Origin of the sequence: Pseudomonas brassicacearum subsp. neoaurantiaca (genome assembly GCF_013608025.1) — a bacterium.
Taxonomy (GTDB): Bacteria; Pseudomonadota; Gammaproteobacteria; order Pseudomonadales; family Pseudomonadaceae; genus Aquipseudomonas.
Map to the genome: position 1 here is coordinate 10,435 of NZ_VDLV01000044.1, position 55,956 is coordinate 66,390.

General features: G+C 60.4%; 57 protein-coding genes and 1 pseudogene (1 of these 58 only partly in view). 22 read left to right on the top strand and 36 right to left on the bottom strand.

Annotation, left to right across the window (positions count from 1 at the left end; genetic code table 11):
* The 3 genes and pseudogenes from FHK92_RS27885 to FHK92_RS21050 form a co-directional block, all read left to right on the top strand.
* Nucleotides 1–622, top strand: a pseudogene (locus FHK92_RS27885) (type IV secretion protein Rhs); the annotation flags it as partial.
* 11 nt (nt 623–633) lie between these two features.
* Nucleotides 634–1,056: a hypothetical protein gene (locus FHK92_RS21045; RefSeq protein ID WP_181289779.1), complete on the top strand. Its 423-nt coding sequence runs from the start codon at nt 634–636 to the stop codon at nt 1,054–1,056.
* A 12-nt stretch (nt 1,057–1,068) separates the two neighbouring features.
* Nucleotides 1,069–1,479 (top strand): hypothetical protein, encoded by a 411-nt coding sequence (locus FHK92_RS21050; RefSeq protein ID WP_258232712.1) that lies wholly within the window; start codon nt 1,069–1,071, stop codon nt 1,477–1,479.
* Nucleotides 1,480–1,638: 159 nt separating this feature from the next.
* On the opposite strand, the gene FHK92_RS21055 is transcribed toward FHK92_RS21050, so the two are convergent.
* The gene (locus tag FHK92_RS21055; protein WP_181289780.1) at nt 1,639–3,426 is read right to left on the bottom strand and encodes a bifunctional diguanylate cyclase/phosphodiesterase; all 1,788 of its coding nucleotides are present in this window, start codon (nt 3,424–3,426) and stop codon (nt 1,639–1,641) included.
* Between the two features lie 129 nt (nt 3,427–3,555).
* On the bottom strand, nt 3,556–5,634 hold the full coding sequence (locus FHK92_RS21060) for a carboxy terminal-processing peptidase (protein WP_181289941.1): 2,079 nt from the start codon (nt 5,632–5,634) through the stop codon (nt 3,556–3,558).
* A gap of 139 nt (nt 5,635–5,773) precedes the next feature.
* Here FHK92_RS21060 and FHK92_RS21065 point away from each other — a divergent pair, with 139 nt between their 5' ends.
* From FHK92_RS21065 to FHK92_RS21075, 3 genes are all read left to right on the top strand, one after another.
* Nucleotides 5,774–6,736, top strand: coding sequence for a zinc-binding dehydrogenase (locus FHK92_RS21065; RefSeq protein WP_181289781.1), 963 nt, complete (start codon nt 5,774–5,776; stop codon nt 6,734–6,736).
* A gap of 277 nt (nt 6,737–7,013) precedes the next feature.
* Nucleotides 7,014–7,649: a DUF1326 domain-containing protein gene (locus FHK92_RS21070; RefSeq protein ID WP_181289782.1), complete on the top strand. Its 636-nt coding sequence runs from the start codon at nt 7,014–7,016 to the stop codon at nt 7,647–7,649.
* A 2-nt stretch (nt 7,650–7,651) separates the two neighbouring features.
* Entirely contained in the window at nt 7,652–8,449 is a 798-nt protein-coding gene (locus FHK92_RS21075) for a DUF2182 domain-containing protein (RefSeq protein ID WP_181289783.1), read from the top strand.
* A gap of 125 nt (nt 8,450–8,574) precedes the next feature.
* Here the strand turns inward: FHK92_RS21075 and FHK92_RS21080 are convergent, their stop codons facing one another.
* The 6 genes from FHK92_RS21080 to FHK92_RS21105 form a co-directional block, all read right to left on the bottom strand.
* A complete protein-coding gene (locus FHK92_RS21080; RefSeq protein WP_181289784.1) occupies nt 8,575–9,228 on the bottom strand; it encodes an HAD family hydrolase in 654 nt (217 codons plus the stop codon).
* A gap of 46 nt (nt 9,229–9,274) precedes the next feature.
* Nucleotides 9,275–10,264 (bottom strand): ABC transporter ATP-binding protein, encoded by a 990-nt coding sequence (locus tag FHK92_RS21085; protein ID WP_181289785.1) that lies wholly within the window; start codon nt 10,262–10,264, stop codon nt 9,275–9,277.
* Nucleotides 10,261–11,061, bottom strand: a complete 801-nt coding sequence (locus FHK92_RS21090; protein WP_181289786.1) for an ABC transporter permease — start codon at nt 11,059–11,061, stop codon at nt 10,261–10,263. The genes FHK92_RS21085 and FHK92_RS21090 overlap by 4 nt, the downstream gene beginning before the upstream one ends.
* Entirely contained in the window at nt 11,048–11,884 is an 837-nt protein-coding gene (locus FHK92_RS21095; RefSeq protein WP_181289942.1) for an ABC transporter permease, read from the bottom strand. Before FHK92_RS21095 ends, FHK92_RS21090 begins: the two co-directional genes overlap by 14 nt.
* 5 nt (nt 11,885–11,889) lie before the next feature.
* On the bottom strand, nt 11,890–12,696 hold the full coding sequence (locus tag FHK92_RS21100) for an alkaline phosphatase family protein (protein WP_181289787.1): 807 nt from the start codon (nt 12,694–12,696) through the stop codon (nt 11,890–11,892).
* A gap of 181 nt (nt 12,697–12,877) precedes the next feature.
* On the bottom strand, nt 12,878–13,945 hold the full coding sequence (locus tag FHK92_RS21105) for an ABC transporter substrate-binding protein (RefSeq protein ID WP_181289788.1): 1,068 nt from the start codon (nt 13,943–13,945) through the stop codon (nt 12,878–12,880).
* A gap of 350 nt (nt 13,946–14,295) precedes the next feature.
* On the opposite strand from FHK92_RS21105, the gene FHK92_RS21110 reads away from it, so the two are divergent.
* A complete protein-coding gene (locus FHK92_RS21110) occupies nt 14,296–15,021 on the top strand; it encodes a UTRA domain-containing protein (RefSeq protein WP_181289789.1) in 726 nt (241 codons plus the stop codon).
* Nucleotides 15,022–15,027: 6 nt separating this feature from the next.
* Here the strand turns inward: FHK92_RS21110 and FHK92_RS21115 are convergent, their stop codons facing one another.
* The 6 genes from FHK92_RS21115 to minC all read right to left on the bottom strand — a co-directional run bounded on the left by FHK92_RS21115 (nt 15,028) and on the right by minC (nt 19,713).
* Entirely contained in the window at nt 15,028–15,210 is a 183-nt protein-coding gene (locus tag FHK92_RS21115) for a hypothetical protein (RefSeq protein ID WP_030142352.1), read from the bottom strand.
* A 216-nt stretch (nt 15,211–15,426) separates the two neighbouring features.
* Nucleotides 15,427–16,716: a M18 family aminopeptidase gene (locus FHK92_RS21120; protein ID WP_181289790.1), complete on the bottom strand. Its 1,290-nt coding sequence runs from the start codon at nt 16,714–16,716 to the stop codon at nt 15,427–15,429.
* Between the two features lie 177 nt (nt 16,717–16,893).
* Nucleotides 16,894–17,529: an RluA family pseudouridine synthase gene (locus FHK92_RS21125; RefSeq protein ID WP_018612476.1), complete on the bottom strand. Its 636-nt coding sequence runs from the start codon at nt 17,527–17,529 to the stop codon at nt 16,894–16,896.
* Between the two features lie 181 nt (nt 17,530–17,710).
* A complete protein-coding gene (minE, locus tag FHK92_RS21130; protein ID WP_003179111.1) occupies nt 17,711–17,965 on the bottom strand; it encodes a cell division topological specificity factor MinE in 255 nt (84 codons plus the stop codon).
* The gene (minD, locus tag FHK92_RS21135) at nt 17,965–18,777 is read right to left on the bottom strand and encodes a septum site-determining protein MinD (protein ID WP_025214989.1); all 813 of its coding nucleotides are present in this window, start codon (nt 18,775–18,777) and stop codon (nt 17,965–17,967) included. The genes minE and minD overlap by 1 nt, the downstream gene beginning before the upstream one ends.
* 201 nt (nt 18,778–18,978) lie before the next feature.
* On the bottom strand, nt 18,979–19,713 hold the full coding sequence (gene minC, locus FHK92_RS21140; RefSeq protein ID WP_181289791.1) for a septum site-determining protein MinC: 735 nt from the start codon (nt 19,711–19,713) through the stop codon (nt 18,979–18,981).
* A 118-nt stretch (nt 19,714–19,831) separates the two neighbouring features.
* On the opposite strand from minC, the gene FHK92_RS21145 reads away from it, so the two are divergent.
* The 3 genes from FHK92_RS21145 to FHK92_RS21155 all read left to right on the top strand — a co-directional run bounded on the left by FHK92_RS21145 (nt 19,832) and on the right by FHK92_RS21155 (nt 24,794).
* Nucleotides 19,832–20,764, top strand: coding sequence for a lipid A biosynthesis lauroyl acyltransferase (locus tag FHK92_RS21145; protein WP_181289792.1), 933 nt, complete (start codon nt 19,832–19,834; stop codon nt 20,762–20,764).
* A gap of 36 nt (nt 20,765–20,800) precedes the next feature.
* Nucleotides 20,801–21,961 (top strand): patatin-like phospholipase family protein, encoded by a 1,161-nt coding sequence (locus FHK92_RS21150; RefSeq protein ID WP_181289793.1) that lies wholly within the window; start codon nt 20,801–20,803, stop codon nt 21,959–21,961.
* A 100-nt stretch (nt 21,962–22,061) separates the two neighbouring features.
* Nucleotides 22,062–24,794 carry an RHS repeat domain-containing protein gene (locus FHK92_RS21155; protein ID WP_181289794.1) on the top strand — a complete coding sequence of 911 codons (2,733 nt, stop codon included), beginning with the start codon at nt 22,062–22,064 and terminating at the stop codon, nt 24,792–24,794.
* Between the two features lie 53 nt (nt 24,795–24,847).
* On the opposite strand, the gene FHK92_RS21160 is transcribed toward FHK92_RS21155, so the two are convergent.
* From FHK92_RS21160 to puuE, 6 genes are all read right to left on the bottom strand, one after another.
* A complete protein-coding gene (locus FHK92_RS21160) occupies nt 24,848–25,633 on the bottom strand; it encodes an outer membrane protein OmpK (protein WP_181289795.1) in 786 nt (261 codons plus the stop codon).
* Nucleotides 25,634–26,005: 372 nt separating this feature from the next.
* Nucleotides 26,006–27,301, bottom strand: a complete 1,296-nt coding sequence (locus tag FHK92_RS21165) for a urate hydroxylase PuuD (protein WP_181289796.1) — start codon at nt 27,299–27,301, stop codon at nt 26,006–26,008.
* A gap of 51 nt (nt 27,302–27,352) precedes the next feature.
* Nucleotides 27,353–27,856, bottom strand: a complete 504-nt coding sequence (locus tag FHK92_RS21170; protein WP_030142345.1) for an ureidoglycolate lyase — start codon at nt 27,854–27,856, stop codon at nt 27,353–27,355.
* A gap of 120 nt (nt 27,857–27,976) precedes the next feature.
* Complete coding sequence (gene alc / locus FHK92_RS21175; protein WP_181289797.1) at nt 27,977–28,972, bottom strand: allantoicase; 996 nt, start codon at nt 28,970–28,972, stop codon at nt 27,977–27,979.
* A 66-nt stretch (nt 28,973–29,038) separates the two neighbouring features.
* Nucleotides 29,039–29,554, bottom strand: coding sequence for a 2-oxo-4-hydroxy-4-carboxy-5-ureidoimidazoline decarboxylase (gene uraD, locus FHK92_RS21180; protein ID WP_181289798.1), 516 nt, complete (start codon nt 29,552–29,554; stop codon nt 29,039–29,041).
* A complete protein-coding gene (gene puuE / locus FHK92_RS21185; protein ID WP_181289799.1) occupies nt 29,551–30,477 on the bottom strand; it encodes an allantoinase PuuE in 927 nt (308 codons plus the stop codon). Before puuE ends, uraD begins: the two co-directional genes overlap by 4 nt.
* A 411-nt stretch (nt 30,478–30,888) precedes the next feature.
* Here puuE and uraH point away from each other — a divergent pair, with 411 nt between their 5' ends.
* Entirely contained in the window at nt 30,889–31,242 is a 354-nt protein-coding gene (uraH, locus tag FHK92_RS21190) for a hydroxyisourate hydrolase (RefSeq protein WP_181289800.1), read from the top strand.
* A 195-nt stretch (nt 31,243–31,437) separates the two neighbouring features.
* On the opposite strand, the gene FHK92_RS21195 is transcribed toward uraH, so the two are convergent.
* From FHK92_RS21195 to FHK92_RS21205, 3 genes are all read right to left on the bottom strand, one after another.
* Nucleotides 31,438–32,064: a LysE family translocator gene (locus FHK92_RS21195; protein ID WP_181289801.1), complete on the bottom strand. Its 627-nt coding sequence runs from the start codon at nt 32,062–32,064 to the stop codon at nt 31,438–31,440.
* A gap of 62 nt (nt 32,065–32,126) precedes the next feature.
* Nucleotides 32,127–33,476, bottom strand: coding sequence for an NCS2 family permease (locus FHK92_RS21200; RefSeq protein WP_181289802.1), 1,350 nt, complete (start codon nt 33,474–33,476; stop codon nt 32,127–32,129).
* Nucleotides 33,477–33,808: 332 nt separating this feature from the next.
* Nucleotides 33,809–34,246, bottom strand: a complete 438-nt coding sequence (locus FHK92_RS21205; protein ID WP_181289803.1) for a MarR family winged helix-turn-helix transcriptional regulator — start codon at nt 34,244–34,246, stop codon at nt 33,809–33,811.
* 81 nt (nt 34,247–34,327) lie between these two features.
* On the opposite strand from FHK92_RS21205, the gene FHK92_RS21210 reads away from it, so the two are divergent.
* A complete protein-coding gene (locus FHK92_RS21210; RefSeq protein WP_181289804.1) occupies nt 34,328–35,494 on the top strand; it encodes an aminotransferase-like domain-containing protein in 1,167 nt (388 codons plus the stop codon).
* Nucleotides 35,495–35,637: 143 nt separating this feature from the next.
* On the opposite strand, the gene FHK92_RS21215 is transcribed toward FHK92_RS21210, so the two are convergent.
* The 5 genes from FHK92_RS21215 to FHK92_RS21235 form a co-directional block, all read right to left on the bottom strand.
* The gene (locus FHK92_RS21215) at nt 35,638–36,009 is read right to left on the bottom strand and encodes a glutathione S-transferase N-terminal domain-containing protein (RefSeq protein WP_181289805.1); all 372 of its coding nucleotides are present in this window, start codon (nt 36,007–36,009) and stop codon (nt 35,638–35,640) included.
* Nucleotides 36,010–36,110: 101 nt separating this feature from the next.
* Nucleotides 36,111–36,656, bottom strand: a complete 546-nt coding sequence (gene folE, locus FHK92_RS21220; protein WP_030142335.1) for a GTP cyclohydrolase I FolE — start codon at nt 36,654–36,656, stop codon at nt 36,111–36,113.
* Nucleotides 36,657–36,732: 76 nt separating this feature from the next.
* Nucleotides 36,733–37,290, bottom strand: coding sequence for a Smr/MutS family protein (locus FHK92_RS21225; RefSeq protein WP_045156639.1), 558 nt, complete (start codon nt 37,288–37,290; stop codon nt 36,733–36,735).
* A gap of 74 nt (nt 37,291–37,364) precedes the next feature.
* A complete protein-coding gene (locus FHK92_RS21230; RefSeq protein WP_030142334.1) occupies nt 37,365–37,685 on the bottom strand; it encodes a hypothetical protein in 321 nt (106 codons plus the stop codon).
* A 131-nt stretch (nt 37,686–37,816) separates the two neighbouring features.
* Complete coding sequence (locus tag FHK92_RS21235; RefSeq protein ID WP_181289806.1) at nt 37,817–38,407, bottom strand: cysteine hydrolase family protein; 591 nt, start codon at nt 38,405–38,407, stop codon at nt 37,817–37,819.
* Between the two features lie 254 nt (nt 38,408–38,661).
* On the opposite strand from FHK92_RS21235, the gene prmB reads away from it, so the two are divergent.
* On the top strand, nt 38,662–39,570 hold the full coding sequence (prmB, locus tag FHK92_RS21240) for a 50S ribosomal protein L3 N(5)-glutamine methyltransferase (protein ID WP_181289807.1): 909 nt from the start codon (nt 38,662–38,664) through the stop codon (nt 39,568–39,570).
* A gap of 173 nt (nt 39,571–39,743) precedes the next feature.
* Here prmB and FHK92_RS21245 read toward each other — a convergent pair whose 3' ends face one another.
* Nucleotides 39,744–40,532, bottom strand: coding sequence for a hypothetical protein (locus FHK92_RS21245; protein ID WP_181289808.1), 789 nt, complete (start codon nt 40,530–40,532; stop codon nt 39,744–39,746).
* 109 nt (nt 40,533–40,641) lie between these two features.
* Entirely contained in the window at nt 40,642–41,607 is a 966-nt protein-coding gene (locus FHK92_RS21250) for an alpha/beta hydrolase (RefSeq protein WP_181289943.1), read from the bottom strand.
* Between the two features lie 128 nt (nt 41,608–41,735).
* On the opposite strand from FHK92_RS21250, the gene aroC reads away from it, so the two are divergent.
* From aroC to mtnC, 5 genes are read left to right on the top strand one after another with little or no spacing between them, the layout of a single operon-like run.
* On the top strand, nt 41,736–42,827 hold the full coding sequence (gene aroC, locus FHK92_RS21255) for a chorismate synthase (protein WP_181289809.1): 1,092 nt from the start codon (nt 41,736–41,738) through the stop codon (nt 42,825–42,827).
* 34 nt (nt 42,828–42,861) lie between these two features.
* A complete protein-coding gene (locus FHK92_RS21260; protein WP_181289810.1) occupies nt 42,862–44,007 on the top strand; it encodes an MFS transporter in 1,146 nt (381 codons plus the stop codon).
* Nucleotides 44,004–44,624, top strand: coding sequence for a methylthioribulose 1-phosphate dehydratase (locus FHK92_RS21265; RefSeq protein ID WP_181289811.1), 621 nt, complete (start codon nt 44,004–44,006; stop codon nt 44,622–44,624). The genes FHK92_RS21260 and FHK92_RS21265 overlap by 4 nt, the downstream gene beginning before the upstream one ends.
* 17 nt (nt 44,625–44,641) lie before the next feature.
* Nucleotides 44,642–45,187 (top strand): 1,2-dihydroxy-3-keto-5-methylthiopentene dioxygenase, encoded by a 546-nt coding sequence (locus tag FHK92_RS21270; RefSeq protein ID WP_181289812.1) that lies wholly within the window; start codon nt 44,642–44,644, stop codon nt 45,185–45,187.
* A gap of 4 nt (nt 45,188–45,191) precedes the next feature.
* The gene (mtnC, locus tag FHK92_RS21275; RefSeq protein ID WP_181289813.1) at nt 45,192–45,881 is read left to right on the top strand and encodes an acireductone synthase; all 690 of its coding nucleotides are present in this window, start codon (nt 45,192–45,194) and stop codon (nt 45,879–45,881) included.
* Between the two features lie 65 nt (nt 45,882–45,946).
* On the opposite strand, the gene FHK92_RS21280 is transcribed toward mtnC, so the two are convergent.
* A complete protein-coding gene (locus FHK92_RS21280; RefSeq protein WP_030142324.1) occupies nt 45,947–46,225 on the bottom strand; it encodes a DUF3509 domain-containing protein in 279 nt (92 codons plus the stop codon).
* A gap of 356 nt (nt 46,226–46,581) precedes the next feature.
* Here FHK92_RS21280 and FHK92_RS21285 point away from each other — a divergent pair, with 356 nt between their 5' ends.
* From FHK92_RS21285 to FHK92_RS21300, 4 genes are all read left to right on the top strand, one after another.
* Nucleotides 46,582–48,408, top strand: a complete 1,827-nt coding sequence (locus FHK92_RS21285) for a long-chain-acyl-CoA synthetase (RefSeq protein WP_181289814.1) — start codon at nt 46,582–46,584, stop codon at nt 48,406–48,408.
* A 96-nt stretch (nt 48,409–48,504) separates the two neighbouring features.
* Nucleotides 48,505–49,023 (top strand): ankyrin repeat domain-containing protein, encoded by a 519-nt coding sequence (locus tag FHK92_RS21290; RefSeq protein ID WP_181289815.1) that lies wholly within the window; start codon nt 48,505–48,507, stop codon nt 49,021–49,023.
* A 236-nt stretch (nt 49,024–49,259) separates the two neighbouring features.
* Nucleotides 49,260–49,790 carry a hypothetical protein gene (locus FHK92_RS21295; protein ID WP_181289816.1) on the top strand — a complete coding sequence of 177 codons (531 nt, stop codon included), beginning with the start codon at nt 49,260–49,262 and terminating at the stop codon, nt 49,788–49,790.
* A 71-nt stretch (nt 49,791–49,861) separates the two neighbouring features.
* Complete coding sequence (locus tag FHK92_RS21300) at nt 49,862–50,053, top strand: PLDc N-terminal domain-containing protein (RefSeq protein WP_030142320.1); 192 nt, start codon at nt 49,862–49,864, stop codon at nt 50,051–50,053.
* A gap of 89 nt (nt 50,054–50,142) precedes the next feature.
* Here FHK92_RS21300 and FHK92_RS21305 read toward each other — a convergent pair whose 3' ends face one another.
* The 5 genes from FHK92_RS21305 to pyk form a co-directional block, all read right to left on the bottom strand.
* Nucleotides 50,143–51,345 (bottom strand): MFS transporter, encoded by a 1,203-nt coding sequence (locus tag FHK92_RS21305; protein ID WP_181289817.1) that lies wholly within the window; start codon nt 51,343–51,345, stop codon nt 50,143–50,145.
* Nucleotides 51,346–51,589: 244 nt separating this feature from the next.
* On the bottom strand, nt 51,590–52,588 hold the full coding sequence (locus FHK92_RS21310) for a sulfate ABC transporter substrate-binding protein (RefSeq protein ID WP_181289818.1): 999 nt from the start codon (nt 52,586–52,588) through the stop codon (nt 51,590–51,592).
* Between the two features lie 93 nt (nt 52,589–52,681).
* A complete protein-coding gene (locus FHK92_RS21315) occupies nt 52,682–53,506 on the bottom strand; it encodes an ion transporter (RefSeq protein ID WP_181289819.1) in 825 nt (274 codons plus the stop codon).
* Nucleotides 53,507–53,527: 21 nt separating this feature from the next.
* Nucleotides 53,528–54,442, bottom strand: coding sequence for an urea transporter (locus FHK92_RS21320; protein ID WP_181289820.1), 915 nt, complete (start codon nt 54,440–54,442; stop codon nt 53,528–53,530).
* Between the two features lie 125 nt (nt 54,443–54,567).
* Nucleotides 54,568–55,956 carry the 3' portion of a pyruvate kinase gene (gene pyk, locus FHK92_RS21325; RefSeq protein WP_181289821.1) on the bottom strand. The gene runs 27 nt beyond the window's last position, so only the last 1,389 of its 1,416 coding nucleotides appear in the window; its start codon lies beyond the right edge, outside the window; its stop codon occupies nt 54,568–54,570.

Below are 55,956 nucleotides of genomic sequence, written 5' to 3' on the forward strand. Positions count from 1 at the left end.
CCTGACGCTGGATCCGAGCAAGCTCAAGGGTGGGCTCAACGGGTACCGGTACACCCTGAATCCGACGGGGTGGGTGGATCCGTTGGGGTTGGACGACTGCCCTGGGGGGGACGGGTGTAAGAGGCCGGCGGTTGGCGAGCAGGATTCGACGGCTAAGGTTGGGGTTGATGAGGGTGAGCCGGCTCTGCCCAAGCCAACCGCTGCTGAGTTGGCCGAAAAAGAAGTCAGGCGTCTAGATCGGGAGCAAGGCATGCATATGGTTAGTAAACATAGCCTTGAGGTTTCGGATAGAGCGTGGAAACGGCGGGCGATTGACGGCACAGATCCCATAACAGGTAGAACTCCTTCGCATAGGACCGGGAATCCGAGTTCAAGATTTAACAGTTGGGAGCTACAGCTAAGGGCTTATGAATTATTAATTGAGAAGAAAAACAGCGGGCATGAGTTGCTGGTGGACAAAAGTGGAGCTAAATACCTACGGGCAGATCTGCCAGGCGCGGGGAAAGGGTATATTCCAAATCCCAGGAGTCCGCGAAATCCAAGGTTGGTCGATATGAATCGTATAGAAATGAAGTTTGATCGAGATACTGAGGTTCCCTTTACGCTGTATCCAATAAAATAGGAATAAATAAGATGCTTGATCCAAGCACAGGCCAGCCGTATATCCCTACCCCTTCATATTTTTTGGGTTGTTTTGATATATATGATAGAGAAGAAACCCTGGGGGAGGAGCTTCAGAAATATGACCCCAACTCTCCTGCGGATCGAGAGATATTGATCTTGAAGTATTCGCTGTCTAGACGCTGGCGGATAACGTACAGGCAGAAGTTCGCATTGTATAAATGTTTGGAAGAAGCGCTGGGAGACAGTGATTATGATTTCCAGGAATTATTTTTACATGACTGTCAGAAGCATTCATCGCTACCTGATGGGTGGGATGTAATGGATAATCCAAGAGTTTTTTTTGAGGATATATATAGATTGGCGAGTGAGTTGTGGGCGGATGATCTCCGCAGGGCTGAATCTGAGGATAGGTCTACTTGGGATTATGTGTAGCAGAACTGCTAATTGGCTCTCGCTCGTACAGCTAATGGCAAAAAAACTACTTCATTGATGCGGTATCGCTGTTTGTTAAAATCATATGACTTGCATTATGTCTGGGGGTTGCTGTTTGTTTTCAGTATCGAGAATACTCAAGATGTGGTGCGTGAGGAAATAATAACTTCAAAAAATGTAAATGATGACGAGGAATTGAGCCAGCTATTTGGCTTGTTGATTCGTCCGGATTTTTTATGTCACTCTTCAAAAGAACAGATTTTGCTGATTGACACTCTTGCTTATTTCTTAGAGTGTGATGACAGTTTTGATAGGGTTTTTTTGAATTTGGATACATACTTCGATCAGAAGGTTGAAGATCAGCGCAGATTTATGCGGGTTTTATTGGCTTCTTTAATGAAATATAGAGCCGAGGCAAGCTGACTAAGTTAGGGTTGGTTATTAAATCTAAAAACAGCCTACGCAATTAACCAGACACACCGCGTTATCCAAATGAGGGGCTGCTACGCAGCCCAGCGGGAGCAAGCTCCCTCGCCACAGGATTTGTAGCTGCCATTCCGTTGGGGTGAAGGCAACCCACTTTCACACCGACAGCCCCAACTCCAGGACCGGTGCCTGCTCGATCGCACCATTAATCAAATACACACTCCCCCCAACAATCTCCTTGGCATGATGCTTCGCCTGCGAAGCCATCTCCGCCAACTGGCTGGCATCCAGCTCCCCGCAGGCCTCGGAGCGCAGGTGCACCACCCCAATCGACAGCGACAGCAACGCAAATTCCTGCCGCACTCCCTGGCGGTTCAGCGCGGTAAAACATCCTGCCTCGAGATGTTCGGGGCGGTAGAAGCGGCGGCAGTGGGTCTGGAAGTCGTTGAGGAGTTGGGTCAGGCGTTTGCGCCAGTCGTCCGGGCCGAGGACGAGGAGAAAGTCGTCGCCGCCGATGTGGCCGACGAAGTCGCGGCTGGGGTCGATGCGTTCGTTCAGGCATTGCGCCAGGCAGAGTAGGACTTCGTCGCCGCGGCCGTAGCCGTAGATGTCGTTGAAGGGTTTGAAGCTGTCGATATCGACGTAGCAGATCACCGACTCCTGGCGTTGTTGCAACAGGCGGGTGAGGCATTGCTGGATCGGCACGTTGCCGGGCAGCAAGGTCAGCGGGTTGGCGTAGCGGGCCTGTTGGATTTTAAGTTCTGTGATCAGTTTGAGCACGTCGATGACTCGGCCCAATCCCATGTAGCTGCCGTTGAGGGTGATGATGAAATCTTCTTCGATGCGTTGCCGGGCGCGGCTGGTGATCAGGCGGCTGACTTGTTGCAGCGACTGGTTGAGTTCCACTGCGAGGAAGTCATCGCTCATCAGGCGGCTGATGGGTTTGCGTGCGAAGAGGTCGGTGGCGAAGGGCTTGAGCAGGGCGTCCGAGAGCGAATGGCGATGGACGATGCCGCACGGTTGGCCTCGGTCATCGAGTACCGCCAGGGAGTTGAGGTTGGCCTGGCGGCGGAATGCGTCCAGGACTGCGGCCGTCGGTGTGTTGTGGTTGACTGCCGGCTGTTCGTTGAGCAAGGCGCCAAGGTCGTTGACTTCATCGCCCAGCGGCGTCGCGCCGCTGTCTCGGCGAGGCATCAGCGCCTTGGCGTCGTGGGATGGATATTCCTGGGGGCGGGCGAGCAGGTAGCCCTGGACCAGGTCGACGCCCATTTCGATCAACACGGCCAGCTCTTCCGGCAGTTCTATCCCTTCGGCGATCACTTGGGCCCGTGATGCCTGGGCAATCTTCAGGATCGAACCGACGAACTCGCGCTTGAGCGCGTCCTGGTGAATGCCGTCGATGAAGTGGCGGTCGATCTTCACATAATCCGGGCGCAGCTCGGACCAGAGCCGCAGGCTCGAATAGCCGGCGCCGAGATCATCCAGGGCAATGGAAAAACCCATGGCCCGATAGTGATGCAGGGCGGTTTGCAGGAGCTGGAAATCATCGATCGGGGTTTGTTCGGTCAATTCGATGACGACCTGGCTGGGCGAAATGCCGAAGTCTTGCAGGAGCTGCAAGGTACGACCGGTCTGGTGCGCCGCTTCGAGCAAGGATTCGGGCGACACGTTGAGGAACAATTTGCCCGGCAGCTTTTGCTCATTGAAGCGCTGGCAGGCACTGCGTCGGCAGGCGAGTTCCAATTCGGTGAGTCGTCCGGCCTGGCGGGCCACGGACAGTAATGCGATGGGGGAGTGCAGCGGGCTATTGGACGGGCCGCGGGTCAAGGCTTCGTAGCCCAGGATACGTCGTTCAGAGAGGCAGACGATAGGCTGGAACAGACTGTGCAAACCGCTTTGAGTCAGGATTGAGCTCAAGGCACTCAGCTGTTCTATCGTGGTCATGGCGATCTCTGGCGATAAAAAAAGGACTGGGCGCAACCCCTGCTGGGGTGCGCCCGGTCCTGTATTTCACGACAGACTGATGTCAGTTTGATGACACTCCGACGAGCATCACCATTAAATGGCCATCACTCAGTGCTTGGCGACTGCCGAGTTGAGTTTCAGGTAATCCAACAGGATCCGCCCGGTTTCGCTCAGGTAGGCATCGTCTTCCGGCTTGGTCTTTTCCGGTTCGGTGATGAGGTCTTCGTCTTCTTTCTTCAGCTCTTTGAGCGGCTCTTCGCCCTTGGCCTTGCGACGCAGGTTTTCCATCACCAATTGCTTGGCCTCGATGTCGGCGTGCTGCGCGCGGCGATCGGCTTCGTTGAGGCTGACGGTTTTCTCGGTCATCAACTTCTGTGCGAGGGCCAGCTTGTCGCGAATGAACACGAATTCCGCGTCCTGCGCAGTGCGGGCGTCATGCTCGGACTTGAGCTGGGCAAGGTAGGGCTTGAACGGGTCCACGGCCGGCTTGATCGCAGGTCGGATGGTGTCCCACGGCATGGCCTCGGGCAGGGCGCTCTCACCGATTTCCTTGGTGTCGATGATCGACGGGTAATCGATGTCAGGCAGCACACCCTGATGCTGGGTGCTCTGGCCGGAAACCCGGTAGAACTTCGCCAGGGTCAGCTTCAGTTCGCCGTGGTTCAGCGGCTGGATGGTCTGCACGGTGCCTTTGCCGAAGGTCTGGCCGCCGATGATCAGCGCACGGTGATAGTCCTGCATGGCGCCGGCGAAAATTTCCGAGGCCGAGGCCGACAGGCGATTGACCAGCAAGGCCATTGGCCCTTTGTAGAACGCCCCCGGATTTTCATCTTCGAGCACATCCACCCGGCCATCGGCGTTACGCACCAGCACGGTCGGGCCTTTGTCGATGAACAGGCTGGTCAGCTCGGTGGCTTCCTGCAAGGAACCGCCGCCGTTATTGCGCAGGTCGATCACGACGCCGTCGACCTTTTCCTTCTGCAGTTCGGTCAGCAGTTTCTTGACGTCGCGGGTGGTGCTCTTGTAGTCCGGGTCCCCGGCGCGGAAGGCCTTGAAGTCCAGGTAGAACGCCGGGATCTCGATGATGCCGAGCTTGTAGTCCTTGCCGTCCTGTTTGAGGTTGAGCACCGATTTTTTCGCGGCCTGTTCTTCCAGCTTCACCGCTTCACGGGTGATGGACACGATTTTGCTGGTCTGGTCGTTCGGCGCGTTGCTGGCCGGGATGACTTCCAGGCGAACCACCGAGCCTTTCGGGCCACGGATCAGCTTGACCACTTCGTCGAGGCGCCAGCCGACCACGTCGACCATTTCCTTGCTGCCCTGGGCGACGCCGATGATTTTGTCGGCCGGGCCGACCTGCTTGGTCTTGTCCGCCGGGCCTGCCGGTACCAGGCGCACGATCTTGACCTGGTCGTTGTCGCTCTGCAGCACCGCACCGATGCCTTCGAGGGACAGGCTCATGTTGATGTCAAAGTTTTCCGCATTATCCGGCGACAGATAATTGGTGTGCGGGTCGTAGGACATCGCGAAGGTGTTGATGTAGGCCTGGAACACGTCCTCGGCCCGGGTTTGGTCCAGGCGAGCCAATTGGTTCTTGTAGCGCTTGGTCAGGGTTTCCTGGATCTGCTTGGGATCCTTGCCGGCGATTTTCATGCGCAGCACTTCGTCCTTGACGCGTTTGCGCCAGAGGTCGTCGAGTTCGGCGGTGCTTTTGAGCCAAGGTGCGTCCTTGCGATCGACCAGCAAGGTTTCCTTGGCATTGAAGTCGATCTTGTCGACGCCCTTGTTCAGCTCCGCCAGGGCGTAGTCCAGACGCGCCTTGACGCGGTCCAGGTAGCGCTTGTAGATGACGAAGCCGGCGTTCAGGTCGCCGCTCTTGAGGAAGTCGTCGAACTGCGTCTTCCACTTGTCGAATTCGGCAATGTCGCTGGCCAGGAAATAACTGCGCGACGGATCAAGCAGCTTCAAGTAGCTGTCGTAGATGATGACCGAGCGCGCGTCATCGAGCGGCGGCTTGCTGTAGTGATGACGCTTGAGCAGCTCGACGACGTTGAGGCTGGCGATCACCTCGTCGCGATCAGGCTGAAGCTTGTCCCAGCTGTTGGCCGCAAACGTATTGCTCGAAAGCGTCGAAACGCCGAGGCCAATGAAAAGGGCAAGTGCAGTACTGGGGAACAAGTGCTTCATGCTGATTCGACGCAGGGACAATTGATAACGCATATTAGGCCGTCTTTGAAGTCGCCGGTTCCATGTGGCCCGGGCGCATAATGCAAGAAAGCCCGGCGTTGAAGCAGCGGGCCCAGTCGAGACTCACTATGGAGGCACCGTGAAAGCATTGCAAGGCGTTGAAGGTCAAGTGGTATGGGCAGATGAGCCGAGTCCGGCCTGTGATGCGGGGCAAGTTCGCATCCGCGTGGCGGCCGCCGGCCTGAATCGGGCCGATTTGTTGCAAAAAGCTGGGCATTACCCACCGCCATCGGGCGCCAGCCAGGTGTTGGGGCTGGAGTGTTCCGGCGTCATCAGCGAAGTGGGGCCTGGCTCTTCCTGGCAGGTCGGTGATCGCGTTTGCGCGTTATTGGCCGGCGGTGGGATGGCCGAAGAAGTGGTGGTCGATGGCCGCCATGTGCTGCCTGTACCGGAAGGCCTGTCGATGGCTGAAGCGGCCGCGCTGCCTGAGGTCTACGGCACCGCGTGGCTGAATCTGTTCCAACTTGCCGGGTTGCGGCCGGGTGAAAAAGTGCTGCTGCATGCCGGTGCCAGTGGCGTCGGCTCGGCGGCGATCCAGCTCTGCAAGGCGTTTGGAAACCCGTGCTGGGTCAGCGTCGGTTCGGCGGATCGGCTGGCTTATTGCGAAGCGTTGGGCGCGCAGGGCGGCGTGGTGCGCACCGACGACATCAACAGCCTGAACGACTTCGCGCCGTTCGACGTCATCCTCGATCCGGTCGGCGCGAACTACGCCAGCCTCAACGTGAAACTTTTGTCAGTTGACGGCCGCTGGGTATTGATCGGCCTCATGGGCGGTCGCACGACCGAACTCGATCTGGCCCAGGTGCTGGGCAAGCGCATCCAATTGCTCGGTTCGACCCTGCGCAGTCGCAACGATCAATTCAAGGCAGATCTGATCAGCGAACTGGGTCAGAACGTATGGCCGCTGTTTACCGATAAACGCCTGAATCCGCAGTTGGCCAGGACGTTTGCAATTACCGATGCCGAAGCGGCGTTTGCGGAGCTGGCCACCAACCAGGTGTCTGGGAAGTTGGTGTTGGTGATCGACGAAAGCCTAAGCTGATCTCAACAGCTATGTGCGACCCGTGTAGGAGCTGCCGAGTGAAACGAGGCTGCGATCTTTCCCAGACAGATGAATCTCAAGCGAAAGATCAAAAGATCGCCGGCTTCGCCAGCTCCTACAGGTCGGCGCCTACACGATCGGCTCCATTTCCCTATGGACGGTGGCTTGCACCTTTGGTCGGCAGTGCGTATCCGTTGCGCTAGGCCTGCTAGCGTTAATCAATGAGGGGATGGGGTAACCGCAGCTTTCATTTCACCAGCAGGTGAAGAGGGTGATCATGGCCATCGCCGAATGGCGCATGCAGGGCGTCGAGTTCATAGCCTGCAACTGCAACTGGGGTTGCCCTTGTCAATTCAACGCGCCACCGACCCGTGGAGACTGCCAGGCAGTCGCGTCGATGCGGGTGGAGCGTGGGTATTTCGAGCAAGTCACGCTGGACGGCTTGTGCTGGGCCGCCACCTTCGCTTGGCCGGGCGCCATCCATGAGGGCAACGGCAGTTGCCAGGTGTTCATCGATGAGCGCGCCGACGAGGCGCAACGCCAGGCTTTGCTGACCATCCTTTCTGGCCTGGAGAGCGATCCCGGGGCCAACGTGTTCCAGGTGTTCAGCAGCACCATGAGTGAGGCGTTCGAGCCGCAATTCGTGCCCATCACCCTGTCCATCGATGTCGATCAACGCTTGGCGCGCCTGGACATTCCGGGCGTTCTCCAGGCTAGCGGCGAGCCGATCCGCAGCCCGATCGACGGCTCACCTCATCGCGTCCGCCTGTCCCTGCCCGAGGGCTTCGAGTTCCATGAGGCGGAAGTCGCCAGCGGCAGCTACCAGACGCATTCAGCCCTCAAGCTGCAATCCCAGGGCAGCCATAGCCACCTCGCGCACGTGCACTTTACTGGCCACGGCATAGAGCCTTGACGATGGCAGAACCCCAGGCGATAACGCCGAATAAGCGACTGTCAGCCGAGCAGATGCTGTTCCTGCTCTGCCTGCTCGCGCTCACCGTCCTGGCCTGGCTGATGCTGCTGCGCATGGCTCGCGACATGAGTGCGCCGGGTGGAATGGCCGATGCGGCAATGGCCGGTATGGTCATGCCTTGGAGCCTGGCCGATGCGCTGCTGATGTTCGCCATGTGGGGGGTGATGATGCTGGGCATGATGCTGCCCAGCGCGCTGCCCATGCTGCTGATCTACCAGCAGATGCTGCGCAAGCGCATGCCATCACCGCAGCGACACCTGGCCCTGCTGCTGTTCTGCTGTGCCTATGGTCTGGTCTGGGTCGGCTTCGCCCTGGGCGCCACGGCGCTGCAATGGGCGTTCGAACAACTGGCCTTGCTCAGTCCGGCGATGCGCAGCAGCAGTACCGCGTTGGGCGTCGGCCTCCTGCTAGTCGCGGGCGTCTATCAATGGCTGCCCAGCAAGGCAGCCTGCCTTGAACATTGTCGCGGGCCGTTGCATTTTCTTCTCAGCTACTGGCGCCCCGATGTGCTCGGCGGCTGGCGCATGGGCCTGGCCCATGGCGCTTACTGCCTGGGCTGCTGTTGGGCACTGATGGGCCTGCTGTTCGTGGTCGGCGTGATGAACCTGTTCTGGGTGGCAGTGATCAGTGCCTTCATCCTGCTGGAGAAAAACCTTCCCCAGGAACTTTGGTTCAGTCGTATCTGTGGCGGGTTGTTGATCGGCTGGGGCCTGTGGCTGCTGGGCAACGGACTCCGGTAGAACCAGGCAAAACCTGAATCTTAACCTGTGGGAGCGAGCTTGCTCGCGATGGCGGTGTGTCAGCTAAAACAATGCCGGCTGATCCAACGCCATCGCGAGCAAGCTCGCTCCCACAAGGGAGGGGATTATTTCCAGGTATGGATTGGCCACCCAGCCGACTCGGCATGGGCCTTCAACACCTGGTCCGGGTTCACCACATGCGGATGATCCACCCGCAGCAACAACGGCAGGTCATTGCGAGAATCGGAATAGAAGCTCGCACCTTCGAGGTTCTCCTCTTCTGCGTCCAGCCAATCCAGCAGCCGGGCGATCTTGCCTTCGCGGTAGGTCAGGGTGCCCACGGTCTTGCCGCTGTAAACCCCGTGGGCCACTTCAAGTTCGATTGCGAGGATTTCATCAATTCCCAGACGTTCGGCGATCGGCTTGACCAGGTGCGTGCCCGAAGCCGAGATCACCAGGATCCGGTCGCCGGCCTTGCGGTGTTCGGCGATGGCCTTGGTGGCGTCGCTGAAGATGATCGGCTCGATGAAATCTTCCACCCACGGCGACACCAGGTGCTCGATTTCCTCCGGCGTGCGGCCGATCATCGGTTCCAGGCTGAAGTCCATGTACTCTTCCATACGCAGCTTGCCGTGGCTGTAGGCGTCCATCAGCTCATTGTTGCGGCGCATGAACGACTCGGGATCGACCCAGCCCAGGCGTCCCATCTGTTCGCTCCAGAGGGTGGCGCAGTCGCCGTGGATCAGGGTTTCGTCCAGATCAAAAATTGCCAGGGCCATCAGCACGTTTTCCTTCTCAAGATCAGCTTCAAAATCAACAAAGCCGTCAGGCTACCTCACACAGGGCCGACGGATCGATGGAAAGTGCCAAACGAGCACCATCGGGGTGCAGATCGGCGGCCGAGCGATTGAGCACATCCACCACCAGTTCCACGCCACGGGCCTCGACCCGGTAGCGGATCACGTTGCCCAGCAGGCTGTGGCTGCGGATCAGCGCATCGGGTTCGCCGTTGCGACTCAGTTCGATGGCTTCCGGGCGAATGGCGATGCGAGCGTTCACCGGGCGCTGCAGCAGCTTGGTGGCGCTGTCGGCGTCCAGCAGGTTGTAGTTGCCGATGAAACCAGCGGCAAACACATCGACTGGCGCGGTGTAGAGGGTCTCGGCGTCGCCGCTCTGTACGATCTTTCCCTGGTTCATCAGGAAAATCCGGTCAGACATGGTCAGGGCTTCCTCCTGATCGTGTGTGACGAAGATCGTGGTCAGCCCCAACTCCCGTTGGATCTGTCGGATCTGCTCGCGCAAGTGCTTGCGAATCCGTGCATCCAGGGCCGACAACGGCTCGTCCAGCAACAACAGGCGGGGCCGCGTGACCAAGGAGCGCGCCAGGGCCACGCGCTGGCATTGGCCGCCGGACAGTTGATGGGGGTAGCGCGCTGCAAAGTCGTGCAGCTCCACTAGGCGCAGGATTTCCAGCACCCGCTGACGGCTGTCCGAGGCGTCGACCTTTTGCATGCGCAGGCCGAAGGCAACGTTCTGCTCCACGGTCATGTTCGGGAACAACGCGTAGCTCTGGAAAACCATGCCGATCCCGCGTTTCTGTGGGCTCAGTGGGACGATGTCCTGGCCGTCCAGCAGGATCTTGCCGTCATCCACCGCCGTCAGACCGGCGATGCAGCGCAACAGCGTGGACTTGCCGCAGCCGGAAGGTCCGAGAAGGGTGACGAATTCACCTTTGTGAATCTCACAGTTGATGTCGCTGAACACCGGCGTGCCGGCGTAGCTTTTCTGCAGGTGTTGGACGCTGACGTAGCTCATTGGCTTTTGTCCTTGTTCAAGATGTTGGCCGCCCAGGTCAGGACCAGTACGAAGAAGAAATAGGAAATCACCAGCGCACTGGTGAAGTGGCCGCTGCTGTTGCGCATGTTGTTCAGGTACACCTGCAGGGTTTCATAGCGGGTGCCGACGAGGATGTTGGCAAACACGAACTCGCCAAACAGGAACGAGAAGGACAGCAGCAACGCCACCATCAGGCCCTTGCGCAGGTTCGGCAGCACCACCAGCAGCGCGGCCTGGAAGGTGCTGGCGCCGAGCAGTTGGGCGGCGTCCATCAGGTCGCGCAGGTTGATGGCTTGCAGGTTGTTGGTGATCGCCCGGTACATGAACGGCAGGGCAACGGTGAAATAGCAGCCGATCAGGATCCACGGTGTGCCGACCATCGCCAGCGGCCCGGAGCCATAAAGTTGCAGCAGCCCCACCGACGACACCACCGGCGGCACCGCGAAGGGCAGCAGGATCAGGATGTTCATCAGCGCATCGAGTTTCGGGAAGTGGTAATGCACCACGAACAGCAGCGGCAGTATCAGCACCACCGAGAGCACCAGCGCCCCCACACAGACGATCAGCGATTGGCCGAAGGCATGGAGGAAGCGTGGATCGCTCCACAACTGCACATACCACTTGAGGGTGAAGCCGCTGGGCAACACGGTGGCCGACCAACTGCTGGCGATGGAATAGATCAGCGTGCCTGCCAATGGCAACAGCAGGACGGCAAACAACAAGTACACCACCGTCCGGTGATAGAAGCCGGCAGGACCCGATTCAGCGCGAGACATGGTAGCTCCTCTTGAGCAGCAACTGATGGACGACGGTCACCAGGGTCATCAACGCCACCAGCACCACGGCCAGGGCGCTGGCCATGTTCGGGTCGAGGGAAATGTCGCCGGAGACCATGGCCGCGATGCGTATCGGCAACACGTTGAAGTTGCCGGTGGTCAGCGCATAGACCGTCGCGTAGGCGCCGAGGGCGTTGGCCAGCAGGATCACGAACGTGCCCAGCAGCGCCGGGGTCAGCACCGGCAAGCCGATGTGCCGCCAGAACTGCCAACCGTTGGCGCCGAGCAGCGAGGCGGACTCGCGCCAGTCTTCACGCAGCGCGTCGAAGGCCGGGTAGAGCAGCAGCACGCCCAGGGGAATCTGGAAATAGGTGTAGAGGATGATCAGCCCGGTTTTCGAGTACAGGTTGAAATCCTCGATGATCCCCGCCTGCTTGAGCATGATCGTGATGCTGCCGTTGAATCCCAGCAGGATGATGAAGGCGAAGGCCAGGGGCACGCCGGCGAAGTTGCTGGTCATGTTGGCGAATGCGTTGACGAAGTTGCGCAGCCGCGAATCGACCCGGCGCAGGGAATAGCTGCCGAGCACGGCGATGACGATGCCGAACACGCTGGACCAGAAACTGATTTCCAGGCTGTGCTGGATTGCTTGGCGGTAAAACTTCGAACTGAAGATCTTGCTGAAGTTGGCTAGGCCCCAGCCGAACTCTTCCGATTCCAGGCTGTTGACCAGCACCCACAGCAGCGGGGCGATCTGGAACACGATGAAGAAAATCGCGAAGGGCACCAGGCACAACGCTGCCAGCCATTTGCCGCGCGTCATGGCGTTCACTTGAGCAACTCCTGGCAATAGGGTTTGTCGTGGGCGATGCCGAGCAACTGGCAAATCGTGCCGCACAACTCGGTCTGCCGAGGGGCAGCGTTGGCGTCCAGGCTGAAACCATCCCCGAGGACAAACAGCGGCACCTCCCGTTCTTCCGCCAGTAGGCCGTTGTGGGAGCGGTCGTTGTTCATACCATGGTCGGACGTCACCAGCACCTGATAACCGGCGTCGAGCCAGGCTTGCAGGTAGACCGCCAGGTTGATGTCGGCCGAGCGGGCGCTGTTGCGGTATTGCGGCGTATCGAGGCCATGTTTGTGGCCGGCGTCATCGATGTTCATCGGGTGCACCAGCAGGAAGTTCGGCAAGTAACGTTGGCGCAGGTGTTCGGCGTCGGCGAACAGATGGGAATCGGGGTAGTGGTCATTCCAGTAGAAATACCCGTACTGAATCGGCAGGTCGGGGTTTTCGGTATGACGATCACGACCGGCGACGAAGGGTGAAACGTTGTAGAGCTCACTGACCCAATGGTAGGCCGCGGCTGCGGTACTCAGGCCGGCCTCGGTGGCGTAATGGAAAATGCTGCGCTGGTTCGACAGACGCGAGACATCGTTGTGCACGATCCCGCTGTCGATGGGCACGACGCCGGTGAGGATGCATTCGTAGAGCGGGCGGGACAGGGCGGGCAGTTCACATTCCAGTTTGTAGAGCGCCGCGCGTCCTGCGCCGACATACGCCTGCAAATGTCCCATGGCATGTCGGGCAACCTCGTAGTTGAGGCCGTCGAGCACTACCAGGATGACGTTGTGCTTCATGGGGACCGGGACTCCGGACAGAAACCAGAAACCCCGGATTCACCAAGCTTCCAATGTGGGAGCGAGCTTGCTCGCGATTGCGGTCTGCCGGCCAAAGATAATTGACCTGACACTCCCTCATCGCGAGCAAGCTCGCTCCCACAATGGGATCAACGGTGATCCGGGAGCGGGAGCTAGCGCCTCACTTCATCTCGACGATGACTTCTTCGTTCCACATTTGCGGCAGAGCCTTGGAAGTCTTCTCCCACGCGTCCGCATCCTTGATCGGGGTCACGCCTTTGTACTGCTCGTTCGGCAGCAGCTTGGCCTTGACCTCTTCCGGCAGCTTCAGGTGCTCGGCGCGGATCGGGCGGGCGTTGCCCTTGGCGAGGTTGATCTGGCCAGCGTCGCTGAAGATGTACTCGCGGGTCAGCTTGGCAGCGTTCGGGTGCTTGGCGTATTTGTTGATGATGGTGGTGTAGCCGGAGATCACCGAACCGTCGGATGGGATCAGCACCACGTAGTCATCCGGGTTGGCCATCTTGGCCTTGTAGCTCAGGCCGTTGAAGTCCCAGACCACGCCGACTTCGACTTCGCCTTTTTCCATGGTCGCGATGGTCGGGTTGGCCATGGACAGGCGTCCTTGCTTGGCGATGTCGGCAAACATCAACAGCGCTGGCTTGATGTTCTTCTCGTTGCCGCCGCTGGCCAGGGCTGCGGCCAGTACGCCGTTGGCCGCCTGGGCCGCGGTGCTCACGTCACCAATCGAAACCTTGTATTTGCCGGATTTCAGGTCAGCCCATTTGGTCGGCACTTCGGAACCGTGCAGCAGCTTCTTGTTGACGATGAACGCGATGGTGCCGGTGTAGGCCAGGGCCCAATTGCCGTCCTTGTCCTTGGCCCAATCTGGCACTTGTTCCCAGGTACTTGGCTTGTAGGGTTGGACCACGCCCTGCTTGACCGCGATCGGGCCGAAGGCGGCACCGACGTCGCCGATGTCGGCGCTGGCGTTGTCTTTCTCGGCGGCGAACTTGGCGATTTCCTGGGCCGAACTCATGTCGGTGTCGATGTGCTTCAACCCGTAGTTCTTGGCCAGGTCTTCCCAGGTACCTTTCCAGTTTGCCCAGTCATCGGGCATGCCGACGCTGTTCACGGCGCCTTCCGCTTTCGCAGCGGCTTCCAACGTTTTCAGATCGGTGTCAGCAGCCATGGCGGCGGTGCACATGGCAATGGTCGAGCCTAACAGTGATGCCAGGAAAAGCTGTTTCATCCGAAGCTCCTATGGGCGTTTTCAACGCTGCGATTGCGGTTGTGTTGGTCTAGGTCAGCAATACCTGAGCCAATGTAGGCGGGTCCCATGACATTTTGATGTCGGTGGGACGTTCGCCAGCAATCGTCGGGCTCGCGGAGGGTCGCTGTGGGATAAGCGTAGACCATGAGTAACCGCCTGATCTGAAAGGCCTTGGCCGTGTATTTGCAAGCGCATGTGTTGACCGTTCGGCGGTTGTGTCATCTATCAGTCATGCGCAGTGCCTAGGCTTGCAGGCATGAGACGTGGATCGATGCGGCATCGAATCCTGCCCCGAAACAGTGCTGGTCTAGTCCAGATAGGTAACGTTGATGCGTGTTGAAACAACCAAAGCGGTGACAACCATCGGGCAAGTCCTGCAAGAGCAGCTTGACCACGGCTTGCTGGCGCCGGGCAGCAAGTTGCCGGCCGAGCGCAAGTTGAGCGAGTTGTTCGGGACCACGCGGATTACCGTGCGCGAGGCGCTGTTGCAGCTCGAGGCACAAGGGCAGATCTACCGGGAGGAGCGCCGGGGCTGGTTTGTCTCACCGCCACGGCTGGCTTACAACCTGATGCAACGTAGCCATTTCCATGCGATGGTCGCCGCCCAAGGCCGGGCGCCGTCTACCCAGGTGATTTCGGCCCGCCTGCAACCCGCCTCCGCGGCGGTCTGTGCCTGGCTGCAACTGCCGGCGCTGTCCAGCGTCATCCAGATCTGTCGCGCCCGGCGCATCGATGAGCGATTGGTGCTGTACGTCGAGCACTACCTGAATCCGGCGTATTTCCCGGGCATCCTCGACTTTGACCTCAACCAGTCCATGACCGAGCTGTATGCGCGCCATTACGACCTGCATTACGGTCGGGTGAAATTCGAGATCGTGCCGACCTCGCTACAACCTGGAGCGGCAGCGGCCCTGAAAGTATCGGTCGGCAGCCCCGGGCTTCGGATTGCGCGGGTCAACTATGACCAGCACCAACGGCTGATCGATTGCGACCTGGAGTTCTGGCGGCACGACGCGATTCACGTCGGCGTGGACGTGCCGGAGCAACCGGCCTGAGGCTGTTCAGGAGGATTCGTTGAGTTTCGCCAGGATCCTGAACAATACCGTCGCGAGGATCAGCAACATGCCGATCCACATGGCGAACACCCCGACGTTCTTGTCGCGGAAATTGAAGCCGATGGCCAGCAGGATCATGCCGGCGATGATGGGCACCAGCATGGCGTTGAACGAGGACATGGAGATCATGGCGACAGCCTTGTCGGGGAGGATAAGGTCAGTCTAGTTGGGGTTTGGCTGGGGTGGGCTGATGTGTGTCAGCACACCCTGCCAGTCTTGAGGCGGATGCAGTTGTGGCGAGGGAGCTTGCTCCCGCTGGGTGGCGCAGCCGCCCCAAATTGCAACTGAAGCAGATTTGCCAGTGCTGCGCACTGGAGCGGGAGCAAGCTCCCTCGCCACAAAGGTTCAGGGCAGCTCGCGACTCGCATAGAACGCGCTCAGCACTTTCACCAGGTGCGCCAGGTCATGGCTGCCGCACAGTTCGCGGATCGAATGCATGGCGAAGGTCGGCAGGCCGATGTCCACCGTGCGCACGCCCAGTTGGCTGGCGGTGATCGGGCCGATGGTCGAGCCGCAGCCCATGTCGCTGCGTACCACGAAGCTCTGCACCGGTACTTCCTCGGCCATGCACAGGTGGCGGAAGAATCCGGCGGTTTCGCTGTTGGTGGCGTAGCGCTGGTTGCTGTTGACCTTGATCACCGGCCCGGCGTTGAGCTTGGGACCGTGGTTGGCGTCGTGCTTGTCGGCGTAGTTGGGGTGAACACCGTGGGCGTTGTCGGCCGAGACCAGCAAGGATTTCTGAATGGCGCGTACGAATTCTTCGCCTTCGGGCAGCAGGCGGCGCAGGGTCTGTTCGAGCATCGGACCGTCGGCACCGCAGGCCGAGGTCGAGCCGACTTCTTCGTGGTCGTTGCACACCAGCACGCAGGTTTCTTCGGTGTCGGCGGTCAGCAAGGCTTGCAGGCCGGCGTAGCACGACAACAGGTTATCCAGGCGCGCGCCGGCGATGAAGTCGCCATGCAAACCAACGACGGCGGCACTTTGGGTGTCATAAAAGCTCAGCTCGTAGTCGAGCACCACGTCGGCGTTCAGGCCATGTTCGCGGGCCAATTGGTCGGTGAGCACCGCGCGGAAATCGACGCGCTCGTCGCCGGCGAACTGGGCGAGGATCGGTGGCAGTTCATTCTGGGCATTGATTGCCCAACCTTGATTGGCTTCACGATTGAGGTGGATGGCCAGGTTCGGAATGGTAGCGATCGGCGCCTTGAAATCGATCAACTGGCTTTCGACCTTGCCATCACGGCGGAAGGTCACGCGGCCGGCCAAGGACAGGTCGCGGTCGAACCACGGCGCCAGCAACGCGCCGCCGTAGACTTCCACGCCCAGTTGCCAGAATCCGTGGCGCTGCAGTTCGGGCTGCGGCTTGACCCGCAGGCAAGGGCTGTCGGTGTGGGCGCCGACCAGGCGGATGCCGTCGTGCAGCGGTGAGTTGCGGCCCAACTTGAAGGCGATGATCGAGGAATCGTTGCGCGTGATGTAGTAACGACCGTTGGCCTCGGTGGCCCAGGTTTCGCGCTCGTCAAGCCGCTGGTAACCCGCCGCCTCCAGGCGCTGGGCAAGGCTGGCGGTGGCATGGAACGGGGTGGGGGAGGCCTTGAGGAAATCGATCAGGCCCTGGTTCAACTCTGCGCGCATAAGTAACTCCAGACAGCGATGGGCGGGAGTTTACCGTATTAGCAGCGTAGGTGAGCATTCCAGGCGGAACTGTGGCGAGGGAGCTTGCTCCCGCTGGACTGCGCAGCAGGCCCAAAAAGGGGTCGCTACGCAACCCAGCGGGAGCAAGCTCCCTCGCCACAGTGTCGGAGGTGTTTTTCAGAACGGTGCCGGGCACTCGAAGCGCAGGCGCTCGCCGCTTTGCGGATGGGTAAAGCTGAGCATGCTGGCGTGCAGGCACAGGCGTGGCCAGGCGGCCAGGGCTTGCGGGTGGGCGTAGAGCCCGTCGCCCAGCAAAGGATGGCCGATGGAGAGCATGTGCACGCGCAACTGGTGCGAACGTCCCGTGATTGGCGTCAGCTCGACCCGGCACCAGTCGCCACAGCGTTCCAGCACGCGCCAGAACGTCAATGCGTGCTTGCCCTGTTCATGGTCAACCACGTGGCGGGGCTTGGTCGGCGGGTCATAGCGCAAGGGCAGGTCGATGCTGCCGCTGTCCAGTTCCGGTTGCCCCCAGCACAATGCGGTGTAGGCTTTTTCGGTTTCTCGATCATGAAACTGCCGTGACAGTTCGCGATGAGTGTCGGGGTCGCGGGCCAGCAGGATGATGCCGGAGGTTTCCCAGTCCAGCCGGTGCACGATTCGTGCTTCCGGGTAGCCGTTTTCCTGCAGGCGAGTGATCAGGCAGTCCTTGTTGTCATCGGCCCGGCCGGGCACGGAGAGCAGCAGGGTCGGCTTGTCGACCACCAGTACGGCGGCGTCCTGGTGGATGATGCGGATGTTGGACAGGGGCATTGAAAACAGTCTCGTTACAAACGCCAACGGCGGCTCGGCCCCAGCTTTTGTGGGAGCGGGCTTGCTCGCGAAGACGGCGGCACATTCAAGATCAATGTGCCTGAAAAACCGCTTTCGCGAGCAAGCCCGCTCCCACAATAAGGCTGTGGGGGCCGAGCCGCCGTGGCTCCAGCCGGGTCGATCAGCGATCCGGCAGGGTGATGTTGAGTTCCAGGATCGAGCAACTGCCCTGGCTTTCCAGCGCCACGTGCACGTCATCGCTACCGATGTTGACGTACTTGCGGATCACCTCGACCAGTTCCTTCTGCAGGGCAGGCAGGTAGTCGGGCGTGCTGCGTTGGCCGCGTTCGTGCGCCACGATGATCTGTAGACGCTCTTTCGCGACCGAGGCGGTACTGGGCTTTTTGTTGGCACGAAAGAAGTCAAAAAGATTCATTACCTACCTCCAAACAGGCGCTCGAAGAAACCTTTCTTCGTGACGTCGAGGAATCGATGCTCGACGGTTTTGCCCAGCAGGCGATCGACAGCATCGCTGTATGCCTGGCCGGCGTCGCTCTGGTCGTCAAGAATGACCGGCACACCGGAGTTCGAGGCCTTGAGTACGGCTTGGGATTCTGGAATCACGCCCAACAGGGTCACCGCGAGGATTTCCTTGACGTCTTCGACGCCGAGCATTTCACCGTCGCTGACGCGTTGCGGGTTGTAGCGGGTCAGCAGCAGGTGCTCCTTGATCGGCTCTTCGCCTTGCTCGGCACGGCGGGATTTGCTCGCCAAGAGGCCCAGCATGCGATCGGAGTCACGGACCGAGGAGACTTCCGGGTTGGTCACGACGATCGCTTCGTCAGCGAAGTACATGGCCAAGTGGGCACCTTTTTCGATACCGGCCGGGGAGTCGCAGACCACGAACTCGAAGTCTTCCTTGAGCTGCATCAGGACTTTTTCCACGCCTTCCTGGGTCAGCGCGTCTTTGTCGCGGGTCTGGCTGGCAGCCAATACGTAGAGGTTCTCAAGGCGCTTGTCCTTGATCAGGGCCTGCTGCAGGTTCGCTTCGCCATTGACCACGTTGACGAAGTCATAGACCACGCGGCGCTCGCACCCCATGATCAGGTCGAGGTTACGCAGGCCGACGTCGAAGTCGACGATGACTGTTTTGTGGCCGCGCAAGGCGAGGCCGGTACCGATAGCGGCGCTGGTGGTGGTCTTACCCACACCACCCTTGCCGGATGTAACCACGAGAATCTTGGCCAAGGTGTTTCACCCCTAAGGAAAAAGGACTTTGTCAGCCCCTGAAAAACATCTCTGGAAAACTGCTGCAATTGGACAGGCTTGGCTGGAATCGGGTATTGGGCGGGGTCTACCTCCGGTAAACGCTGCCTGATCCTTTTTCCTACGTCATGGAAGCCGTATTCGCTATGTTTTAGAGATGCTTGGAAAATGCGGCAGTATCCGTTAAAGCCGAATGATGTTCAACACGTCGCCCGACAGGCTGACCTGGACGCCGGCCCCCCACAACGGGTCGCGCCGCAAATCCTCGGAAACCTTGTATTGCCCGGCGATGGAGACCAGTTCAGCGCTCAACTGCTGACAGAAGATCCTTGCCTTGGTGTCGCCCTTGACACCGGCCAGCGCACGGCCGCGCATCGGGCCGTATACATGGATGTTGCCATCGGCCAGAAGTTCCGCCCCCGGGCTGACCGAGGACACGACGACCAGATCGCCACCCTGGGCATAAATCTGCTGTCCGCCGCGCACCGGCGAGGTGATGACCCGGGTGGGCTTGATGGTGGGCTCGGGTGGTTTTTCCGGTTTTTTCGGTTCGGCCGGGTTCAGTTCCAGCACCCGTTCACGGGCGCCCGAAGGAGGCAGCACCGGGATATCCACGGCAATGGCGGCGGCGATGTCTTCGATACGGCTGGCGCGGATCGCCAGGGTGCGCAGGCCGTGCTGGCGGCAAACGCGCATCAGGCCTGGCAAGTCCACCGAGCCTTCGCCGGCCGGCAGCTTGTCCAACGCCAGCACCAGCGGGGCATTGCTGAAGAAATTCGGGGCCTGGGCGACTTTTGCCGCCAACTGCCGGTCAAGACCTTCCAGGTCGTTACGGGCCAGTTCCAGCACCGTAATGGCGAGCATGCTGCCCTTCAGCTGGAACACGGGATCTTGGTCTAGCGGTTCGGTTTGGCTCATGGTCGGCGTACAACGACTTGTCACTAAAAGTGCCGAGACTTATAACGAGATCGTCCGCCAGCCGCAACCCGGGTCGAACAATGTAGAATGCGCGGCCCATGTCTTAATGGAAGCTGTAATGGATCGCCCGCGTTTTCGAGCTGCATTTTTTCATCCGCGTTTCTGGCTGCTGTGGTGCGGCCTGGGGTTGTTATGGCTGATCGTTCAGTTGCCCTATCCATTGCTGCTGCGGATCGGCCGTGCGCTGGGCGCACTGATGTACCGGGTGGCCGGCGACCGGCGGCGCATCGCCAATCGGAATCTGGAGCTGTGTTTCCCCGAAAAGTCCGCCGCCGAGCGCAAGCGTCTGCTCAAGGAAAACTTCGCCTCCACCGGTATCGCCTTCTTCGAAATGGCCATGAGCTGGTGGTGGTCGCGTTCGCGCCTGGCGAAGCTGGCCCATATCGAAGGACTGGAGCACCTCAAGCAGGCCCAGCGCGATGGCAAGGGCGTGATCCTCATGGCGCTGCATTTCACCACGCTGGAAATCGGCGCGGCGCTGCTCGGCCAGCAGCACACCATCGACGGCATGTACCGCGAGCACGATAACCCACTGTTCGACTATATCCAGCGCCGGGGCCGCGAGCGGCACAATCTCGATTCCCTGGCGGTGGAGCGTGAAGACGTGCGCGGCATGCTCAAGTTGCTGCGCGCCGGCCGGGCGATCTGGTATGCGCCGGACCAGGACTACGGTGCCAAGCAAAGCGTGTTCGTGCCATTGTTTGGCATCCAGGCCGCAACGGTGACCGCGACCAGCAAGTTCGCCCGCCTGGGCAAGGCGCTGGTCGTGCCGTTCGTCCAGGAACGGCTGGCCGATGGCCGCGGCTATCGCCTGGTGATCCAGGCGCCGCTGGAGGATTTCCCCGGCGAGACTGATGAAGGCGATTGCATTCGGATCAATCAATGGGTCGAGCGCTCGGTGAGTGTCTGTCCCGAGCAATACCTCTGGGCCCATCGGCGTTTCAAGAGCCGTCCGCCGGGTGAGCCGAAGCTGTACGAAAAACGCGGTTGAGTATGTAGCCCAATTGACTGAGCACGGAGCATTGCGATGACCCCAGCTGAACCGGTGACAGGATTGATTCTTTCCGGCGGCGGGGCTCGGGCGGCATATCAGGTGGGCGTATTGGCGGCCATCGCCGAGTTATTGCCGGACGGGGCGCGAAACCCGTTTCCGGTGATCGTCGGCACTTCGGCTGGCGCCATCAATGCGGTCAGCCTGGCAAGCGGGGCGACCGACTTCAAGACCGCCATCGAGCGGCTGACGGCGTTCTGGCAGGCGGTGCGCAGCCATCAGGTGATGCGCAGCGACTGGCGCGGCGTGCTGGCCCAGGCGACGCGTTTCTTCGGTCACAGCCTGTTGGGACTGGGGGCGAAGTTGCCGGTGGCGCTGATCGACAGCTCGCCATTGCGCGAGTTGCTCCAGGCGCAATTCCACGCGTCGGGGATCGAGCAGGCCATCGTGGAGCACCAATTGCGGGCGGTGGCAGTGACCGCGTTCGGCTACGAGTCCGGACAGGCGGTGACGTTCTATCAAGGTCGCGGCACCATTGATGCCTGGTTGCGGCATCGGCGCATCGGTGTACCCGCGCAATTGTCGGTGGAGCACTTGCTGGCCAGCTCGGCGATCCCCTTGCTGTTCGCGCCGGTCAAGATCGGCCCTCAATATTTCGGTGACGGCGCGGTGCGCCAATCGGCGCCGATCAGCCCGGCCTTGCACCTGGGAGCCAATCGGGTGCTGGTCATCGGTGTCAGTGGCAACCCTCGCGGTGCGGGCGGGCAAACGCCCCAAGAGCGTACTTACACCGGCCTGCAACCGACGCTCGCGCAGATCGGCGGCCACATGCTCAACAGCACGTTCATCGACAGCCTGGAAAGCGACATCGAGTTGCTCGAACGTCTCAACCAGTTCAGTCACCTGCTGCCCGACGACGTACCGGCCCATGCGCTCGGGGCGGCTGCGGTGGAAGTGTTGGTGATTTCACCGAGCCAGCCGATCGATGAAATCGCCGCCCGTCATCGCCAGGAGCTGCCCCGTGCGCTGCGGGTTTTTCTGCGTGGGCCGGGCGCGACCAAGACCAGCGGTGCCGGCGTGTTGAGCTATCTGCTGTTCGAGGCGGGGTACTGCGGCGAATTGATCGAGCTTGGGCGTCAGGATGCGCTGGCGCAGCGTGAGGCGTTGAGTCGGTTCTTGGGACTTTCCGGTAGCTGAAAGGAATTTGCCGTTGATCGGCCCTGTCATCTTTGACAGTTGTCCGTAACGTCAATCTGGCCGTTTACTACGTGGACGAATTCGATGGAGAGCCTGGCTCATGTCGGGATTGGCCGCGAACATCCACGCTAATACGCCAACATTGACCGTTGTTGATTCCCGCGGACTCGATGTACGTACGGTCGCTTACTGCCGGGCCATCGAGGCCACTGAAGCCGAAAAACGGATCAACCGCAGCGCTCGCGACTCGGTCGGGCGTCCGGTCAAGCAATGGGACCCCAGGCTTTGGGCGCTCAATAAGAAAGACGCGGCATCGCCTGCCAACCTGATCAGTCGATATTCACTGTCAGGCAAGGTGCTGGGGTCGATCAGCGTTGATGCCGGTGAGCGCATCAGTCTGTTCGGCGACAGCGATCAACCGGTGCAAACCTGGTGCAGCCGGGACACCGGGCGCCGGATCGAATACGACAACTTGCTACGCCCTCTGGCCGTTTTCGAACAAGGCAAAGACGAAGCTGTTCGCTGCACCGAGCGCTATGAGTATGCGGATGCTGGAGCTGATTTCGCCGTTCACAACCAATGCGGCCAGATGATCCGGCATGATGACCCGGCGGGTACCCAGGCCGTGTATGAATACGCCTTGACCGGTGGAGTAATTGAGCAAACCCAGCGGTTTTTACGAGCGCTGGAATTACCGGATTGGCCACAAACGTTGCCGGAGCGCGATGCTCTGCTGGAGCCTGTAGCGCAAGCCGCCACCAGCGTGACATGTTTCAACCCGTTGGGCGATGTGCTGGAGCAGGTCGATGCCAAGGACAATCGGCAGCTGTTCGATTACACCGTCGATGGCCAGTTGCTTGCGAATCATCTGCAACTGAGTGGCCAAGCTACGCCCCTCACACTGGTCAGTGACATAGCCTACAGCGCCGGCGGCCAAGTCGAGCGGGAAACCGCCGGGAACGGTGTGGTCAGCACGCTGAGATACAGTGCCGAAGACGGCCGGCTCATACAATTCCATGCTGCACGTGACGACAGCGTGCCCCTGCAGGATCTTCGCTACGACTATGACCCGGTGGGTAACATACTGAGCGTCGAAGACGCTGCCCTGCCAATCCGCTATTTTGCCAACCAGCGGGTTGAGCCGATCAGCCGCTATGACTATGACAGCCTCTATCAATTGACCCGCGCAACTGGCTGGGAAACGGGGCGCGTCAGCAGAGGGCCGGAATTCAACCGTTTCGACAATCCGAGCGCAGTAGCGAACTTTCAACAAACTTACCACTACGACGCGGGCGGCAACTTGCTGGAGCTGGTCCATGTCGGCCCGCAAAACCACAGCCGCAAAGTGAGTGCGGCGCGTTACAGCAACCGCTGCCTGCCCTACCAAGATGACCGGCCTCCGACTGACGACCAAATTGCCGCCGCGTTTGACGGCAACGGTAACCTGCTGATGTTGCAACCGGGCCAGATAATGGGCTGGGATCTGCGCAACCAGTTGCGCGAGGTGCGACCGGTTAAACGAGAAAGCGGTGATGATTGTGAATGGTACTTCTACGGCGGCGACGGAATGCGCCGCCGTAAGGTCCGTGTCACCCATACCAGTGCCCGCTCGCTGATTTCGGAGGTTCGTTATCTGCCGGGCCTGGAAATCCGCACACATGAAGGCACGGGCGAAGTGTTGCATGTGATCTGCGTGCAGGCCGGACGCAGCGTTATGCAGGTCCTGCACTGGGAAACGCCACCGCCTGCCGGTATTGCCAATGATCAGTTCCGCTACAACCTGACCGATCATCTGGGTTCCAGTAGCCTGGAGCTGGATAGCGAGGCGGGGGTGATCAGCCAGGAAACCTATCACCCCTATGGCGGCACGGCCTGGTTTGCTGGGCGAAGTGAGGTCGAAGCGAGTTATAAAACGGTGCGCTATTCAGGAAAAGAGCGGGATGCGACAGGGCTCTATTATTATGGGTTCCGGTATTACGTGAGTTGGTTGCAACGATGGATCAGTCCGGATCCGGCGGGAAATGTGGATGGTCTGAATTACTTCCTCTACGTGCTCAACAGTCCGGTGGTGTTTAGCGATGCCGATGGGCTTGTGAAATTTAAACCTATGCTGACGCTGTCGTTTGATTCTGATCGTATTGATACTCGCCAACGAGGCATTAGTTTTAGCAAGAGCAAGCTTGATGAGCACGGTCAAGGTGCAAAGTATTTTCATGGGTCTGATTCTTCAAGCTTACTTGCGTTTACCCTGGGGGAGTCGTCATTGACGGGGCACTTGTTGCCTATGGGGAAATTGCTGGAGGAGAAGCTTTTTCCTTTCGGTGGTGAGGCGGGAAATGCTTTGCGCAAAGGAGCAGTCAATAAAGAATATGTCTCTACCGTCAATTTCGATAACTTTGGCGGGGCTTATGATTACAGTAACCTTAATAACGGAAAGCAATGGAATCCCGAGGTGGGTAAGGTTGATCTCGAATCGCATTTAGGCGACCTGTCACAGAAGGAGATGGACCCGGACTTTCATGAGGCTAAACGAGAATTGTTGCAAGGTCGTCTTGAACGTTGGGCGGCGCTGGACTCAGACTCCAGGCAATTGGTGGAGAATAGTTTTGCTGTTGTTTATGGCGTTTTACCCGACAGCAGTGACGCTGGGAGGATCATCAGGGTCTCGTCAGATGTGCAGGGTGAAACTGGCGTGCGGTTCGGTATAGCTTCTGAAGAAATTCGTGTTGTTTTTACAGAGGAACCGCACATGGATTTAGTCACTAAGATCTTACGCAGCCATCCGCCCGCTAAAGACGTATTGGTAAAAGCATTTAGCCAAGTAAGGCGATGAAGCAGCTTGGTGGATGGCCTAGCATTTAAATGCTAGGCCAATTCGGGTGGGGATTAAAAATGTAACTTCATAAGGAAACTGGTTACGTTCTGATCGGTTTTGAAAGAGGAGCTATCCTTGATACCGTACTTGTTTTTCCAATAGTCATATTCCACACCGACATACAACTGCTTGGCGCCCAGTTTCAAGGCCTTGCCCAGGTCATATTTGATCTGCGGGACGATGTGCAGGTTGGCGTGGTAGGTGCCCTTGGAGTTGGTGTCGTTGTCCACCACCCAGTCGATGAAACCGTCGATCAGGATGTCGGATGAGCCCACCGGCACGGTGTAGGCCCAGACCGGCGTGATCTGCCAGACGTTGTCGCCGGCACGTGCGCCTTCTGTCTGGCGGTTATAGAAATTCAACTGGAAGTAATCGAAACCGGGAATCGCCAGGTCGAAGCCCGGGCCGATCAGGTACGACTCGTTGTCGCCTTCGCCGAACTCGTAGGTCATTGCCAGCAGCACGTCCTTGACCGGGCCCATTTCCAGCTTCTGATCGAAGATCTTGCCGAACGACAGGCGTGGGCTGAACTCACCGTAGTACGTGTTCGGGCCGGACTGGCTGTCGTCCTGGCCGTTATAGAAGATGCGGTCGAGGAAGAAAAAATTGTCGCCGTATTTCCAGGCATCGGCGTGCTCGAACGTCACGGTTTGCTGGATGCGCGGGTTGATCTGGAAATCCTTGCCATAAAGGTAGCTCAGGCTGTTGTTCTGCCATTGGAGCAGGTCGCCTGCCACGGCCTGTCCCCCCGCCAGCAACGATCCTGCGACTATCAAGCTGGTGCATGTACGTTTCATTCGGTTTGCTCCCAAAGGTAAGTGATACCGCGTTCTTTTCGTGGGCGCTCTGGTGTGGCGCCTTTTTCCACGGACAAAACATCCGTTCGGTCAGCTTTTTGTTTGTGGCAGTGGCTGAAAGTCGGTGGGTCGCTCAGGATCTTATGGTTATTTTCGAAGTGTCCGGGTTCGAGCGGCCGCGCAGGATACGGACTAGCAGGGTGCGGCTCAAGTGCGCTGCTACGGCGCATTCAGAGGCGTGGCGATGGGACGCGTGCATGGAGCTTTCCTCTTGTTCTTATTGTTGAGGCGCAGGCGGCCGCTGACGGGCGACCGGTGGTGTGCCGGTCTGCCTGTCTGCGGTATTGCATGTAGGGCGAAATGTACTCAGGACTAGTTGGTGCGCGCGCCTTGGGCGATCCAGGCGCCGATCAGGTCGCGTTCCTGCTGGGTCATCTGCGTAATGTTGCCCAACGGCATGATCTGGTTGGTCACGGCCTGGGCCTGGATGCGCGCGGCCTGTTGCTGGATCTGCTGCGGTGTATCGAACATCACCCCGCCCGGCGCCGCACTGAACAGCGGGCTGGTGGGCTTGGCCGAGTGGCAGACCGAGCAGCGTTCCTGGATCACGCTGTGGACTTTTTCGAATGACGGACCTTGGGCATTGGAAGCCTGGGCTGGCGCGGGTGCCTGCGCCGGTGCCGCCGGTTTGGCGCCGCCGCCCACGGCAGTCTCGGGCAGTGGCTGATATTCGATCGCACCCTGGACCTTGGCGACTTCCGGCGCGGTGGGCATCGGCTTGGGACCGGTGACATACGCCAGGCAGATCATCGCCAAGGCGCCGACCGGCAGCGTCCAGGCAAACCGATTGCTGTCATGCCGGGTGTTGAAGTAGTGACGCACCAACACCGCCGCCACAGCGATCCCGGCCAGGATCAGCCAGTTGTATTGGCTGCCGTAGGTGCTCGGGAAATGATTGCTGATCATGATGAACAGCACCGGCAGGGTGAAGTAGTTGTTGTGGCGCGAACGCAACAGGCCCTTGGCTGGCAGCGTCGGGTCGGGGGTACGGTTTTCGGCGATGGCCGCTACCAATGCGCGCTGGGCCGGCATGATGATGCGGAACACGTTGCCGACCATGATCGTGCCGATGACGGCGCCGACGTGCAGGTAGGCACCGCGACCGCTGAACACCTTGCTGAATCCGTACGCGGCGGCGATCAACAGCACGAACAGGATCAGGCCGAGCAGGGCAGGGCGTTTACCCAGGGCTGAATCGCAGAGGAAGGAATAGACGAACCAGCCGACGAACAACGAGCCGATGCCCAGGGCGACGCCTTCCGGGCCACTCAGGCTGCTGCCCGGGGCCAGCAGGTAGACGGTCGGGTTCCAATAGAACACCACGCACAACAGCGCGATGCCCGACATCCAGGTGAAGTAGGCTTCCCACTTGAACCAGTGCAGGTTGTCCGGCATGGACGGTGGCGCGAGTTTGTACTTTTCCAGGTGGTAGATACCGCCACCGTGGATGGCCCACAAGTCGCCGGCCAGGCCGCTTCGGGGGTTGACGCGATTGAGGTTGTTTTCCAGCCAGACGAAGTAGAACGACGCGCCGATCCAGGCCACGCCAGTGATCATGTGAACCCAGCGGATGCTCAGGTTCAGCCATTCCAGCAAATGTGCTTCCACAGTCTTTACCTCTCGCCCGTCGCCCTTGTATTCGGGGGATCGGACCTTCTCTTATTGGTGGGGGGCGAGGATCAGAAACTCATCCTCTTGGAAAAAATGCTCATCGCAGTTATTGCCTGTGCCACTGCGATCAACCACCAGGAAGTCATCCCGCTTTTCGATCGTCAGCACCGGGTGGTGCCAGACGCCGCGATGGTAATTGATGCCCTGCCTGCCGTTGGTGACGAAGGCGCGGACCAAGCCTGATACAGGTGCATCGCCAAGTGGCGCGACCACGATCAGAAAGGGGTTGCCGAGCAGCGGAATGAAGGCCTGGCTGCCCAGCGGATGGCGCTCCAGCATGCGCACGGTCAACGGCATGTCCAGCGCGTCGGCGCGGAAAATGCTGATGATCGCCTTGTCGTCCGGCGTGGCGGTTTCAACCGTCGCCAGGCGATGGAAGCGCATGGTCGAGCCGTTGTTGATCATGAAGTGATCGCTGCCGTCGGTTTCGATCACGTCACCGAACGGGGCGAAGGCTTCTTTGGTCAACGGTTCGATCTTGAGTGTGCGCATGCTGGTTTTCTTACCTTGAATTCGTGTTGTTTGTTGTGCCGCCATCGCGAGCAAGCTCGCTCCCACAGGAGAATGCATTCCAAATGTGGGAGCGAGCTTGCTCGCGATTTGGGTTCACCCTTATTTCGCGACCTTGCCCAGCACCCGCAGGCGGCTCACGCCACCGTCCGGGAACACATTGAGGCGGATATGAGTGATCGGCCCCAGTTCCTTGATTTGCTCGGCGAAGGTGTGTTCGGCGTGCATTTCCAGCTTCTGGCTCGGCAGCAGTTCGCGCCAGAACAGCGATTGGGTTTCGATCTGGCTGTCGGTGCCGCCCTTGACGAATGCGCCCTGGATCGAGCAGCTGTCGGGGTAGTTGCCTTTGAAGTGCAGCGTGTCGACGACGACTTTTTCAACGATACCGGCATGGCCCAGGGCGACGATCACCCAGTCGTTGCCAGGGGTGCGACGACGGGCGGTTTCCCAGCCATCACCCATGTTCACGCCGCGTCCTGGGTTGAGGATGTTGCTCATGCGACCGAAATGTTCGTCCGAGCAGGCCAGGGCGCGCCCGCCATTGAGAGCAGCAGCCAGGTCGATCTGTTCGTTATCGCCCACGGCCGACCAGTCGCGGTACGGAATGCCATAGACCCGCAGCCGGGCCACGCCGCCATCGGGGTAGATGTTGAAGCGCAGGTGGCTGAAGGCCTGGTCATTGCTGATTTCGTGGTAGTGGTGGCTGTTGCCCTGCAGCTCGACGGCCGACAGTACTTCAGTCCACTGGGTGTTCTCATCCGGCTCGCCTTCCGCCAGGAAACACGCTTCCAGGGAAGCCGACGGTGGGTAGTTGCCGGTGAAGAATGAAGTGTCGATGTCCACGCCCTTGATCGAGCCCGGCACGCCCAGGCGGATCACCGCGCTGTCGTAGCCTTCGAAGCGCTTGCGGCGCGACTCCCAGCCGTCCATCCACTTGCCGTTGTCGTCGAACACGCCCTCCTTCCACACGGCCGGAGTCGGCTGGAACAGGCGGTTGGCGTCGGCGAACCAGTCATCGGTTACCGAGATGATCTTGGTGCCCAGGCGGGCGTCGGCCAGGTTGACGAACTTTTCGAACGGTACGGCGTAAGCTTTCATTCTTCTTGTCTGCCTTTGATAAGTTGGCTGGGGATGCTTGCAGGACCTGGTGTCAGGAACCGCTCGCTAAAGAGTCAGTAATCGGAACAACGCGATCTTGTTGATCTCCGCCAGTGCGCATTTGAATTCGGCGTCTGCCGAGTGGTGGATGCGCGTTTCGAACGCGGCGAGGATCTGGTGCCGGTTGCTGCCTTTTACCGCCATGATGAAGGGAAACTTGAACTTGGCTTTATAGGCCTCGTTCAGCTCGGTGAAGCGCTGGAACTCTTCGGCCGTGCATTGGTGGATACCGGCGCCAGCCTGTTCGTTGGTGCTGGCTTCGGTCAGTTGGCCCTGGACGGCGGCTTTGCCGGCCAGGTCCGGGTGAGCGTTGATCAGCGCCAATTGGCTGGCGTGATCGGCGCTCAACAGGATGTCGCTCATGCGCTGGTGCAGGGTCTCGATCTGATCGATCGAGGGATCCTGGCCCAGGTCGAAGGCCTTTTCGGCCACCCATGGCGAATGTTCGTAGATATCGGCGAAGGCTTTGACGAACGCTTCGCGGCTCAAAGCGGAAGGCTTGAGGGTCTGGAAAGCGGTCATTTGGACGCTCCCTGATACGGATGGGTCTGTTGCCAGTGACGAGCGATGTCGACGCGGCGGCTGAACCAGACCTGCTCATGGCCCTTGGCGTATTCGAGGAAACGCTTGAGGGAGGCCAGGCGCGCAGGGCGGCCGATCAAGCGGCAATGCAGGCCGATGGAGAGCATCTTCGGGGCTTCGGCGCCTTCGGCGTACAACACGTCGAAAGCGTCCTTGAGGTACTGGAAGAAATCGTCGCCCTTGTTGAAACCCTGCACCTGGGTGAAGCGCATGTCATTGGTGTCGAGGGTGTAGGGGATCACCAGGTGCGGCTTGCCGGTGGGGTTGTTCGGCTCCCAATAGGGCAGGTCGTCGTCGTAGGTGTCGCTGTCATAAAGGAAACCACCTTCTTCCATCACCAGGCGCCGGGTGTTCGGGCCGGTACGGCCGGTGTACCAGCCCAATGGACGCTCGCCAGTGATTTCGGTGAGGATGCGGATCGCTTCGAGCATGTGCTCACGTTCCTGGGCCTCGTCCATGTATTGATAGTCAATCCAGCGATAGCCGTGGCTGCAGATTTCGTGACCGGCGGCGACCATGGCGCGAATCACGTCCGGGTGGCGCTGGGCGGCCATTGCTACTGCGAAGATGGTCAGCGGAATGTCAAATTCCTTGAACAACTTGAGGACCCGCCAGACGCCGGCACGGCTGCCATACTCGTACAGCGATTCCATGCTCATGTTGCGCTCGCCTTGCAGCGGTTGCGCCGCGACCATCTCCGAAAGGAACGCTTCGGATTCCTTGTCGCCGTGAAGAACGTTGCGCTCGCCGCCTTCTTCGTAATTGAGTACGAAGGACAGGGCGATGCGGGCATTGCCCGGCCAGTGTGGATGCGGAGGGTTATTGCTGTAACCGATCAGGTCGCGTGGGTAGTCAGCGCTCACTGCAGTTTCCTTCTTGTTCGAACCATGTGGGTGGCGCCCTGGCGATGAGTTTCAGGCTGGCGTCACGACGATGGAGTGATTGTATACAACTTTATGCGCGATTTGTAAGCCTGAATTTTTGCATTTTTCACCGTGACCCCACGATGTCTACACTGCAAGAAACCTGCCCACTTGGTCAATTTATCCCGTGGAGCGTCACGTATCCGTTGGTTTGGCTTGAACACGACGTCGAACTGTAGTCGCGTGACCCATGGGTAAAATAAGTATTTTTTATTGTGTACAATTTATGTTTAAAGTGTCTTAATTCGCTCATCGCCGTAGCGTTTCGTGCTCCGAAACGGTGCGGCCTGTCTTTCAACTGATTCAGGAGGCGTCGGGCCGGACTGCTCTGCAGCGAGGCGCGCACAATCAATGGGACGTTTGACTACTCACGTTTTGGATGCAGCGCACGGTTGCCCTGGAAGCTCGATCAAGATTGAGCTGTACCGTGTCGATGGCTCGCAATTGCAGTTGCTCGCCAGTGCCTTGACCAACAGCGACGGCCGTTGCGACGCGCCGCTACTGCAGGGGGACGATTACCGCAGCGGGGTCTACCAGATCCAATTCCACGCCGGTGACTACTACCGCGCCCGTGGCGTTCAACTGGCCGAGCCGGCGTTTCTCGATGTGGTGGTGCTGCGCTTCGGTATTTCGGCCGAGCAGGATCATTACCATGTGCCCTTGCTGATTTCGCCTTACGCCTATTCAACCTATCGAGGCAGTTGATCCCCCAAGCAACTGCCTTGCCCTGGAAGCGACTGCGCATAGAGCTTCTTTGGTTTTCAGCCCGCTCACACTGCGGGCTTTTTTTCGTCCATCGAATAAGTGGGGGACTCATCGCGAGCAAGCTCGCTCCCACAGGGTTTCGTGAGCGCCAGGAATCGGTGTGGGAGCGAGCTTGCTCGCGATGCTTTTGCTTTTTCAGCGGCTCAACAGGGAAGCCGCCCCGGCACCGCTGAACAACCCGGCACTGACCCGGTTGAACCAGCTCTGGCCCTTACCGGTGCGCAGATACCGGGCGGCGCCATGGGCACCTAGCCCATAAGCCAGCTTGCATAGCAGGTCGAGTACGGTCCAGGTGGCGATCATGATCAGCAGTTGTGGCAGGAAGGCTTGCTCGGCGTTCAAGAATTGCGGCAAGAACGCGGCGAAGAACAGGATGTCTTTCGGGTTGCTTGCCCCCAACACGAACGCCCGACCGAACAAGGCGCGGAAGCGCGGAATGGCGGCCGCTTGGGGTACCTCGGCGCCCTGGGAAGGCTGGCGCGATTGCTGCCAGCTCTGCCAGGCAAGGTAGAACAGGTATAACGCACCGACGATTTTCAGGGCACTGAACAATTGCTCCGACGCCATCAACAACGCACCAAGCCCCAGCGCCGAAGCGCTCAACAGGCAGATCGACGCGATCACGCCACCCAGGAACGCCGGATACGAGCGGCGCAGGCCATAGTTCAGGCTATTGCCGATCATCAACAACGACAACGGGCCGGGGATGAGGATCACCACCAAGGCAGCACCGCTGAACAACAGCCAGGTTTCCAGATTCATTGCTTTGCTCCTGATGTACAAAAGCCTCACCCAATGGGTGAGGCGGGTGAATACGGTATCGCTTACAAGAAGATGAACTTGGCGATGAAGATCGCGCAGAGCACCCACAGGCTGACGGAGATTTCCTTGTGTTTACCGGTACCGGCCTTGAGCACCACGTAGGTGATGAAACCCAGCGCGATGCCATCGGCGACCGAGAAGGTCAGGGGCATCATGATGGCCGTGACGATCGCCGGAATACTGTCGGTGGGTTCGTCCCATTCGATGTGGGCCATGCCGCCCATCATCAGCATGGCGACATAAATCAAGGCACCGGCCGTGGCATAGGCCGGGATCATCCCGGCCAGCGGTGCGAAGAACATGGCGGCAATAAATAGCACACCGACAGTCACGGCGGTAAGCCCCGTACGGCCACCGGCGGCGACACCGGCAGCGCTTTCCACGTAGCTGGTCACCGGCGGCACGCCGACCATGGCGCCGAATACGCTGGACGCGCTGTCGGCTTTCAGGGCGCGGGACAGGTTCTCGATCTTGCCATCGGCTTTCACCAGGCCGGCGCGCTGGGCGACGCCCATCAGGGTGCCAGCGGTGTCGAACATGTGCACGAAGAGGAAGGCTAGCACCACGCTGATCATGCTGATGTTGAACACACCGGCCACGTCCATCGCCATCCAGGTCGGGGCCAGGCTCGGTGGTGTCGACATGACGCCGTTGTACTGCACCAGTCCCAGGCCCCAACCGGCCAGGGTCACGGCGATGATGCTGATCAGGATCGCGCCGAACACGCGGTGATAACTGAGCACGGCGATCATCAGGAAGCACACCGCCGCCAACAACGGACCGGGCTCACGCAACGAGCCGAGCTTGATCAGGGTGGCGGGGCTGTCGACGATGATGCCGGCGGTCTTCAGGCCGATCAGCCCGAGAAACAATCCGACCCCTGCGCCCATGGCGAAGCGCAGGCTCACGGGAATGCTGTTGAGCAGCCATTCACGCACCCGCGACAAGGTCAGAATCATAAACAACACACCGGAAATGAACACCGCGCCCAGCGCGGTTTCCCAGTTGTAGCCCATGGTGCCGACCACGGTGTAGGTGAAGAAGGCATTCAGGCCCATGCCTGGCGCCAGGCCCACCGGCCAGTTCGCGTAAAGGCCCATCAACAGGCAACCCAGGGCGGCGGCGATGCAGGTGGCGACGAACGCTGCGCCATGATCGATGCCCGCGTCGGCCATGATGTTGGGGTTGACGAAAATGATGTAGGCCATGGTGATGAAGGTTGTCAGACCGGCGATCAGCTCGGTCTTCACCGTGGTGCCGTGCAAGCTGAGTTTGAAGATACGCTCCAGCCAGCCACTGCGTAATGGCGGCGAAAGGTCCAGTGTCTGGGCTTCGGGTTTGCGGCTTTCCACAGCGAGTACTCCTCAAGAGTTTTATTGTTATTTCAGCATCGCGTGCTCCCTGAGGAGGGCTACGAGGCATTGAGGCATGTAAGGCTGGCGAAGTTGTTGACCGTTTGGTCAGGAACTCGCACGAAGCGAATTATCCTTTTGTATACAAATAAAGCAAATAATGTTTTCTGTTTTGTCGACGAAATATCTGGCAATAGGGATATATCGCCTGTGCGGACGCTATCGCGAGCAAGCTCGCTCCCACAGTGGACTGTGATGAATGCAAGATCTGTGTTCACGACTGAACCCCTGTGGGAGCGAGCTTGCTCGCGATAGCGTTTGATCAGACGCCTTCACTCACCGGATTTCCCCAGTGCCATATTCACCGCCAGCCATCCATCCACTGCCGCTTCCCCGGCCTCGGCAAACACCCGCTCCAGCAATTTCACCTGTTCACGCCGCAACGCCTGTTCAAAGCGGTCACCTTCGGCGGTCAGCTCCAACAGCCGCTTTCGCTTGTCGGTCTCGGACGCGACGCTGCTGACCAGATGCATTTCCATCAATTGCCGCAAGGGCATGTTCAATGCCTGCTTGGTCACGCCCAGCAATGCCAGCAGTTCCTTCACGCTCAAGGAAGGGTAACGGGCGATGAAAAAAACGATGCGCTGGTGCACCCGGCTCAAGCCGCGACGCTCAAGCATTTCATCGGCCTTGGCGGTGAACGCCTGGTAACCGAAGAAGAATGCTTCCATGGCCATTTGTTGGGAGGACGGGTTCTTAAGGTCAATCATGTTGACGTTTCCAAGAGCGGTGAGGTAATTTCGGTCAAACAGTTTGACTCATTTCTCCAAGGCCTCGCTACAGGTGACCCCATGGCTTTTTCCGAACGTGTCTCGCGCCTCAAAAGCTCTTTGATTCGAGAAATCCTTGCCGCGGCGCAGCGCCCGGAAGTGATGTCCTTTGCCGGTGGCCTGCCGGCCGAAGCCATGCTGCCCAAGGTGGAGTGGGATGCGATGCCGTTGTCCATGGGCCAATACGGCATGAGCGAGGGCGAGCCGGCCCTGCGCGAAGCACTGGCGGCGCAGGCGCGGTCGTTGGGGCTGGCTTGCGAGGCGAGCCAAGTGCTGGTGGTCAGTGGTTCCCAGCAAACCCTCGACCTGGCGGCCAAGCTGCACATCGACGTCGGCACCGAGGTCATGCTCGAAGCGCCGACGTATCTCGCGGCCTTGCAGATTTTCCAGTTGTTCGGCGCCGACTGCATCACCGTGCCGCTGGAGACGGACGGCCCGGACCTGAAGCGCATGCGGGCCCGGCTGGAGCAGCATCGCCCAGCGTTCATCTACCTGATCCCAACGTTCCAGAACCCTTCGGCGGTGCGCTACAGCGAGGCCAAGCGCGACGCGGTGGCGGCGCTGCTGGACGAGTTCGGCGTGACGCTGGTCGAAGACGAACCTTACCGCGAGCTGACCTTCGACGGCGGCAGCGCCACGCCCATTGCCAGTCGCTTGAGGAAGGCCAGTTGGATCTACACCGGCACTGTGTCGAAAACCCTGTTGCCGGGCCTGCGGGTGGGTTATCTGATCGCCAGCCCGGACTTGTTTCCGCATCTGCTGCGGCTCAAGCAGTCGGCGGACCTGCACACCAATCGCATCGGCCAATGGCAGGCGCTGCAATGGATTGGCACCGAGCAGTACCGCAGCCACCTGCATGAGTTGAGGGGGTTCTACCGGGATCGGCGCGATCGGTTCCAGGCTGCGCTACAGCAGCACTTTTCCGATATCGCGGACTGGAACATGCCACAGGGCGGGTTGTTTTTCTGGCTGACGCTCAAGCAACCGCTGGACACCCGGACCTTGCTGGCCGAGGCGTTGGCGGTTGACGTGGCGTTCATGCCGGGGGAACCGTTCTTTCCCGAGCCGGACAAGCACCTTGGGCACTTGCGCTTGAACTTCAGCCACATCGATCCGGCGCGGCTGGATGAGGGCCTGAAGCGATTGGCGGCGGTGGTGCGGGGGGCTTTGGCGGCCAAGGCAGCCTGATTGATGCGGCGACCAGGCTGGCCCTATCGCGAGCAAGCTCGCTCCCACAGGGAACCGTGCATGACCGCAGAGTGATAGTCAGCAGCGGCCTCCTGTGGGAGCGAGCTTGCTCGCGATGAGGCCCTCAGCCCACCATCAAATACTCAGACCGCTGAAAACCGCTTATCCAGGTAATCAATGATCACCTTGGACTCATACATCCAAGTGGTCTCGCCATTTTCTTCGATGCGCAGGCACGGCACCTTGATTCGGCCGCCCTGTTCCAGCAGCGTCTGGCGGTCCTGTTCGTTGTTCTTCGCATCGCGCAAAGCCACTGGTACGTTGAGGCGACGCAGGGTCCGGCGCGTCTTCACGCAGAACGGGCAGGCATGGAATTGATACAACGTCAGGCCGCGAGCCGCCTGTTCGACTTGGGCCTGGGCTTCGGCCGGACGCTTCTTCTTGCCGGGGCGGGTGATGAAGTCGATGAAGATAATGAGCTGGCCCAGGCCAACTCGAAGCGCTTTGACGATCACGTTATAGCCTCACGGCGGAAAGAAGAGGGCGCGCAGCTTACCTGATTTTTCGCGGGCGAAAAAAAACCGGCGATCAATGCCGGTTTTCTTCGCGGGACGCTTTACTTGATCAGGCTGAGGAATTCCATGCGGGTCGCCGCATTCTCGCGGAACTCACCGAGCATCACCGAAGTGATCATCGAGGAATTCTGCTTTTCCACACCGCGCATCATCATGCACATGTGCTTGGCCTCGATCACCACGGCCACGCCCAAGGCGCCGGTCACTTGCTGGACCGCGTCGGCGATCTGGCGGCTGAGGTTTTCCTGGATCTGCAGGCGACGGGCATACATGTCGACGATGCGCGCGACCTTCGACAGGCCCAACACCTTGCCGCTCGGGATGTAGGCAACATGGGCCTTGCCGATGAACGGCAACAAATGGTGCTCGCACAGCGAGTACAACTCGATGTCCTTGACCAGCACCATCTCGCTGTTGTCGGAGCTGAACAAGGCACCGTTGGTGACTTCTTCCAGGGTCTGTTCATAACCGCGGCAAAGGTACTGCATGGCCTTGGCAGCGCGCTTGGGCGTGTCGAGCAGGCCCTCGCGGGAAACGTCCTCGCCCAGTTGGCCGAGAATCGCGGTGTAATTCTGTTCCAGAGACATGAAACTACCTGTGGGGATTTACGCAAAGGGCAAGGGTACGGTGGCGGACTCGGCGCTGCAAGCTCGGCAATCGGGGCTATTCGTCGCGGCCTTCCATCATGGTGCGCTTGAGCATCACGTAGACCGCTCCGGCGCCGCCGTGTTTCGCCTGGCAGGAGGTGAAGCCGAGCACTTGCGGGTGCTGGCGCAGCCAGGTGTTGACGTGGCTCTTGATCATTGGCCGCTTGCCGTCCAGCCGCACAGCCTTGCCGTGGGTGACGCGCACGCAGCGGATTTCAAACCTGGTGGCTTCGGCCAGGAAGGCCCAGAGCGTCTCCCGGGCTTTTTCAACGGTCATGCCGTGCAGGTCGAGGCTGCCTTCGAAGGGAATCTGGCCAACCTTCAGCTTGCGCATCTGGCTCTCCTGAACGCCGTCGCGCGCCCACATCAACTCGTCTTCGGGGCCGACGTCAATGACGAACTGATCGGACAACCCGTCTACGGTGGTGGCGTCGGTGCGTACGGTGGCGGCCTGGCGCAGCTTGGCGATCTGTGCGCGATCAGCCTTGGGTTTGCCCGTTTCGGCGCGATCGTGTTTGATTGGTTTTACGCCCTGGATCGCACTTTTGAACAGGGAAAAGTCGTCGTCTTGCATGTCAGCCTCCGCGAAGGCCGGCCAGTTTACCCAACTCCGGTGGGATAGGGCGCGACAAAACGTCGGATGGCGGATCAGTCGTGCTTTTTCATCAGGTGCGGAGCCATCGCCAGCTCCAGGGATTGGCGGGCGCGTCGGCGGCAACGGCGCCAGAGCCAGACGCCAAGTAGCAGTACCAACAGACCGATTGCCAGGATGACCGCCGAACCCAGTGGGGTGGCATTCAACTCGCCCAGTGCGGGCGGACGGCCCAGCAGGCTGGCGGCGCCGGCCATTGCCAGCAGCACGCCGAGCGTTGCCAGCAGCGCCGCGATGCCCGCGCCGATACGAAATCGCCAGTTGCTCGGGCCTTTGGGCCGCAAGCGACGTGCGTCAAATCCATCGGATATCTTCATTCCGACCTTCCTCAATGGGTATCGGCCCTTCGACCGGAAGATGTTCGGGTTGTTCCTGAAGCCAAGACTATTGCGGCAAATGAGAGGCTTTTGCGGATGAGCGGCACAGCGACCGCTCATCCAGGGCGGGATCAGGCGAAGTCGCGGGTCATGGCCAGGGTGGCGAAGTTGTCCGCCATGATTGCCATTTCGGTCTGGTGTACGTGTTCGGCGCTGAGGACGCCGCCCTTGTGCGGCAGGTCGCGTGTGGCGCAGGCGTCCTCCACCAGGGTGCAACGGAAACCCAGGTTCTTGGCGGCGCGCACGGTGGTGCTGACGCTGGAATGGCTCATGAAGCCGCAGACGATCAAGTCCAGGGGACCGAGTTCTTCCAGGCGCTTCTTCAGGTCGGTGCCGTGGAAAGCGCTGGGCAGCAGTTTTTCGATCACGGTTTCGTCGCCCTGGGGCTCGAGGCCTGGAATGAATTCCCCACGCTCGCCCTGTGGGTCGAACAGTCCGCCATGGGTGCCCAGGTGGCGCACATGCACGATCGGCCGACCGGCGGCGCGGGCCGCGCCGAGCAATTGCTTGATGTTCGCGACTGCCTCATCCATGCCGCTCAGGGCCAGGGGGCCGGCGAGGTATTCCTTCTGGGCGTCGATGATGATCAGGGTCGCTTGACTCAGGTTGGCCGCCGCATAACCACGGCCACTGAGTTGAAACATCGTTTTTGGAACGGACATTCTGGGGCTCCTTCGAGTGGGGCTTTTGCGACATTCTCCTCTGGCTGAGCGGTTCTGTGAATCGCTTCCATCGCAAGGGCCGTCATTGCTGGCCTACAGCCTTGTCAAGATCGACATCTTGTTCAATGGTGCGCTCAAAAAACGGATGGATCCTACAGTTGATGCGGCGCTTTCTTTTCGTCCTTGGGGCGCGTTTGGGGGGGCATGCGTTTGGCTGGTAGACTCGCCCGTCGATTTTTCTGGAGTTTGCCGCCGTGATCACTTCTCGCCTTCGCACCCTGCGCGACCATATCCGTTGGGCCGTCAGCCGTTTCCATGGGGAGGATCTGTTCTTTGGCCATGGCACCGACAACGCCTGGGACGAGGCGCGCCAATTGGTATTGGGCGCGCTGCACCTGCCTTGGGAAATTGCCGACAGCTACCTGGACTGCCGCCTCGAAGACGAGGAATTGGTACATGTGCAACGTCTGCTTCGCCGGCGCATCGCGGAACGCATTCCGACCGCGTACTTGTTGGGTGAGGCCTGGTTCTGCGGCATGTCATTCATCGTCGACGAGCGCGTGCTCATTCCGCGTTCGCCTATCGGCGAGTTGATCGAAAAACGTTTCGAGCCTTGGCTTGGTCAGGAGCCTGCGCGAATCCTGGACCTGTGCACCGGCTCCGGTTGCATCGGGATCGCTTGCGCCTATGAATTCCCCGAGGCCGAGGTGGTGCTTGCGGACTTGTCGTTCGAAGCGCTGGAAGTGGCCAACCAGAACATCGAGCGTCACGGCGTCGATGAGCGTGTATTCACGGTTCAGGGGGATGGTTTCGATGGGCTGCCGGGTCAACGCTTCGACCTGATCGTGTCGAACCCGCCCTACGTCGATGCGGAAGATTTCGCCGACATGCCCCAGGAGTATCAGCACGAGCCCGAACTGGGCCTGGCCTGTGGCGATGATGGCTTGAACCTGGTTCGGCGGATGTTGGCCGAGGCAGCCGACCATCTGACCGACAAAGGTCTGTTGATCGTTGAAGTGGGCAACAGCCAGGTGCACGTCGAAGCGCTGTACCCGGAAGTCGATTTCGCCTGGTTGGAGTTCGAGCGCGGTGGGCACGGTGTGTTCATGCTCAGCGCCGAGCAGTGCCGCGAACATCAGGCGTTGTTTGCTTCCAGGGTTTAACGCTGGCTGTGTTGGCGACCGCTTTTGTGGCGAGGGGATTTATCCCCGTTGGGGTGCGAAGCGCCCCTAAATCTAGCGCCGCGGTGTATCAGAACAAGTGTCGGGGGCTGCTGCGCAGCCCAGCGGGGATAAATCCCCTCGCCACCGGGTGCGTCAGACACTTCTGATAGCCATCAATGCCGCGTCGCAATCCAAATCAACAGCCCCGCCTGGAACATCGCAAACGCCACCAGGCAAGTAATGGTGAAGCGCAACCCGGTGTCCTCGCGCTTGAACTTGTTGACCTTCTCTTCCTGCTGCTTGAGTTTGACCTCCTGTTCCGCCAGGTTCTGCTCGGCTTGCTGGAGCATCTGCGCGGCTTCGAGGATTTCGACGAATTGCAGCTTTTCGGTGTTCCAGTCGCCCGATAGATCGCCAACCTGGGCTTGTTTCACGCTGCCCTTGAGGTGCTGGGCGTCGGCGTAGACCACTTCGAAACCGTGGGCCTTGAGAAAGTGATCGCGGCGCAGGCGCGTGTCTTCGTTCAGCGCGTCCTTGTTGTTCAAATCGGTGCCGTCAACCCGATAGCTCGACCAACGCTTCTTGGCCCAGGTCACGCCTTGGGCAGCGAGGAAGCGGCCAATGCCTCGGTTCAAAGGCTCGACTTGCAAACTGTCAGGCGAGAAAAACAGGCGTTTCTCGACGTGGTCGGCCCAGACGTCGAGGTGGTTCTGTTCCTTGCGCACCCGCTGGCCCGGCAACTGAATGCTCATGCGCAGCAAGCTGCGTTCCTTGCTATGGCGCTCGGCATAGCTGAACTCGACAAACCGCAGGGGCCGCACGCCAGTGGCGCGATCGGTCTTGAGCGGGGCCAGCCGGAGCATTTTATGATGCTCGGCCTGCACGTCCGCCCAAGGCAGTTCCGCCGCCGCTGGGGTGGCCGTCTCGGCGGCGGTGTCGGGTGAAGTTTCAGTCTCAGTCATAACGGCAAAATCCTGTCCAGGCCGGATCGTCGGCAGCCGTTGCGCTGTCCGACACCGGTTTATCGGCCGGATTTGCCAAGACTGGAGGGCTATAGGCCACTAAACCCGCTCAACGGGCTGCCAACGTGCCAATAAAACCCAGGATTCGAGTACCGAGCTCGGCTGCCAACGGCAGGTTGGGATCCTTATACGAGGCCAGTTGCTGCTTCACATCGTTGGGCACGATGCGCATCACGTGGTTCATACCGTCGATGAGCACAAGTTCGGCGTCGGGCTTGGCGGCTTTCAACTGTCTGGCGTCGTCGACGCTGACCTGGATATCGTGGCTGCCCTGGATGATCAAGGCCGGCATTTTCAACGCCGCGAACGCCTGGGCCGGGTCCTGGCGGAACAGCGAGATCAGATACGGCTGCACGCTTGGCCGGAAGATGACCTGCAGTTGCGGCGGAACGTTGGGGTCCGGACGACCGGCCTTGAGGCTGTCGAGCAACTCGTTGCTGCGCAGCATCAGCGGCGGTGGCAAGCGGTTACCGAGCTGTTGACGCAGTACCTGGTCAATCGGACGCGCGCTGCCGGCCACCGAGATGACCGCCGCCGCGTTGGCCTGGGGCGCGGCGAGGCTGGCGATCAGCGCACCTTCGCTGTGGCCCAGCAGAATCAACGGGCCCAGTCGTGGATCGGCGCTCAGTTTGTGGCTCCAGGCCACGGCATCGGCAACGTAGGCTTCGACGCTCAGGTTGCGCTCGTCCGGTGTGGCCGCGAGGCTGGCGGCCACGCCGCGCTTGTCGTAGCGCACGCTGGCGATGTTGTGTTTGGCCAGCACCCAGGCCAGGCGCTTGAGGCTGTCGTTGCGCCCGCCCTCGGGGTTGTTTCCGTCACGATCCGTAGGACCTGAGCCAGAAATGATCAGGACTACGGGCACCGGCGTGTCGGACTTTGGCAGCAGCAAGGAGCCGAAAAGTTCACCGTTGCCGGTGTCGAGGCTGATTGGACGTTGCAGGACGGTAGCCTGGGCGAGGCTGCAGGCCAGGCAAGTGAAGAGGGTAAGGCTCAACATGAACAGTTTTAACATCATGACGCCATGAGTTGCGAAGGTGCCGGTTGGACTGGCGGGCACCGATAAGGTTCGAGGATGAACTACTCGGGGAGCCTGCGTATACTGGCGCCCATCTCGACTCTCAGCGATTTCACGGAGCGCCCTGCATGTCCGGCAATACCTACGGCAAGCTGTTCACCGTCACCACCGCGGGCGAAAGCCATGGCCCGGCGTTGGTCGCCATTGTCGACGGCTGCCCGCCGGGCCTGGAGATTTCCCTGGAAGACCTTCAGCGTGACCTGGACCGCCGCAAGCCAGGCACCAGCCGCCACACCACCCAGCGCCAGGAAGCCGATGAAGTCGAAATCCTTTCCGGCGTGTTCGAAGGGCGCACCACCGGCTGCGCGATCGGGCTGTTGATCCGTAATACCGACCAGAAGTCCAAGGACTACTCGGCCATCAAGGATCTGTTCCGTCCGGCCCACGCCGACTACACCTACCACCACAAATACGGCGAGCGCGACTATCGCGGCGGCGGTCGCAGTTCGGCCCGGGAAACCGCCATGCGCGTGGCGGCCGGGGCGATTGCCAAGAAATACCTGGCCAGCCAAGGCATCGTCATCCGCGGCTACATGAGCCAACTGGGCCCGATCGAAATCCCGTTCAAGAGCTGGGATTCGGTGGAGCAGAACGCCTTCTTCAGCCCCGACCCGGACAAAGTGCCGGAGCTCGAGGCCTACATGGACCAGTTGCGTCGGGACCAGGATTCGGTCGGTGCGAAAATCACCGTGGTCGCCGAAGGCGTGATGCCTGGCCTGGGCGAGCCGATCTTCGACCGCCTCGACGCCGAACTGGCCCATGCACTGATGAGCATCAACGCGGTGAAGGGCGTGGAGATCGGCGCCGGTTTCGCCTGTGTCGCCCAGCGCGGCACCGAGCACCGTGACGAACTGACCCCGCAAGGCTTCCTGAGCAACAATGCCGGCGGCATCCTCGGCGGTATCTCCTCGGGCCAGCCGATCGTCGCGCACCTCGCGTTGAAGCCGACATCGAGCATCACCACGCCGGGCCGCTCCATCGATATTCATGGCAACCCGGTGGACGTCATCACCAAGGGCCGCCATGACCCGTGCGTGGGCATTCGCGCCACGCCGATCGCCGAGGCGATGATGGCGATCGTGCTGATGGATCATCTGTTGCGCCATCGCGGCCAGAACGCCGACGTCAGAGTCGGCACGCCGGTGTTGGGTCAGCTTTGATGGCTGGCCTGCCGACCGCCGTGGCCTGACGACCATGGCGGCGTTGCCGTACTGGCGGCTTTCCAGTTTCTACCTGTTCTATTTCGCGTTGCTCGGTTCGACTGCGCCGTTCCTGGCGTTGTATTTCGATCACTTGGGGTTCAATGCGGCACGCATTGGCGAGCTGGTGGCGATCCCCATGCTGATGCGCTGCGTCGCGCCGAACCTCTGGGGCTGGCTGGGGGATTACACCGGCCGGCGCCTGGCGATCGTGCGGTTCGGTGCGATCTGCACGCTGCTGAGCTTCTCGCTGATCTTCATCGATAAAAGCTACGCCTGGCTGGCGATGGTCATGGCGCTGCATGCGTTCTTCTGGCACGCGGTGCTGCCGCAGTTCGAAGTCATCACCCTGGCCCACTTGAGCGGTCAAGCCTCGCGCTACAGCCAGATTCGCTTGTGGGGCTCGATCGGTTTCATCATCACCGTGGTGGTCCTTGGCCGCTTGTTCCAATGGCTGAGCCTGGACATTTATCCGGTGGCCCTGGCCTTGATCATGGGCGGCATCGTACTGAGCAGCTTCTGGGTGCCCAACGCCCAGCCGGTTCAGGGGCCGCGAGTGGCCGGGGACGGTTTCCTGCGGCAATTGCGCAACCCGGGCGTGCTGGCGTTTTATGCCTGCGTCGGCCTGATGCAGATGAGCCATGGGCCGTATTACACCTTCCTCACGTTGCACCTGGAGCGCCTGGGTTACAGCCGTGGATTGATCGGCGTGCTGTGGGCCGTCGGCGTGGTGGCCGAAGTGCTGGTGTTCCTGTTCATGAGCCGGATCCTGGCGCGGTTTTCCGTACGCCGGGTGCTGATGGCGAGTTTCCTGCTGGCGGCGCTGCGCTGGTTGCTGCTGGGGTCGCTGGCCGAGTTTCTTTGGGTGTTGTTGTTTGCCCAGGTGTTGCACGCGGCGACGTTCGGCAGCTTTCACGCCGCTGCCATCCATTTCGTGCAACGTAGTTTCGGCCCGCGCCAGCAAGGCCAGGGCCAGGCGTTGTACGCCGCGCTGGCCGGGACCGGCGGGGCGTTGGGCGCACTGTATTCCGGCTACAGCTGGAATGCCTTGGGCGCCGGTTGGACATTCAGCATCGCCAGCCTCGCAGCCTTCGCTGCAGCCGTTATCATTGCCACACGCATGCAAGAGGACAGGCCATGAGCCTTACCCGTGAACAGCTCGCCCAGCAAATCATCGACGCCGGGCGTTTTTTGTACGGTCGCGGTTGGTCGCCGGCCACCAGCAGCAATTATTCGACCCGGTTATCTGTAGACCAAGCGTTGCTCACCGTGTCGGGCAAGCACAAAGGACAGTTGGGCATCGACGATGTGCTCGCCACCGATCTGGACGGCAACAGCCTGGAGCCGGGCAAGAAGCCGTCGGCCGAAACCCTGCTGCACACCCAGTTGTATCGCTGGCGCCCGCAGATCGGTGCGGTGTTGCACACCCATTCAGTGAACGCCACGGTGCTGTCGCGCCTGACCGGCGAAGCGTTCATTGACTTTGAAGACTATGAACTGCAAAAAGCCTTCAGCGGCATAACAACCCATGAATCCCGCGTCCGTGTGCCGATCTTCGACAACGACCAGGACATCGCGCGCCTGGCGGCCAAGGTCCAACCTTGGCTGGAAGCGCATCCCGATTGCGTCGGTTACCTCATCCGCGGCCACGGCCTGTACACCTGGGGGCCGGGAATGAACGATGCGCTGCGCCAGATCGAAGCGTTTGAATTCCTGTTCGAGTGCGAGCTCAAGACCCGCGCACTCCTGAACCGATAATTGCTGGAGCCATTGCCATGAGCAGCCTGTCCGTCTACCACGTCTCGAGTCCCGAGATTCCGAACAAGGTCCTGACCCACTTCGAGGACATTGCCTCGACCCTCGCCGAAAAGGGCGTGCGGTTCGACCGTTGGGAAGCCGCGACGAAAATCCAGCCCGGCGCCAGCCAGGATGAAGTGATCGCTGCGTACAAGTCCCAGATCGACCAGCTGATGACCGAACACGGCTACGTCACGGTCGATGTCATCAGCCTCAACAGCGACCATCCGCAGAAAGCCGAACTGCGGGCCAAGTTCCTCGACGAACACCGGCATGGCGAGGACGAAGTGCGATTTTTCGTCGCCGGTCGTGGGCTGTTTACCTTGCACATCGACGATTACGTCTACGCGGTCCTGTGCGAAAAGAACGACTTGATCTCGGTGCCCGCCGGTACGCCACATTGGTTCGACATGGGCGAACATCCGCATTTCGTTGCCATTCGCCTGTTCAACAACCCGGAAGGCTGGGTCGCCAAGTTCACCGGCGATGACATCGCCAGCCGCTTCCCGCGCCTGGAGGACTGACTTCGTGACCATCAAAGCCATCCTCACCGACATCGAAGGCACCACCAGCGCGGTGAGTTTTGTCTTCGACGTACTGTTCCCCTATGCCGCCGAGCACCTGCCGGATTTCGTCCGGCAGAACGCCGGTCGCGCCGACGTGGCGGAACAACTGAATGCCGTGCGTCGCGACAGCCATGAGCCGGACGCCGATGTGGAGCGGGTTATCGCGATCCTGCTGGGCTGGATTGCCGAGGACCGCAAGGCCACGCCGCTCAAAGCGTTGCAGGGCATGGTCTGGGAGCAGGGCTACCAGGCCGGGCAGTTGAAGGGTCATGTTTACCCGGACGCGGTGCAGGCACTGAAAGACTGGCATCAGCAAGACTATCGGCTGTTTGTATATTCCTCGGGCTCGATCCAGGCGCAAAAGCTGATTTTTGGCTGTTCCGAGGCAGGCGATCTCTCGCCGTTGTTCAGCGGTTATTTCGACACCACGTCCGGGCCCAAGCGGGAGGCGCAATCCTACCAGCGGATCAGTGAGGCGATGGGCATCGCGCCAGGGGAGATTCTTTTCCTGTCGGACATCGTCCAGGAACTGGACGCGGCCCGTGACGCCGGGATGGCCACCTGTGGCCTGGCGCGTGAAGGTGGCGAACTGGCCGGTCACGAAACCGTGGCAAGCTTTGCCGACATCGAGCCGTCCCGGTTCGGCGCCTGAACGGCAGGCAAAAAAAATCAGGCCATGGAACCGTAGGGTTCCAGGCCTGATCCCAACACAGCGTGTCAGGCGCTGTGGTAGGTCGGTAGCGCGAAGCGGTGCTGGCTTTGCAGCATCGCCACGGGCGGCAACTCGCTGGCTTGTTCAGCCAGATCGCGGCGAATCGCACTGATGGCCCAGGACAACTGGTCCCCAGCATGCAATTGCGCGTAGGAAATCGTGCGTTTGAACAGTTTGCCGTCGCTGTTGCGCAAGGTCAGCAGGATGCCGCCATCCGGGCGTGCCTGGGTGGTGACTTCGTAGTTGGAAAACAGCGATGCAAACTTCTCTTGAATCATATTCATCGTTCATTGCTCCATGGTGTGGCAAACCGTGGAGGGGTAGTTGCAGTGTCCGTGCCAGCATCTGATTAATTTAAAATCCTTTTTAAAACAGATACTTACCAATTCCAGGCATTTTTGCTTTCGTGCAACTTGCATGAACGGCCATCGTGCATCCTGCATTTTGCGTGGTTGCACGATTATTTTTGGAACCAAACCGCATCCTTGCGCTCACGCTTCGCCTGTGCCGGGCAGCGGATACAAAACATTGCAAAAACCGCATGTACAGTCGTGAAACGGCTGGGTACTTTCGAGCCGAAATCCGCATACGCCCATGACGAGAACCACGGCCCACGAGGTCGAGCGGGGAAGGATCACCCATGAGTCGTACACCCAGCGACGCCATTACCTGGGGCATGATGCTGCGCAAGCTGCCCGCCATCGCCAGGGCTGTTCCGCGCATTGTCAAAGGCATGAAACTCGCCAACGTCCAGGACCCGACGCAGCCCTGCGGCCTGGGCTGGTGCTTCGAGCAGGCAACGCTGCGCAATCCCCATGGCCCGGCGCTGCTGTGCGGTGACACGGTACTGAGTTATGCACAGGTCAACGAGCAGGCCAATCGCATCGCCCATTACCTGTTGGCGCAAGGCGTGGGCAAGGGCGATTGTGTGGCGATCTTTATCGAGAACCGTCCACAGCTGCTGATTACCGTGCTGGCGGTGGCGAAGGTTGGCGCGGTCAGCGCGATGATCAATACCGCGCAGACCGGCGATGCCTTGGTCCACAGCCTCGCGTTGGTCACGCCGGTGGCCGTGGTGGTCGGGGACGAGCGGGTTGCCATGTTCGATGACGTGCGTGGGCGGATCGGGCTGGCGCACGGGCGAACCTGGTGGGTGGCGGATCAGGAAATCGTTCTTGCGCCGTCCGGATTCGTCGACTTGATGCGCGCAAGCGAGCAATACCCCGGCGATAACCCGGTCAGCAGCCAGCACGTATTCTTCGATGATCCCTGCTTCTATCTGTACACCTCCGGCACCACCGGGCTGCCCAAGGCCGGGGTCTTTCGCCATGGCCGCTGGATGCGCACGTCCACCAGTTTCGGCCTGATTGCCTTGGACATGCAGCCCGAAGACATCGTTTATTGCACGCTGCCGCTGTATCACGCCACCGGCCTGTGCGTGTGCTGGGGCGCGGCGGTATGCGGTGCTTCGGGTTTCGCCATGCGCCGCAAATTCAGCGCCAGCCAGTTCTGGAGCGACGTGCGAAGGTATCGAGCGACGACCCTGGGTTATGTCGGCGAGCTGTGCCGCTACCTCGTCGATCAGCCCGCCAGCGCGACGGACCGGGAGCACCGCGTGACGAAGATGATCGGCAACGGCCTGCGCCCCGGCGCGTGGGCGGCGTTCAAGACACGTTTCGGCGTTGACCACATCTGTGAACTCTACGCGGCCAGCGACGGCAATATCGGTTTCACCAACATCCTCAACTTCGAAAACACGGTCGGGTTTTCCCTGATGGCCTGGGCGCTGGTGCACTACGACCACGACAGCGGTGCGCCATTGCGCAACCTGCAGGGGCGCATGCAAAAAGTCCCCAAGGGTGAGCCGGGCCTGCTGTTGGCGCGCATCGATGACAAGGCGCCACTGGACGGCTACACCGATCCGACCAAGACCGAGAAAATCATCTACCGGGACGTCTTCATTCCTGGCGACCGCTACTTCAATACCGGTGATCTGCTGCGCAACATCGGTTTTGGCCATGGGCAGTTCGTCGATCGCCTTGGCGACACCTACCGCTGGAAAGGCGAAAACGTTTCCACCACGGAAGTCGAAAACGTGCTGCTGCGACATCCGCAGATTGCCGAGGCGGTGGCCTATGGCGTGGAGATCAACGGCACCAATGGCCGCGCTGGCATGGCCGCGATCACGCCGGCCGAATCCCTGGCAACCCTGGACTTCAACGAGCTGCTGCGGTTTTTGCAGTGCAAGTTGCCCGCCTACGCGGTGCCGTTGTTCTTGCGCATCAAAGTGAAGATGGACACCACCGGCACCTTCAAATACCAGAAGACCCGTCTCAAGGCCGAGGCTTTTGACCCGTGCCTCACGGGCGATGAGCCGATCTACGCCTGGCTGCCCGACAGCTCGACCTATGTGCGCGTGGACCGGCAATTGGCGACGCAGATCCAGGGCGGACAGTACCGCTATTGATTCTGGCTATGAGCGCTGCAGAGAAAAAAGGGATGACAGGCCCTGGGTCCCTCGGGAAACTAGCGGCTTTGCGATGAGCCAAATGGAGTTTTCCCCATGTCCGATACAAGCCGCCAGATGACCCCGGAAGAGGCTGCGGAGTTTGCCGAGCAGGTCTTCAACGTTGCCCGCCAGGGCGACGCCGCGATGATGGCCGCGCTGCTGAGCAAGGGCCTGCCGCCGAACCTGCGCAATCACAAGGGCGATACCCTGCTGATGCTGGCCGCGTACCACGGGCATGTGGAAACGGTGAAAGTCCTGCTGGAGCACAAGGCCGATCCGGAAGTCCGCAACGACAACGGCCAGAGCCCGATTGCCGGCGCGGCGTTCAAGGGTGACCTGGCGGTGGTTTCAGCCTTGGTGGACGGCGGCGCGCAAGTGGAAGGTTCCTCGTTCGATGGCCGCACCGCACTGATGATGGCGGCGATGTTCAACCGGGTGGAAATCGTCGATTACCTGATCAGCAAAGGCGCCGACCCCAAGGCCAAGGACGCAAACGGCGTTTCGGCACTGGACGCGGCCAAGACCATGGGCGCGGTGGACACCACTGCGCAATTGGAGAAATTGTTGGGCTGACATTAAGGCTTTTGTGGCGAGGGAGCTCTTGTGGCGAGGGGATTTATCCCCGCTGGGGCGCGAAGCGGCCCTAAATCTGGCAACTCGGTATGTCAGATTAATCGGGGGGCCGCTTCGCAGCCCAGCGGGGATAAATCCCCTCGCCACAGCAAGCTCCCTCGCCACAAGGGCCCCTGACTTGGCCTGGGGGATGCGCTATTCTGCGCGCCTGAAAATTCAGCCACAGGATCCGCCCCATGAAAGCCGCACTCATCGAACTCATCAGCAAAATCAGCTCCGGCTGCCTGGGCGAGGCGGACATCGAGAAGATCGCCGATGAAGCGGCCCAGGCCTACGCCGACCCGGTGGCTTTCCTGGCGGCCAACCCGGACATCAACTACGACGACACTTTCCCGATCCCGCTGGGCGAATGGGTGGTGGTCGGCAGCCTGCCGGACACCGTGTTGTTCCAGGCAGATACCTACGTCGAGTTGTTCGAGCAGATTGTCGCCTCGTTCGGTCCCGGCGTTGCGTTCAACCTCAAGCCCAAGCAATTGGCGAAGACTGAAGCCCTGACCGCGCTCAACCGCATCCAGATCCAAATGAGCAGCCTGAACAAGGAAAACGGCGGTTATGTGCTGATGAACTTCAGCCAGTTGCTCGACGATGAATTGCAGATGGTGCTGGTGTATGGCGATGACGTGCCACGCGTGCTGGAGTTGTGTGCCGAAGTCGGCATCGCTGCCGCGCCGGCCCTCGAAGCCCTGAAGGTTGCGGTCCACGTTTGAAGCAATAAAACGGAACCCTCGGCCGGGCGCCGCTATCCTAAGTGGGCACATCACCATTTGGGAGCGACACCATGGGTTCCACCTTCAACGGCCTGATCGGCCTGATTATCCTGGCGCTCGATATCTGGGCGATCATCAACGTACTCAAGAGTGGCGCAGAAACCGGGATGAAAATCCTCTGGGTCCTGCTGATCCTGCTGTTGCCGGTGTTGGGCCTGATCATCTGGGCGATTGCCGGGCCGCGTGGCAACGTGCGGGTCTGACCGCTCGCCAATGATTCTCCAATAGCTCTCCAGTAGAAAAATGCCCGACAGGTCGTGACCTGTCGGGCATTTTTTATTGCGTGACGGAATCAGGCAGTCGCCAGCGAGGCCTTCTGCGAAGCGCCCAGGAAGCGCAGCAATGCCAGCAGCGGGAAGGCGCTGCCGACGATTACCACCCACAGCCAGCCGCCGTGTTCATAGACCGCACTGGCGATCGATGAGCCAAATGCACCGCCGACGAAGATGCTGGTCATGTACAGGGCATTCAGGCGGCTGCGGCTTTTGGCGTCGAGGGCGTAGATGGTGCGCTGGCCCAGGACCATGTTCATCTGTACACAGAAATCCAGGACCACGCCGGTCACCGCCAGGCCAATCACGCTGTAGACCGGATGGATGAACGCTGGTAGGAAACTCAGGCTGGCGAACAGCATCGCCAGCAGCGAAGCGATCCGGGTATGACCCGCATCCGCCAGGCGACCGGCAATGGGCGCGGCGATGGCGCCGATAGCGCCGACTAGGGCGAACAGCGCGATCTCCGTCTGGGACAGGCCATGATTGCGCGCCAGTTCCAACGGCACGGCGGTCCAGAACAGGCTGAACGTGGCGAACATGCAGGCCTGGTAAAAGGCCCGTTGCCGCAACAGCGGTTGCTGGCGCAACAAGGTGCCGAGCGAACCCAGCAATTGGCCGTAGGACGCACTGTGGTCGGGCTGGCGCTTGGGCACGGTCAGCGCCAGGACGACACTGATTGCGGCCATCAGCGCGGCAGCGATGATGAACATCGCCCGCCAGCCGAAATGATCGGCCACCACGCTGGACACCGGCCGCGCCAACAGAATCCCCAGCAACAGGCCGCCCATGATCCCACCGACGACCCGTCCCCGGGATTCCTCCGGTGCCAGGTGCGCGGCCAGTGGAATCAGGACCTGTACCGAGACGGAACTGAAACCCACCAGCAGCGAGACCAGCAGGAACACATTCGGCTGATCGGTGAAGGCCGCACCCAGCAGACTGGCAATCGCGACCACGGTGGTGAGGATCATCAAGCGCCGGTTTTCCAGCAAGTCACCCAGCGGCACCAGGAAAAACAGGCCCAGGGCATAACCGATCTGGGTCAGCGAAACGATCAGGCTGGCCATGGTGCTGCTCAGGCCGACGTCGGGGGCGATCAGTTCGATAATGGGTTGGGCGTAGTAGATGTTGGCGACAATGGCGCCGCAGCAGAAGGCAAACAACAGGACCATGCCGCGGGTCAGGGTGGTGCCGGGCGAGGCGGGTGGATGAGCACTCATGGCAATCTCGTCGATCAATTGAAAGGATGGCGTGAGGCTAAAGACTTGCAAGGCTCTGGAACAGGGCTTTGTGGCTGATATCAGTCATGCCTGTTGTTAATGGTCCAGCGAATGCTCTTGTGGCGAGGGAGCTTGCTCCCGCTGGGCTGCGTAGCGGCCCCATTTCGGCGGTTGCTGCGCAACCGAGCGGGAGCAAGCTCCCTCGCCACAAGAGCTTGTTTGCAGGACTGGCTGTATCAGTACCTCATTGCCCGCTATAGATCTGATCGAAAACCCCACCATCATTGAAGTGAGTCTTCTGCACGGTGCGCCAGTCGCCAAAGGTCTTCTCCACCGACAGGAAATCGACTTTCGGGAAGCGGTCGGTGTATTTGGCCAGCACCGCCGGATCCCGTGGACGCAGGTAGTTGGCGGCGGCTATTTCCTGGCCTTCAGGCGACCACAGGTATTTGAGGTACGCCTCGGCGGCTTCGCGGGAGCCTTTCTTCTCGACCACTTTATCCACAACGCTCACTGGCGGTTCGGCTTCGGCGGACACGCTTGGGTAGACCACTTCGAACTGGTCGCGGCCAAACTCGCGGGCGATCATTTCCGCTTCGTTCTCAAAGGTCACCAGCACATCGCCGATCTGGTTGGTCATGAACGTCGTCGTCGCGGCACGGCCACCGGTGTCCAGCACAGGTGCTTGCTTGAACAGCTTGCCGACGAAATCCTTGGCCTTGTTCTCGTCGCCGCCGTTCTTGAGTACGTAGCCCCACGCCGACAGGTAGGTGTAGCGACCGTTGCCGGAGGTTTTCGGGTTGGGCACGATCACTTGCACGCCGTCCTTGAGCAGGTCGGGCCAGTCCTTCAACGCCTTCGGGTTGCCCTTGCGCACGATGAACACCGTGGCCGAGGTGAACGGCGCGCTGTTGTTCGGCAGGCGGGTGACCCAGTTTTCCGGAACCAGCTTGCCGTTGTCCGCCAAGGCGTTGATGTCGGTGGCCATGTTCATGGTAATGACATCCGCCGGCAGGCCGTCGATCACCGAACGCGCCTGCTTGCTGGAGCCGCCGAAGGACATTTGCACGGTGATATTCTCGTTGTGCTCGGCTTGCCAGTGTTTCTGGAACGCGGCGTTGTAGTCCTTGTAGAAATCGCGCATCACGTCATAGGAAACGTTCAGCAGGGTCGGGGCGGCGTGGGCGAGGCTGCCGAAGGTCAGGCCAGCGGCGAGAAGAGAGGCGCCAAAGAATTTCTTCACAGCGAATTCCTTTTTATTGGAAAGGGGGGCGGGCGATAAGCCAGCACACTAGCGATAAGCTTATAAGCCTTCAAGCACTAAAAAGTGCTTTCCTTATTCCATTTTCTTGAACAGGGCGTTGCCGCACCGAGAGCAGAAAGCTGCCCCGTGTTCATGGTGGTTTTTGCTGCACACCGGGCAGTCGTGCTGGAGCTGGTCGCCGCGCATGGCGGTGGCGAGTTCGGCGGTAAAGATACCCGTCGGCACGGCGATGATCGAATAGCCGGTGATCATCACCAGCGACGAAATCACCTGGCCCAGCGGCGTCTTTGGCACGATGTCGCCGAAGCCCACAGTGGTAAGTGTCACGATAGCCCAATAGATTCCCTTGGGAATGCTGGTAAAGCCGTGCTCGGGCCCTTCGATGACATACATCAGCGTGCCGAACACCGTCACCAACGTGGATACGCTGACCAGGAAGACGATGATTTTCTGCTTGCTGCCCCGCAGCGCGGCCAACAGGTAATTGGCCTGCTTGAGGTACGGACTGAGTTTCAGCACTCGGAAAATCCGCAACATACGGATGATCCGAACGATCAGCAGGTACTGGGCATCGCTGTAGTACAACGCCAGGATCCCCGGCACGATCGCCAGCAGGTCCACCAATCCGTAGAAGCTGAACGCGTAGCGCAGCGGCTTCGGCGAGCAGTACAGGCGCAGGCCGTACTCGACCAGAAAGATGAAGGTGAAGCCCCACTCGATGTAAGCCAGCAGGGCCGCGTAGTTCTTGTGAACGCTGTCGATGCTGTCGAGCATCACGATCACCAGGCTGGCGAGAATGATCAGCAACAGGGTGCTGTCGAAGCGTCGGCCCGCCACGGTATCGGTCTGGAAAATAATGACGTAGAGGCGATCACGCCAGTTGTTGCTGTTATCCATAACCTTCGCCTGAATCGATAATCAACGAAGCCTAGGGCGATTGCCCCGCGCAGCGCAAGGCGCGGTATCGAGGATTGACTGATTCCAGAGCCGCCCAGTCGCGTGAACCAGCCAGCAGGCGAGGATGAACGGTGCTGTCAGCGGTGCCACGCCCAGGGTAGCGAAACCCGGCGTGAGAAAAATTGCCAGCAGAATGCCCGCCAATGGCGGCCATGGTCTTCGGGCTCGTTGACCGAGCGCGAGGGCCACCAGCGCCGGGTTATAGCCGGCCAATCCGGACAGGGCGAGGTTGCTGTCGTGATGCAGCCAGGCGAATGCAAGGCCGACGATGGACCCGAACAGCGCCCAGCCAGCGGCGCGGCGATTGGCGAGCAGCAGGCCGATCATGATCAGCGCGCCGGCCAACGGGTGGTCGAGAAACATCACTTGGCCCAGGCCGTTCAAAGGGGCGAGCAGCAGATTGGGCCAGGTGATTTCCACCGACGCGGGCGATGGGGAGGGTGGGGCGAAACCCAGCAGCAACCAACCCAGCGCCACGAACGGCGCGGTGTAGGCGCGCAGGCAGCGAGGGCCGGGGGTTCGCTTGAGCCATTGTTGGGTCAGCATCGCGCTGAGGCCCGCGCTGGCAATGATCAACGGTGGTAACAAGACCGACCAGGGCAGTGCCACGCTCAACAATAATCCCAGCAGGATGCCGTTGTAGCTGAACAACCCGGCTTGCCGATCTTCCTTGGCATAACCGCGTCGCTGCGCCGTCAGCAATCCCGCCACACCGCCCAGCAGTGCGCCGCCGAGCAAGTCGGGCGCGGTGAGCAGGATTGCCAACAGGCACAGCAAGCCGCACAGCGGATGGCGCTGGAGGAAAATCTGGCTGAAGCCGTTGAGCAGGGCGGTGGCCCAGTCGGGGCAGTGGGTGTTGGAGGTGTGGGTGGGCATGATGGGTCAGGAATAAGAAAATACCGTGGCGAGGGAGCTTGCTCCCGCTCGGTTGCGTAGCAACCGCAAAAAAAGCAGGGGCCGCTTCGCAGCCCAGCGGGAGCAAGCTCCCTCGCCACAGAAAATCAGATCAACGTCTCGATACGCAGCGAATTGGTCGACCCCGGTTGCCCGAACGGCACGCCGGCGGTGATCAGCAAGGTATCGCCACGCTGGGCCATGCCCTGGGCCTGGGCGATTTCCAGCGCCGTGGAGCACACCTCATCGACCTGCTTCAAACGGTCATTGACCACCGAGTGCACGCCCCAGGCCACGGTCAGGCGGCGGGCCGCTTGCAGGTTCGGCGTCAGGTTGAGGATCGGCACCGTCGGCCGTTCCCGCGCCGCCCGCAGGCTGGAACTGCCCGACTCGCTGTAGTTCACCAACACCGCCACCGGCAGGACGTTGCTGATCCGGCGGATCGCGCAACTGATGGCGTCCGACACCGTGGCCTCGGCTTTCGGCCGGCTGACGTCCAACTGCGCCTGGTAGTCCGGGCCGTTTTCTACCTGGCGGATGATCTTGCTCATCATCTGCACGGCTTCGAGGGGGTAGTCGCCGGAAGCGGTTTCCGCCGACAGCATCACCGCATCGGCACCTTCGGCCACGGCGTTGGCGACGTCGGTGACTTCGGCGCGGGTTGGCGCCGGGGAGAAGCGCATCGATTCGAGCATCTGCGTTGCCACCACCACCGGTTTGCCCAGGGCGCGGCAGGTGCCGATGATGTTCTTCTGGATCTGCGGCACGCTCTCGGCCGGTACTTCGACGCCAAGATCGCCGCGGGCAACCATGATCGCGTCGCTCAATTCAGCGATCTCGCGCAGTTGGGCGACGGCCGATGGTTTCTCGATCTTGGCCATCAGGAATGCCTTGTCGCCGATCAGCGCGCGGGCTTCGCGGATGTCCTCGGGACGCTGCACGAACGACAGCGCGACCCAATCCACGCCCAGCTCCAGGCCGAAGCTCAAGTCGCGACGATCCTTGGCGGTCAGTGGGCTCAGGTCGAGCACGGCCTGGGGCACGTTCACGCCCTTGCGGTCCGACAGCTCGCCGCCGTTGAGCACTTCGGTGTCGATGGCGTCGCTGTGCCTGGCGGTCACGCGCAAGCGCAACTTGCCGTCGTCCAGCAGCAAGTCCATCCCCGGCTCCAGCGCCGCGATGATTTCCGGGTGGGGCAGGTTGACCCGGCGTTGGTCGCCCGGTGTCGGGTCCAGGTCCAACCGCAGGGCCTGGCCGCGCTCTAGCAGGACCTTGCCGTCGGCGAATTTGCCCACCCGCAGCTTCGGGCCTTGCAAGTCCATCAGGATGCCCAGCGGGTAATTGAGCTGCTGTTCGACTTCGCGGATCCACTGGTAGCGCTGGGCGTGGTCGGCATGGTCGCCGTGGCTGAAGTTCAGGCGGAAGATATTCACGCCGGCCTTTACCAGCTCGCGGATGTCATCGATGCCACGGGTGGCGGGGCCGAGAGTCGCGAG

Bases quoted from the DNA above. Each gene is read 5' to 3' on its own strand.
- FHK92_RS21045 (WP_181289779.1), top strand. From the start codon at position 634: ATGCTTGATCCAAGCACAGGCCAGCCGTATATCCCTACCCCTTCATAT.
- FHK92_RS21055 (WP_181289780.1), bottom strand. From the start codon at position 3,426: ATGACCACGATAGAACAGCTGAGTGCCTTGAGCTCAATCCTGACTCAA.
- FHK92_RS21060 (WP_181289941.1), bottom strand. From the start codon at position 5,634: ATGAAGCACTTGTTCCCCAGTACTGCACTTGCCCTTTTCATTGGCCTC.
- FHK92_RS21070 (WP_181289782.1), top strand. From the start codon at position 7,014: ATGGCCATCGCCGAATGGCGCATGCAGGGCGTCGAGTTCATAGCCTGC.
- FHK92_RS21075 (WP_181289783.1), top strand. From the start codon at position 7,652: ATGGCAGAACCCCAGGCGATAACGCCGAATAAGCGACTGTCAGCCGAG.
- FHK92_RS21080 (WP_181289784.1), bottom strand. From the start codon at position 9,228: ATGGCCCTGGCAATTTTTGATCTGGACGAAACCCTGATCCACGGCGAC.
- FHK92_RS21085 (WP_181289785.1), bottom strand. From the start codon at position 10,264: ATGAGCTACGTCAGCGTCCAACACCTGCAGAAAAGCTACGCCGGCACG.
- FHK92_RS21090 (WP_181289786.1), bottom strand. From the start codon at position 11,061: ATGTCTCGCGCTGAATCGGGTCCTGCCGGCTTCTATCACCGGACGGTG.
- FHK92_RS21095 (WP_181289942.1), bottom strand. From the start codon at position 11,884: ATGACGCGCGGCAAATGGCTGGCAGCGTTGTGCCTGGTGCCCTTCGCG.
- FHK92_RS21100 (WP_181289787.1), bottom strand. From the start codon at position 12,696: ATGAAGCACAACGTCATCCTGGTAGTGCTCGACGGCCTCAACTACGAG.
- FHK92_RS21105 (WP_181289788.1), bottom strand. From the start codon at position 13,945: ATGAAACAGCTTTTCCTGGCATCACTGTTAGGCTCGACCATTGCCATG.
- FHK92_RS21110 (WP_181289789.1), top strand. From the start codon at position 14,296: ATGCGTGTTGAAACAACCAAAGCGGTGACAACCATCGGGCAAGTCCTG.
- FHK92_RS21115 (WP_030142352.1), bottom strand. From the start codon at position 15,210: ATGATCTCCATGTCCTCGTTCAACGCCATGCTGGTGCCCATCATCGCC.
- FHK92_RS21120 (WP_181289790.1), bottom strand. From the start codon at position 16,716: ATGCGCGCAGAGTTGAACCAGGGCCTGATCGATTTCCTCAAGGCCTCC.
- FHK92_RS21125 (WP_018612476.1), bottom strand. From the start codon at position 17,529: ATGCCCCTGTCCAACATCCGCATCATCCACCAGGACGCCGCCGTACTG.
- minE (WP_003179111.1), bottom strand. From the start codon at position 17,965: ATGAATCTTTTTGACTTCTTTCGTGCCAACAAAAAGCCCAGTACCGCC.
- minC (WP_181289791.1), bottom strand. From the start codon at position 19,713: ATGAGCCAAACCGAACCGCTAGACCAAGATCCCGTGTTCCAGCTGAAG.
- FHK92_RS21145 (WP_181289792.1), top strand. From the start codon at position 19,832: ATGGATCGCCCGCGTTTTCGAGCTGCATTTTTTCATCCGCGTTTCTGG.
- FHK92_RS21150 (WP_181289793.1), top strand. From the start codon at position 20,801: ATGACCCCAGCTGAACCGGTGACAGGATTGATTCTTTCCGGCGGCGGG.
- FHK92_RS21155 (WP_181289794.1), top strand. From the start codon at position 22,062: ATGTCGGGATTGGCCGCGAACATCCACGCTAATACGCCAACATTGACC.
- FHK92_RS21160 (WP_181289795.1), bottom strand. From the start codon at position 25,633: ATGAAACGTACATGCACCAGCTTGATAGTCGCAGGATCGTTGCTGGCG.
- FHK92_RS21170 (WP_030142345.1), bottom strand. From the start codon at position 27,856: ATGCGCACACTCAAGATCGAACCGTTGACCAAAGAAGCCTTCGCCCCG.
- alc (WP_181289797.1), bottom strand. From the start codon at position 28,972: ATGAAAGCTTACGCCGTACCGTTCGAAAAGTTCGTCAACCTGGCCGAC.
- uraD (WP_181289798.1), bottom strand. From the start codon at position 29,554: ATGACCGCTTTCCAGACCCTCAAGCCTTCCGCTTTGAGCCGCGAAGCG.
- uraH (WP_181289800.1), top strand. From the start codon at position 30,889: ATGGGACGTTTGACTACTCACGTTTTGGATGCAGCGCACGGTTGCCCT.
- FHK92_RS21195 (WP_181289801.1), bottom strand. From the start codon at position 32,064: ATGAATCTGGAAACCTGGCTGTTGTTCAGCGGTGCTGCCTTGGTGGTG.
- FHK92_RS21205 (WP_181289803.1), bottom strand. From the start codon at position 34,246: ATGATTGACCTTAAGAACCCGTCCTCCCAACAAATGGCCATGGAAGCA.
- FHK92_RS21210 (WP_181289804.1), top strand. From the start codon at position 34,328: ATGGCTTTTTCCGAACGTGTCTCGCGCCTCAAAAGCTCTTTGATTCGA.
- folE (WP_030142335.1), bottom strand. From the start codon at position 36,656: ATGTCTCTGGAACAGAATTACACCGCGATTCTCGGCCAACTGGGCGAG.
- FHK92_RS21225 (WP_045156639.1), bottom strand. From the start codon at position 37,290: ATGCAAGACGACGACTTTTCCCTGTTCAAAAGTGCGATCCAGGGCGTA.
- FHK92_RS21230 (WP_030142334.1), bottom strand. From the start codon at position 37,685: ATGAAGATATCCGATGGATTTGACGCACGTCGCTTGCGGCCCAAAGGC.
- FHK92_RS21235 (WP_181289806.1), bottom strand. From the start codon at position 38,407: ATGTCCGTTCCAAAAACGATGTTTCAACTCAGTGGCCGTGGTTATGCG.
- FHK92_RS21245 (WP_181289808.1), bottom strand. From the start codon at position 40,532: ATGACTGAGACTGAAACTTCACCCGACACCGCCGCCGAGACGGCCACC.
- FHK92_RS21250 (WP_181289943.1), bottom strand. From the start codon at position 41,607: ATGATGTTAAAACTGTTCATGTTGAGCCTTACCCTCTTCACTTGCCTG.
- aroC (WP_181289809.1), top strand. From the start codon at position 41,736: ATGTCCGGCAATACCTACGGCAAGCTGTTCACCGTCACCACCGCGGGC.
- FHK92_RS21260 (WP_181289810.1), top strand. From the start codon at position 42,862: ATGGCGGCGTTGCCGTACTGGCGGCTTTCCAGTTTCTACCTGTTCTAT.
- FHK92_RS21265 (WP_181289811.1), top strand. From the start codon at position 44,004: ATGAGCCTTACCCGTGAACAGCTCGCCCAGCAAATCATCGACGCCGGG.
- FHK92_RS21270 (WP_181289812.1), top strand. From the start codon at position 44,642: ATGAGCAGCCTGTCCGTCTACCACGTCTCGAGTCCCGAGATTCCGAAC.
- FHK92_RS21280 (WP_030142324.1), bottom strand. From the start codon at position 46,225: ATGAATATGATTCAAGAGAAGTTTGCATCGCTGTTTTCCAACTACGAA.
- FHK92_RS21285 (WP_181289814.1), top strand. From the start codon at position 46,582: ATGAGTCGTACACCCAGCGACGCCATTACCTGGGGCATGATGCTGCGC.
- FHK92_RS21290 (WP_181289815.1), top strand. From the start codon at position 48,505: ATGTCCGATACAAGCCGCCAGATGACCCCGGAAGAGGCTGCGGAGTTT.
- FHK92_RS21295 (WP_181289816.1), top strand. From the start codon at position 49,260: ATGAAAGCCGCACTCATCGAACTCATCAGCAAAATCAGCTCCGGCTGC.
- FHK92_RS21300 (WP_030142320.1), top strand. From the start codon at position 49,862: ATGGGTTCCACCTTCAACGGCCTGATCGGCCTGATTATCCTGGCGCTC.
- FHK92_RS21305 (WP_181289817.1), bottom strand. From the start codon at position 51,345: ATGAGTGCTCATCCACCCGCCTCGCCCGGCACCACCCTGACCCGCGGC.
- FHK92_RS21315 (WP_181289819.1), bottom strand. From the start codon at position 53,506: ATGGATAACAGCAACAACTGGCGTGATCGCCTCTACGTCATTATTTTC.
- FHK92_RS21320 (WP_181289820.1), bottom strand. From the start codon at position 54,442: ATGCCCACCCACACCTCCAACACCCACTGCCCCGACTGGGCCACCGCC.